Annotated in this window: 53 protein-coding genes, 1 pseudogene and 1 riboswitch (2 of these 55 only partly in view); of the genes and pseudogenes, 31 read left to right on the top strand and 23 right to left on the bottom strand. The window is 40.9% G+C overall.

Annotated features, from left to right (window positions below):
* Positions 1-1851: the 5' portion of a S9 family peptidase gene (locus G3567_RS04590; RefSeq protein ID WP_164004139.1), read on the bottom strand. The gene continues 573 nt to the left of window position 1, outside the view; 1851 of the gene's 2424 nt are visible here — the first part of the coding sequence; it begins with the start codon at positions 1849-1851; the stop codon falls past the left edge of the window.
* A gap of 142 nt (positions 1852-1993) precedes the next feature.
* Here G3567_RS04590 and G3567_RS04585 point away from each other — a divergent pair, with 142 nt between their 5' ends.
* Positions 1994-3616, top strand: coding sequence for a family 16 glycosylhydrolase (locus G3567_RS04585; protein ID WP_164004138.1), 1623 nt, complete (start codon positions 1994-1996; stop codon positions 3614-3616).
* Between the two features lie 29 nt (positions 3617-3645).
* On the opposite strand, the gene G3567_RS04580 is transcribed toward G3567_RS04585, so the two are convergent.
* Positions 3646-4077 (bottom strand): DUF4829 domain-containing protein, encoded by a 432-nt coding sequence (locus G3567_RS04580; protein ID WP_235923469.1) that lies wholly within the window; start codon positions 4075-4077, stop codon positions 3646-3648.
* Between the two features lie 164 nt (positions 4078-4241).
* On the opposite strand from G3567_RS04580, the gene G3567_RS04575 reads away from it, so the two are divergent.
* Positions 4242-4637 carry a DUF2784 domain-containing protein gene (locus G3567_RS04575; protein WP_164004137.1) on the top strand — a complete coding sequence of 132 codons (396 nt, stop codon included), beginning with the start codon at positions 4242-4244 and terminating at the stop codon, positions 4635-4637.
* Between the two features lie 59 nt (positions 4638-4696).
* Here the strand turns inward: G3567_RS04575 and G3567_RS04570 are convergent, their stop codons facing one another.
* From G3567_RS04570 to G3567_RS04560, 3 genes are read right to left on the bottom strand one after another with little or no spacing between them, the layout of a single operon-like run.
* Entirely contained in the window at positions 4697-5485 is a 789-nt protein-coding gene (locus G3567_RS04570; protein WP_164004136.1) for a dienelactone hydrolase family protein, read from the bottom strand.
* 54 nt (positions 5486-5539) lie between these two features.
* Positions 5540-6256, bottom strand: a complete 717-nt coding sequence (locus G3567_RS04565; protein WP_164004135.1) for a DUF3307 domain-containing protein — start codon at positions 6254-6256, stop codon at positions 5540-5542.
* On the bottom strand, positions 6253-6852 hold the full coding sequence (locus G3567_RS04560; protein ID WP_164004134.1) for a SatD family protein: 600 nt from the start codon (positions 6850-6852) through the stop codon (positions 6253-6255). Before G3567_RS04560 ends, G3567_RS04565 begins: the two co-directional genes overlap by 4 nt.
* A gap of 207 nt (positions 6853-7059) precedes the next feature.
* Between G3567_RS04560 and G3567_RS04555 the strand changes: the two genes are divergently transcribed.
* The 6 genes from G3567_RS04555 (at position 7060) to G3567_RS04530 (ending at position 10773) form a co-directional block, all read left to right on the top strand.
* Positions 7060-7947: a phospholipase A gene (locus tag G3567_RS04555; protein ID WP_164004133.1), complete on the top strand. Its 888-nt coding sequence runs from the start codon at positions 7060-7062 to the stop codon at positions 7945-7947.
* Positions 7948-8097: 150 nt separating this feature from the next.
* A complete protein-coding gene (locus G3567_RS04550) occupies positions 8098-9360 on the top strand; it encodes a DEAD/DEAH box helicase (protein WP_164004132.1) in 1263 nt (420 codons plus the stop codon).
* 11 nt (positions 9361-9371) lie between these two features.
* Entirely contained in the window at positions 9372-9599 is a 228-nt protein-coding gene (locus tag G3567_RS04545; RefSeq protein ID WP_164004131.1) for a VF530 family protein, read from the top strand.
* 130 nt (positions 9600-9729) lie between these two features.
* Entirely contained in the window at positions 9730-9852 is a 123-nt protein-coding gene (locus tag G3567_RS13550) for a hypothetical protein (protein ID WP_262887110.1), read from the top strand.
* Between the two features lie 197 nt (positions 9853-10049).
* On the top strand, positions 10050-10247 hold the full coding sequence (locus tag G3567_RS13450; protein WP_317164159.1) for a type II toxin-antitoxin system RelE/ParE family toxin: 198 nt from the start codon (positions 10050-10052) through the stop codon (positions 10245-10247).
* A 19-nt stretch (positions 10248-10266) separates the two neighbouring features.
* Positions 10267-10773, top strand: a complete 507-nt coding sequence (locus G3567_RS04530; RefSeq protein ID WP_164004130.1) for a DinB family protein — start codon at positions 10267-10269, stop codon at positions 10771-10773.
* A 46-nt stretch (positions 10774-10819) separates the two neighbouring features.
* On the opposite strand, the gene G3567_RS04525 is transcribed toward G3567_RS04530, so the two are convergent.
* Positions 10820-11281 carry a YehS family protein gene (locus tag G3567_RS04525; RefSeq protein WP_164004129.1) on the bottom strand — a complete coding sequence of 154 codons (462 nt, stop codon included), beginning with the start codon at positions 11279-11281 and terminating at the stop codon, positions 10820-10822.
* Between the two features lie 180 nt (positions 11282-11461).
* Here G3567_RS04525 and G3567_RS04520 point away from each other — a divergent pair, with 180 nt between their 5' ends.
* Together G3567_RS04520 and G3567_RS04515 are read left to right on the top strand one after the other, a co-directional pair.
* Entirely contained in the window at positions 11462-12145 is a 684-nt protein-coding gene (locus G3567_RS04520) for a type 1 glutamine amidotransferase domain-containing protein (protein WP_164004128.1), read from the top strand.
* Between the two features lie 118 nt (positions 12146-12263).
* Positions 12264-13859 carry an NAD(P)/FAD-dependent oxidoreductase gene (locus G3567_RS04515; RefSeq protein ID WP_164004127.1) on the top strand — a complete coding sequence of 532 codons (1596 nt, stop codon included), beginning with the start codon at positions 12264-12266 and terminating at the stop codon, positions 13857-13859.
* 51 nt (positions 13860-13910) lie between these two features.
* Here G3567_RS04515 and G3567_RS04510 read toward each other — a convergent pair whose 3' ends face one another.
* Positions 13911-15485 (bottom strand): asparagine synthase-related protein, encoded by a 1575-nt coding sequence (locus tag G3567_RS04510; RefSeq protein WP_164004126.1) that lies wholly within the window; start codon positions 15483-15485, stop codon positions 13911-13913.
* A 118-nt stretch (positions 15486-15603) separates the two neighbouring features.
* Between G3567_RS04510 and G3567_RS04505 the strand changes: the two genes are divergently transcribed.
* On the top strand, positions 15604-16050 hold the full coding sequence (locus G3567_RS04505; protein WP_164004125.1) for an Lrp/AsnC family transcriptional regulator: 447 nt from the start codon (positions 15604-15606) through the stop codon (positions 16048-16050).
* A 90-nt stretch (positions 16051-16140) separates the two neighbouring features.
* Here the strand turns inward: G3567_RS04505 and G3567_RS04500 are convergent, their stop codons facing one another.
* The 6 genes from G3567_RS04500 to G3567_RS04475 all read right to left on the bottom strand — a co-directional run bounded on the left by G3567_RS04500 (position 16141) and on the right by G3567_RS04475 (position 19968).
* Positions 16141-16290 (bottom strand): hypothetical protein, encoded by a 150-nt coding sequence (locus G3567_RS04500; protein WP_164004124.1) that lies wholly within the window; start codon positions 16288-16290, stop codon positions 16141-16143.
* Positions 16291-16348: 58 nt separating this feature from the next.
* A complete protein-coding gene (locus G3567_RS04495; RefSeq protein ID WP_164004123.1) occupies positions 16349-17353 on the bottom strand; it encodes an alcohol dehydrogenase in 1005 nt (334 codons plus the stop codon).
* Positions 17354-17437: 84 nt separating this feature from the next.
* Positions 17438-17881, bottom strand: coding sequence for a c-type cytochrome (locus G3567_RS04490; protein WP_164004122.1), 444 nt, complete (start codon positions 17879-17881; stop codon positions 17438-17440).
* 2 nt (positions 17882-17883) lie between these two features.
* The gene (locus G3567_RS04485) at positions 17884-18996 is read right to left on the bottom strand and encodes a PQQ-dependent sugar dehydrogenase (protein ID WP_164004121.1); all 1113 of its coding nucleotides are present in this window, start codon (positions 18994-18996) and stop codon (positions 17884-17886) included.
* A 61-nt stretch (positions 18997-19057) separates the two neighbouring features.
* On the bottom strand, positions 19058-19207 hold the full coding sequence (locus G3567_RS04480) for a hypothetical protein (protein ID WP_164004120.1): 150 nt from the start codon (positions 19205-19207) through the stop codon (positions 19058-19060).
* A complete protein-coding gene (locus G3567_RS04475; RefSeq protein WP_205521173.1) occupies positions 19207-19968 on the bottom strand; it encodes an MBL fold metallo-hydrolase in 762 nt (253 codons plus the stop codon). The genes G3567_RS04480 and G3567_RS04475 overlap by 1 nt, the downstream gene beginning before the upstream one ends.
* A gap of 108 nt (positions 19969-20076) precedes the next feature.
* On the opposite strand from G3567_RS04475, the gene G3567_RS04470 reads away from it, so the two are divergent.
* A complete protein-coding gene (locus G3567_RS04470; RefSeq protein WP_164004119.1) occupies positions 20077-21537 on the top strand; it encodes a TonB-dependent receptor in 1461 nt (486 codons plus the stop codon).
* Between the two features lie 59 nt (positions 21538-21596).
* Here G3567_RS04470 and G3567_RS04465 read toward each other — a convergent pair whose 3' ends face one another.
* Positions 21597-23057, bottom strand: coding sequence for a TrkH family potassium uptake protein (locus G3567_RS04465; RefSeq protein ID WP_164004312.1), 1461 nt, complete (start codon positions 23055-23057; stop codon positions 21597-21599).
* 35 nt (positions 23058-23092) lie between these two features.
* Positions 23093-24445 (bottom strand): annotated as a pseudogene (gene trkA, locus G3567_RS04460) (Trk system potassium transporter TrkA); the annotation flags it as partial.
* 98 nt (positions 24446-24543) lie between these two features.
* On the opposite strand from trkA, the gene ubiE reads away from it, so the two are divergent.
* Both ubiE and porT read left to right on the top strand, forming a co-directional pair.
* Positions 24544-25275: a bifunctional demethylmenaquinone methyltransferase/2-methoxy-6-polyprenyl-1,4-benzoquinol methylase UbiE gene (ubiE, locus tag G3567_RS04455; RefSeq protein ID WP_164004117.1), complete on the top strand. Its 732-nt coding sequence runs from the start codon at positions 24544-24546 to the stop codon at positions 25273-25275.
* 2 nt (positions 25276-25277) lie between these two features.
* Positions 25278-25970: a type IX secretion/gliding motility protein PorT/SprT gene (gene porT / locus G3567_RS04450; RefSeq protein WP_164004116.1), complete on the top strand. Its 693-nt coding sequence runs from the start codon at positions 25278-25280 to the stop codon at positions 25968-25970.
* Between the two features lies 1 nt (position 25971).
* On the opposite strand, the gene G3567_RS04445 is transcribed toward porT, so the two are convergent.
* Positions 25972-26700, bottom strand: coding sequence for a TrmH family RNA methyltransferase (locus G3567_RS04445; RefSeq protein ID WP_164004115.1), 729 nt, complete (start codon positions 26698-26700; stop codon positions 25972-25974).
* Between the two features lie 31 nt (positions 26701-26731).
* Here G3567_RS04445 and tamL point away from each other — a divergent pair, with 31 nt between their 5' ends.
* The 9 genes from tamL (at position 26732) to G3567_RS04400 (ending at position 38031) form a co-directional block, all read left to right on the top strand.
* Positions 26732-29287, top strand: a complete 2556-nt coding sequence (gene tamL, locus G3567_RS04440; protein WP_164004114.1) for a translocation and assembly module lipoprotein TamL — start codon at positions 26732-26734, stop codon at positions 29285-29287.
* A 53-nt stretch (positions 29288-29340) separates the two neighbouring features.
* On the top strand, positions 29341-30408 hold the full coding sequence (gene fbaA, locus G3567_RS04435; RefSeq protein WP_164004113.1) for a class II fructose-bisphosphate aldolase: 1068 nt from the start codon (positions 29341-29343) through the stop codon (positions 30406-30408).
* Between the two features lie 14 nt (positions 30409-30422).
* Positions 30423-31283 (top strand): acetyl-CoA carboxylase, carboxyltransferase subunit beta, encoded by an 861-nt coding sequence (accD, locus tag G3567_RS04430; protein WP_164004112.1) that lies wholly within the window; start codon positions 30423-30425, stop codon positions 31281-31283.
* A gap of 100 nt (positions 31284-31383) precedes the next feature.
* Positions 31384-31653, top strand: coding sequence for a 30S ribosomal protein S15 (rpsO, locus tag G3567_RS04425; protein WP_164004111.1), 270 nt, complete (start codon positions 31384-31386; stop codon positions 31651-31653).
* Positions 31654-31791: 138 nt separating this feature from the next.
* On the top strand, positions 31792-33948 hold the full coding sequence (locus tag G3567_RS04420) for a polyribonucleotide nucleotidyltransferase (RefSeq protein ID WP_164004110.1): 2157 nt from the start codon (positions 31792-31794) through the stop codon (positions 33946-33948).
* Positions 33949-34198: 250 nt separating this feature from the next.
* Positions 34199-35002 carry a pyrroline-5-carboxylate reductase gene (gene proC / locus G3567_RS04415; protein ID WP_164004109.1) on the top strand — a complete coding sequence of 268 codons (804 nt, stop codon included), beginning with the start codon at positions 34199-34201 and terminating at the stop codon, positions 35000-35002.
* A 16-nt stretch (positions 35003-35018) separates the two neighbouring features.
* Complete coding sequence (gene proB / locus G3567_RS04410) at positions 35019-35789, top strand: glutamate 5-kinase (protein ID WP_164004108.1); 771 nt, start codon at positions 35019-35021, stop codon at positions 35787-35789.
* A gap of 12 nt (positions 35790-35801) precedes the next feature.
* Positions 35802-37001 carry a glutamate-5-semialdehyde dehydrogenase gene (locus G3567_RS04405; protein WP_164004107.1) on the top strand — a complete coding sequence of 400 codons (1200 nt, stop codon included), beginning with the start codon at positions 35802-35804 and terminating at the stop codon, positions 36999-37001.
* A gap of 166 nt (positions 37002-37167) precedes the next feature.
* Positions 37168-38031: a sigma-70 family RNA polymerase sigma factor gene (locus G3567_RS04400; protein WP_093366035.1), complete on the top strand. Its 864-nt coding sequence runs from the start codon at positions 37168-37170 to the stop codon at positions 38029-38031.
* Positions 38032-38099: 68 nt separating this feature from the next.
* Here G3567_RS04400 and G3567_RS04395 read toward each other — a convergent pair whose 3' ends face one another.
* A complete protein-coding gene (locus G3567_RS04395) occupies positions 38100-41111 on the bottom strand; it encodes a tetratricopeptide repeat protein (protein WP_164004106.1) in 3012 nt (1003 codons plus the stop codon).
* A gap of 149 nt (positions 41112-41260) precedes the next feature.
* Here G3567_RS04395 and G3567_RS04390 point away from each other — a divergent pair, with 149 nt between their 5' ends.
* Genes G3567_RS04390 through G3567_RS04375 form a run of 4 tightly spaced genes read left to right on the top strand, consistent with a single transcriptional unit; the run spans position 41261 to position 45923 of the window.
* Entirely contained in the window at positions 41261-41956 is a 696-nt protein-coding gene (locus G3567_RS04390) for a cell division ATP-binding protein FtsE (protein WP_164004105.1), read from the top strand.
* A gap of 3 nt (positions 41957-41959) precedes the next feature.
* Positions 41960-44098 carry a M3 family metallopeptidase gene (locus G3567_RS04385; protein WP_164004104.1) on the top strand — a complete coding sequence of 713 codons (2139 nt, stop codon included), beginning with the start codon at positions 41960-41962 and terminating at the stop codon, positions 44096-44098.
* A gap of 2 nt (positions 44099-44100) precedes the next feature.
* Positions 44101-44991, top strand: coding sequence for a glycosyltransferase family 2 protein (locus G3567_RS04380; protein ID WP_164004103.1), 891 nt, complete (start codon positions 44101-44103; stop codon positions 44989-44991).
* Positions 44988-45923, top strand: coding sequence for a glycosyltransferase family 2 protein (locus G3567_RS04375; RefSeq protein WP_164004102.1), 936 nt, complete (start codon positions 44988-44990; stop codon positions 45921-45923). The genes G3567_RS04380 and G3567_RS04375 overlap by 4 nt, the downstream gene beginning before the upstream one ends.
* Before the next feature lie 2 nt (positions 45924-45925).
* Here G3567_RS04375 and G3567_RS04370 read toward each other — a convergent pair whose 3' ends face one another.
* From G3567_RS04370 to G3567_RS04350, 5 genes are all read right to left on the bottom strand, one after another.
* Complete coding sequence (locus tag G3567_RS04370) at positions 45926-47515, bottom strand: sulfatase-like hydrolase/transferase (RefSeq protein WP_164004101.1); 1590 nt, start codon at positions 47513-47515, stop codon at positions 45926-45928.
* Positions 47505-48320: a glycosyltransferase family 2 protein gene (locus G3567_RS04365; RefSeq protein WP_164004100.1), complete on the bottom strand. Its 816-nt coding sequence runs from the start codon at positions 48318-48320 to the stop codon at positions 47505-47507. Before G3567_RS04365 ends, G3567_RS04370 begins: the two co-directional genes overlap by 11 nt.
* Positions 48317-49606: an O-antigen translocase gene (locus G3567_RS04360; protein ID WP_164004099.1), complete on the bottom strand. Its 1290-nt coding sequence runs from the start codon at positions 49604-49606 to the stop codon at positions 48317-48319. The genes G3567_RS04365 and G3567_RS04360 overlap by 4 nt, the downstream gene beginning before the upstream one ends.
* 134 nt (positions 49607-49740) lie before the next feature.
* Positions 49741-50781, bottom strand: coding sequence for a YncE family protein (locus G3567_RS04355; RefSeq protein ID WP_164004098.1), 1041 nt, complete (start codon positions 50779-50781; stop codon positions 49741-49743).
* Positions 50782-50794: 13 nt separating this feature from the next.
* The gene (locus tag G3567_RS04350) at positions 50795-52660 is read right to left on the bottom strand and encodes a TonB-dependent receptor (RefSeq protein ID WP_235923468.1); all 1866 of its coding nucleotides are present in this window, start codon (positions 52658-52660) and stop codon (positions 50795-50797) included.
* A gap of 4 nt (positions 52661-52664) precedes the next feature.
* A riboswitch (cobalamin riboswitch) is annotated at positions 52665-52880 on the bottom strand.
* A gap of 110 nt (positions 52881-52990) precedes the next feature.
* Here G3567_RS04350 and G3567_RS04345 point away from each other — a divergent pair.
* From G3567_RS04345 to G3567_RS04335, 3 genes are read left to right on the top strand one after another with little or no spacing between them, the layout of a single operon-like run.
* Positions 52991-54127, top strand: a complete 1137-nt coding sequence (locus G3567_RS04345) for an ABC transporter substrate-binding protein (protein WP_164004097.1) — start codon at positions 52991-52993, stop codon at positions 54125-54127.
* Positions 54120-55142 carry a FecCD family ABC transporter permease gene (locus tag G3567_RS04340; RefSeq protein WP_164004096.1) on the top strand — a complete coding sequence of 341 codons (1023 nt, stop codon included), beginning with the start codon at positions 54120-54122 and terminating at the stop codon, positions 55140-55142. Before G3567_RS04345 ends, G3567_RS04340 begins: the two co-directional genes overlap by 8 nt.
* 1 nt (position 55143) lies before the next feature.
* Positions 55144-55953: an ABC transporter ATP-binding protein gene (locus G3567_RS04335; protein WP_164004095.1), complete on the top strand. Its 810-nt coding sequence runs from the start codon at positions 55144-55146 to the stop codon at positions 55951-55953.
* Here the strand turns inward: G3567_RS04335 and G3567_RS04330 are convergent.
* A complete protein-coding gene (locus G3567_RS04330) occupies positions 55950-56846 on the bottom strand; it encodes a Brp/Blh family beta-carotene 15,15'-dioxygenase (RefSeq protein ID WP_164004094.1) in 897 nt (298 codons plus the stop codon). The genes G3567_RS04335 and G3567_RS04330 overlap by 4 nt on opposite strands.
* 95 nt (positions 56847-56941) lie before the next feature.
* On the opposite strand from G3567_RS04330, the gene G3567_RS04325 reads away from it, so the two are divergent.
* On the top strand, positions 56942-57671 hold the 5' portion of the coding sequence (locus G3567_RS04325) for a bacteriorhodopsin-like (RefSeq protein WP_205521172.1). The gene runs 2 nt beyond the window's last position; the window shows 730 of its 732 coding nt (coding positions 1-730); its start codon is at positions 56942-56944; only part of the stop codon is in view: it crosses the right edge, with 1 base visible at position 57671.

Genomic DNA, 57671 nt, shown 5'->3' with positions numbered 1-57671 from the left:
CACATAACCTCTGTTCACCCAGTAAATCGGAGATCCATAATAGGGATACGTAAACTCCTTGGAACTGGAAGTGACCTGTGAGGCACTGGCTTTGTCCTTATATTCACGAGGGTAGGCCCACATCAGCATCGGCATTTTTTCCTTTTTATCCATATCGTATCCAACAGGCAGGTACAAGGTAGCAGAAAGTTCCAAACCGTCTTCCCGCTCGTAGGTAATCACTTCTTTATGAACGTTTTGCAGGGCTTTAAACGGATTTTCAAAATCTGTGATTTGCTCCAGGCTTCCAGACTTATAATTTCTGATATAATAGTTTGGATAATCATTACTGCTTTCACGTCTGGTAAGTAGTTCACCTCGCTTCGCATCGATCATATTCACGAAAGATACGAGCATATCGGATTCCTCAACCTGGAATACGCGCTCGGTTTCCTGGGTCTTTAGGTTATAGTGATCTACAAATGGAAATTTTCCTTCGGCAGAATACCCTTCACCGGTTAGCACCAGTTTATGATCTAAAATCTGCAGTACGGAGGCGTTGTATTTATTTTTGGTGGTCACGAAATTTCCCGGGTCGGCATAGGTGTCCTGATAGTTTCTCTCGTTAAAAACGACAGCCTCTTTATAAGGTTCGGAAGGATTGAATATACTGGTCTTGGTGGTTCTTGTATTCCACCAGTATTCATATAAAACAGCGGTGTCTTCATTCCCCCACAATATGCCTGAGAACCTGAGCTGAGTTTTTACTAAGGATGTTGCATCCTCGTCAAACGGAGCTTCCAGCTGAAAGACTTCGTCTCTGAATTCGACTTCCTTATTGGCATCTCCTTCATCCAGGGCTTCTGCCCAGACCAAAGTTGCCGGGTGATCGTCTCTCCAGGATAAATCCCTGGGGCCTGTTCTGGTCGACATAAATCCCTTGGGCATTTCTTCCATCAGCGGGACATCCGCAGCGAGATACGCAAGATCTCCGGCCTGGGTATAAATGCTGTAAGTCGTTGGAAATCTGCCATAGGTAACGATGTAGGAGAATGGTTTATGGATTTCAGATACCATGACATAAGTTCCGTCTGGTGAAATCGACATCCTGCTATACATGGCGGCAGGCTTCCACAGGCTTAAATTCCCATTCAGGTCTACCTTATGGATTTCTGAGGTCGCCAGGACCTCAAAATTGAATTCATCATCATTGTTTTTGAGCAAATCCTGATAGGTTCTGTTCTGAGCTTCAACTCCGGCTTCATTAACGGATACGGTGGGTCCCGAAGGAACTTTATTATCGGTGTTTATAAGCTCCGGTCTGTTTTCCGGTAATGTTTTAACCATCAATCCGGATTCATCCGGAAGCCAGGCTAAGGTTGTGCCTATATTGCCGTTCACAATAGCCGGTGTCAGTCGACTGGCCATTTTTTTGCTGTAGTCGATGACCCACAATTCATTACCTGTCTGTGTCGTATGGGTAAAAGCGATATAATTATACTCCGGAGACCAGCTTATATTTGAAATCTTTGGGTTGCCCGGCAGGTTTTGGATTTCAGACTCCTTCTTCGTTTGGGGATCAAATAATTTTAAGTTTGTATAAAACCGGGTTCGGCTTGAAATATTGGTTTTAGGATTTATGCGTAAGCCGGCCAGTCTGAGTTCATCTTCGGCCAGGTCCTCAATGGTTTTGTATTGATTTCTGTAGATTAACAAAGCCTTGCTGGCATCGGGATTTATACTCATGGAGGGCGGCAGGGGAACATCTGCAAGTTCAAGAATGTCTTCATGTGGCATCTGGTACTTTAAATCCAGCTGTGAGAACCCCAGAAATGGTAAAAAAGTCAGTAATAAGACCAATACATTTTTCATATGCTTTTTTTTAAGTTGTTCCTAAAATTAATCAAATTTGAGGAATAGCCAACATTTAATTTAGCTAACTGACCGTCAAATTTTTAACAATTGACTTGACTTATAACTCTCGAGGTATATTTATCTTGCAAGAAAAAAAATCATGCTAAAATATTTACTTATAGTTTTAGTGGCACTGACGAGCTATAATTCGTTTTCACAACTTCTCAAAGATGATTTCGAAGGAAACACGACCATATCCACCTGGGCTGCCGATGACGTTGAAATGAATACTGGTTTTAGCAACCCGTGGCCCGGGACGCAGAATCCTTCCTCGACAGTTTTGAGATATAAGGATAATGGAGGGCAATATGCCAATATTCGTTTTAACAGTTCTGCTAAGATCATTTTGGAGGAGAATACGCCCTTCCGATTAGACATCTATGTTCCATCCTCGAGTATATCCGGAACTCAGCCCAATCAGATCTCCTTAAAACTTCAAAATAAGGATCAGGCGCAGCCCTGGTCAAATCAGACTGAAATCATAAAACCCATAGTCTTAGACCAGTGGCAAACCGTGACATTCAATTTCGCGACGGACGAGTACATCAATTTGGATGCAAATTCTCCGGATCCCTTAACCAGAACCGACTTTAACCGGGTTTTGCTGCAGGTGAATGGGGAAAATAATACGGATGTTGTAACGGCCTATATCGATAATTTTTATTTTGATGGGGGCGAGGCTCCCTCTGAACCCCAGAATCCAAATGATCCCGTTTATGACAAGCTGGTCTGGTCGGATGAATTTAACACCGACGGGGCCTTAGATTCCAGCAAGTGGTTTCACCAAACCCTCCTTCCCAACGGAAGTTCGTGGTTTAACGGCGAAATTCAGCATTATACAGATCGCCTTGAAAATACCTTCGTGCAGGATGGGATTATGCATCTGGTGGCCAAAAAAGAAACCTACACGAGCCAGGGCACAACTAAAACCCATACCTCGGCACGACTGAATTCAAAATTTGCGTTCACCTATGGTCGTGTGGAAGTGAGGGCCAAATTACCAACCGGCGTTGGCACCTGGCCTGCCATCTGGATGCTGGGACAGAACATCAACGAAAACGGGGCCTACTGGGATAATCAGGGCTATGGAACTACGTCCTGGCCGGAATGCGGTGAAATTGATATCATGGAACACTGGGGAGATAACCAAAACTTTGTTCAAAGTGCCATGCATACACCCTCTAGTTTTGGCGGAACCATAAATCACGGGGGACAATATATCTCCACCGCTTCTTCAGCATTTCACGTTTACACACTGGACTGGTACGAAGATCGTATGGTTTTTGCCGTCGATGGAACTGTACATTATACCTATCAACCCGATTTGAGGAATGCTTCCACCTGGCCCTTTACCAAGAATCAGTATATTTTATTGAATATCGCTATACAACCTACTATCGATCCAAGTTTCACCGAGAGCGCCATGGAAATAGATTACGTTAGAGTCTACCAGGAAAGTTCGCTGGGAAACGAAGAGGTTTTAAGTGAATCCCGGTTAACCATAGCGCCCAACCCCGTTCAAACCTTTACGACGGTCTACAAACCCGCTACAAGTCTTGATCAAAGGCTTGAAGTGTATACCATTCAGGGACGACAGATAAAGGTTTACGATCTAAAACAAAAGGAAACGAAAATCGACATGTCAGACTGGTCACCGGGAGTTTACTTCTTTAAGCAAAGCGGAGCTGAAGGCAGTCGTACCTACAAGGTATTGAAGCAGTAATCTTAAGCTTTGAAGTCAACGGGAAGCGATTATGATTTTTTTCGTGTATCTGCTATATAACTGATCCTCCAGCCCTCCTTTGTTTTCAATAAGGTAATGACATTGGTACCTGTGTGCGAAAGTGTGCCGTTAACATAAAAGGCATAAGGCATAGTGTATTGCGCTAAATACTCCGTAACCAAAGCTTCTTCTGAAATTATTTCTTCAAAGATTTTCGTTTCTCGGGGAATGGACTTTATAGCGTCTATAAAACCCTGCTTGCTTTGCGAGTTCAGTACGATATCTCCCGCCAGGGATAAGGTATGCAGCTGCATGTCGTCCAGGCAAATAGCGTCCAGGCTTTGATGGTTTTTAGCATTTAAAGCTTCAAAAAAGGCATCCACCACTTCACCGGCGGTTTGCGCCTGCATGGGCCAGGCTGAGAAAAATAAAAGAGCGGCTATACTGATCGCTTTTGTCATAAGATTTGTTTTAATTCGTAAATAAATAGGTGGCAGCTAAGATATTATATTGTCAAATTATACTGAAATGATTTTCAATTATTAAACCTTTACCTGAGAAAGCCTAGTTTTATAGTCGTATGACAGAAAAGTCTCATAGGTTATGGCCAAATTCAAAACGACATATGGGTGAAACTGAATTGTTATTGAGGATGGGAGATGCTTTCTTTATGATTTTCCATACCGCCCTGATTGTATTCAATCTGTTTGGCTGGTTGTACAAAGCCTTCCTCAAATGGCATCTTATCGTAATAGCTTTGACCTTTGCATCCTGGGGGATTTTAGGGATATGGTATGGTTTCGGGTATTGTCCCTTTACCGACTGGCATTTTGCTATTTTAAAACGGCTGGGCGAAACCGATCTTCCTTCGTCCTATATCCGTTATCTTCTGCAAAGGCTTTTCAATTTACACATAGCCGGGGACGTAGTCAACAGCCTCACTTTAGGCTGTTCAGTCCTCGCTTTGGGCATATCCCTGTATCTCAACCTGTTCAGAACCAAAAAAAATTCGGAGCACTAATTCAGAAGTGAATACATTTTAAATGCAATTTCTCTGTGACTAGTCCTGGTAAGCGGGACTTAAAATTGAATCCGGCTAAGCAGATCCTCCCAGGCCTTTGCCCTGGCCGTCTTATTTCCCGGAGAAGCATCGGGTTGAGCCCCGCTTCGCATAAAGCCATGCCCTCCATTTTCGTAGATTGAATAGGTATAATTTTTTCCTAAGCTGTTCATGTTCTCTTCGGTTTCTGAAATAGTAGCATTGACTCTGGCATCCTTTCCACCATAAAATCCGTAAACGGGGACTTCTATCTTAACCAGGTCCTCCATGGCTTCAGGGGCTATTCCATAAAACACAAAAGCTGCCTCCAGGTCTTGGTTATGGGTCGCATACCTAAAGCTTTGAGAACCTCCCCAGCAAAATCCGATAACCGATACCTCTCCGGTTCCGGCTGCAATAGACCGTGCATAGTCAAAAACGCTGTCCAAATCTGTCATGACCTGGTCTTGATCCAGGTTATAAATCGCTGTTCTTGCTGCATCAGAATTTTCAAAATCACTGGTTTTTGAAATACCTTCCGAGGCATTCGACAACAGATCCGGAGCAATGGCTATAAATCCTTTTTCGGCCAGTTCGTCTGCAAAACGCCTTGCCCAGTCATTAAGCCCCCGGTTTTCATGTATGACTATAAAAACCTTAGCGTTTTCAGAGACCTCAGGGTAGACTACAAAACTGTGCAAGGCTCGGCCATTACTCTGCAATTCTACCCATTCCTGATGTCTGGGAGACCGTTCCAAAACCTGAAGATCGGTTTGAGAAAAAGCAAGCATCGAAAATACAAGGCCTAGGATAGTGAATAGTGATTTCATGAAAAGTGGATTTGAGTTGTACTAAAGGTATTCTATTTTTTTGAATTGAAAATTTTACTGAACATAATACCACAACTGGAGACAGGCAAATGCAATGAGCATGGCCAGGCCATAACTCAATAGGGTTCCGATAAGAACATATTCGGTAAGTTTCCTGTCTTTTGATTTGGACAGATCATTAAATCGAAAAATGGATTTAGCCGCAATCAAAAAACCAATCCCAGCCCAGTGCCCTGAAAACACAAACCCGAAGATGAATAGGCGCTCTAAAACTCCTTTATACCAGCCGGCCTTCTCCAGGGCTTCCCCTTCAAAATGATTGAGGTCCCATTTCGAGAGCAGGACTTTCATCATCATTCCAGAAACAGAGGTCAGGAGGACGATCGCTAAAATGAGGACCAGCCACTTGTCCTGAAGTTGCAACAGGTTTGACCAGTCCCAGGTGAAGTATAACCCGACAGCCGCTAGTATAGCAAGCAGATGTAAAACCTGATCTCCAAAAAAGAGAGGAATCGCTGAACATCGGTTTTGAAGTTTTATTTTCAGTAAATCAATGACAACATGACTGATTCCAACACCTATAACAATTGGAATTAAACTTCTTTCAAAACCTGTAAATAAAAACATGAGCAAAACATGAACCCCTATGTGAAACCAGAAGTATGTTGATTTCGCGGCTTTTTGTTCTTTACTCTTCACCCACCTGTAGGGTTGAAATACAAAATCACCTAAAAAGTGAGCGAGTAAAAGTTTTAGGAGTAGCGTTGTCATGGGTTCAGGCTTAAGTGTTTATAATACTCCAGCAGTTTTAAAATTTCCTTATACCCTGTCTTTTGAAGCGTGAAACTTATCGTACTTGCCGATTTATTTAACTTCTCTGCGATTTCTTTTTGCGTATACTCCGGATTCTCCAGGCCTATTTTTAGCGTTTCAGCATCTACGCTTGTCCACCTGTCAAAGGTTAGGGCTCCAAGCTCCAACATTAAATTTAAAGTAGCAGTGTCCTGTTTATTCCCGGTTTCTACCGCTAGAAGACTTGATTTTAGAGATTCGAAACATTGCCCTGACCTGTAAAAGGCCTCCCCCTGTTCTTCAGTTATTTTACCTGAAGAACCTTTGGTTTCCCCTATTCCAACAGCCATTCTAACATCAAGAGATTTATAGACTTTGATACAGGCTTTGATGTAAAAACAAGCCTCTAAACTTTTGGCGACTGTCGTTTTAAGCTGAAAGCTGTCTCCTCGGTAAATCTCCCAGTCTTCTGGTTGTTTGCCGTATCGATTTAAAGCAGATTTTAAGGATTCCAGCCAGTCGGAACTCTTATGTTGCTTTGAATTGACAATATCTCCTGTAATAATTGCTATCATGCCCATTTGAGTGAAATGTTCGACTAATATACCAAATTTTTTACAATTCGACTTAAACATCGAATTTTCAAGTATTCGACTTAAGAATCGAATTTTTTGTCCAGGGATTGTAAACCCATTTCAATTTTAAAACATTTAGTAAAGAATTGTAAGTAAATGCGTAAAATTAGTTTTTACAGGTTCTATTTTTGCGGCATATCTGTTTTTATGAAAATTGAATATTTAATTCTGTTCCTGTTTTTTACAATGAATTCCTATTCGCAATCGGTCTTCGGTGATGATCAAATCATCGAAAAAACGATGTCTCAACGCTGGGAACTCGATGAGGAAGACAAAAACGGGACCTTTAAGCTCACATTCTACAAACCCATTTATGTATTACCTGTAAGATGGTCGAATGATCCCAATGTTCTTCCACAGAGTAGTAATCCACAAAACAGTTTTGAAGAGCCTTTAAATTATGATCAGGTGGAAGCCAAGTTTCAATTGAGCCTGAAAACCAAATTGATTCAGTCTTTTCTGTTTGGGTACGGTGATATTTGGCTGGCTTACACTCAGCTTGCCAACTGGCAGGTCTATAATGATCCCATCTCCAGACCATTTCGTGAATTGAATTACGAACCGGAAATCATTGTCAATTTCCCCGTCAATGTCAATGTATTCGGTATAGATTTAAAGATGGCAGGTCTGGCATTTAATCATAAATCTAACGGGAGAGATCTACCCAGGTCCAGGAGCTGGAACCGACTTATTTTTCATGTGGCTTTCGAGAAAGACAACTTTCAACTCTATCTTAAACCCTGGATAAGGTTAGAAAGTTCAGACAAAGACGATAATCCCCTCATTAGTGACTATGTAGGAAGAATGGAGGCTGAAATGCTATACAACCTGGATAGACACAGCATTCATGTAATCGGAAGAAACAGTCTGGATTCTGAACACAACAGAGGAAGTCTGGAAATCAATTATATGTACTCCGTAAAATCCAATCTCAGGCTGCACGTTCAGGCGTTTACCGGTTATGGAGAGACCTTGATCGATTACAACCATAAGCAGACGACCTTAGGCCTGGGCATTTCTTTTATAGACTGGTAAAGCTGTTAAGACCGGCCTTCAGACCAAAAGATTCACTCATAACCCGGCAAATTTGAAATCAAAGTTACCGTGCAGCTTTAAAAGCCTACCTTTGCAAAATAATAAAGAAATGGCCTGAATCTAATTAGTGTCATTTCATAAACACTTTTTATGTCATTTAAGTCATTAGGACTCTCAGAATCCCTTGTCAAAGCGGTAAGCGAACAAGGTTACGATACCCCAACACCCATTCAGTCTAAAGCCATACCTCCCGTTCTCAAAGGAAAGGACGTGCTTGCTTCAGCACAAACTGGAACAGGTAAAACCGCAGGTTTTACCTTACCGCTACTCGATATTTTATCACAAACGCCTCCGTTGCGCAACAGACCTGTACGCGCATTGATTCTAACCCCAACGCGGGAACTGGCTGCTCAGGTTCATCAAAATGTAAAAGACTATAGCAAATACGTCGATTTAAGATCCACCGTCATTTTTGGTGGAGTCAATCAAAAATCACAGGTCTCTACCCTCAGAAACGGGGTGGATATTTTAATTGCCACGCCAGGCCGACTACTCGATTTAAACAATCAGGGCTTATTATCGCTAAGCAAAGTTGAAATCTTAGTCCTCGATGAAGCCGACCGCATGCTGGACATGGGCTTCTTGAGAGATATTAAAAAAATCATGGGGCTTATCCCAAAACAAAGACAAACGCTTTTGTTTTCGGCCACCTTCTCAAGAGAAATCCGAAAACTCGCCAATGAGTTTTTAACCAATCCTGTTTCTGTGGAATCCACTCCTGAAAACACTACTGTAGAAGCTATCGAACAGCAGGTCTACCGTGTGGCTAAGGAGAAAAAAACAGATTTGCTGATCAAACTGATTACGGAAGGCAACTGGGATCAGGTTCTGGTGTTTGCGAGAACAAAACACGGGGCCAATAAACTGGCCAAAAAACTGGAAGCTGCAAAAATTGGCGCAGCCGCCATACACGGAAATAAAAGTCAGGGCGCGAGAACCAAAGCACTCGCAGGATTCAAAAGCGGATCTGTAAAAGTTTTGGTAGCGACAGACATCGCTTCGCGAGGTCTGGACATACCTCTCTTACCTCATGTGGTCAATTTCGAACTGCCAAATATTTCAGAAGATTATGTGCACAGAATTGGACGTACAGGAAGAGCCGGTGCCAGCGGACTTGCGGTTTCTTTGGTTAGTGCGGATGAAACGGTATTTTTGAGAGATATTGAAAAATTGATTGGCTCTAAAATTCCGATGGATATTCTGGAAGGCTTTGAACCAGACCCCAATGCGTCTACCAAACCCTTCAACCCTCAGCAGAGAGGTAAGAAACCTAGAAATACTTCGAATTCGAGACCTTCTTCCGGTAATAAACCCAGAACAACAAGATCGAATTCGAGCAAGTCAAGGCGCTAAACACCAAAGCTGTGGAGACCCAAAAAAACAATCCCTTACACGGCATCACCTTAGAACAGATCCTGGTGGATCTGGAGGCTTTTTATGGATGGAAAAGACTTGGAGAGCAAATCAATATTCGCTGCTTTAAAGACAATCCATCCCTAAAATCAAGCTTAAAATTTTTGCGGAAAACCCCCTGGGCCAGAACTCAGGTGGAACAGCTGTACCTTAAATTTCTGAAAGAAATCAATAAGTGACATTTGGATTAGCTCAAGCGTATAAAATGATCTGAATTTCAATTTGATTATTTTCATAATTAAGCTTAATGCTTAAATTCTGAATTATTAGTGATAATTGTTATAACAGTTTTAGAATTAAACCTTGAGTATGAAAGTTTTATTGGATATAAAAGATAGTAAAGTATTTGTAATGGAGCTGTTGAATAGTTTAAGCTTTGTTACAGCTAAACCACTGACGATTGAAAAAGCCGAGTTAATTAACGCTGTTTAGGAGTCTATTCAAGAGCTTAAACAAATTAAAGAAGGAAAATTAAAAGGTATCCCAGCAAGAGAATTACTGGATGAGTTATAACCTTATAGCTACACCAAAATTCTAAAATCACTAAAAAAGATTGCTAAGAAGCATCCTTCTATCAAAAGTGATTTATCAATTTTATTTGAAAGTTTAGAAATAAATCCTAAACAGGTATTGCACTAGGCAACCTTTGTTTTAAGACAAGACTGGCTATCAAATCCAAAGGTAAAGGCAAATCTGGAGGTGCAAGACTCATAACCTACGTTTTAATTTCTGAATCAAGTGTGTATTTGGTTTCAATTTTCGATAAAACCGATAAGGCAAATTTGACTGATAAAGAACTAAAAGATCTGCTTAAGGGGTCTTACTAAAAATTAGCAGAATAAATAAGTGAGGAATACAACTCCGGACTATTGGTTAAGAGGATCCGTTGAAGAGGTACCGCCTTTACTCCAGCCTGCGGCTCATGCCTTGTTACAATCTCAGCTTGAAGCGCATCGATACACTGAAGGTTTTAAAGAAACCATGCTTTGGGACACTGTCTTTGGCAGAGCCAGCTTAGGTTTTCATCTGCAGCACATCAGTGGCGTGATTGACCGGGTGCTGACTTATGCGCAGCACAAACCACCTTCTAAAAGCCAGTTTATTTATTTAAAAAATGAAGGGAAAGCAAATGATGAAACCACCTTAGCCCTTTTACTGAGCAATCTGGATGCAAAAATCGAAGAAAGCCTGCTTTATTATAAAACACTAAAAGACACAGATTTGACCCAGTACCGTCCGGTTGGAAGAAAGCACCTGCCCTTTACGCTGATAGTCGTCTTATTTCATGCTGCTGAACACAGTCAGCGGCATATAGGTCAGTTACTGGTTACTGTAAGCAGCTTAGAAAACTAGAGGCTTTTTCAACCTTTAATTTCACCTATCCTAAATTCAAAAGCACTTACTTCGACTTCTGTTTCAACTGAAGTCCGTAGAGAAAATTTCTAAGGTACTGATCCATCAGTTCTCTGTACTGCGGCTGAGTTGGTCGACGCATAAAAGAACTCAATTCGTGTTTGCTTACCTTTTTTCCGGCTAAAAGAAATAACTCAATAATGTCTTCGGACTTCAGTTCGTAAGCGATTTTGAGTTTTTTGAGCACATCGTTATTATTCAAAAAAGTTTCATTTTCTGGAGTTTTACCCTCTTTCTTTCCCCGGTGGGCAATGATAAGACCATTGAGGAAAGCTGCCAGTTTGTTATCCTCCAGTTCTGCAAAGGCTTCGTCGTCATCGCTTTTAAGCCAGTCGCTCACCTCTGCTCTGGTCACCTCTACCCCTGCCAGTTTGAAAAAGGACATCATTTTGGAATCGGTATATTCAAAAGTATAGCGCAATCGTCGCAAAACATCATTGTTGGTCATGAGTAGAATTTTAAAATCCAAAAATAATCAAGCCAAACCAAGAATAGACAGCATTTATCAAATAATATAAATTTTCCATTGACGACTGTCCAGAAACCAGATTAACCTATACGTTTAAGCTTTACTTAAAATGGATTCGAGATGCCTCTAAAGCCTTAAATTTGCTTAAAAATAATTACCATGAAAAACGTACTTTTCGTCATTACGAGTAACGATCAACTAGGAGACACTGGAAATAAGACCGGATTTTGGATTGAGGAATTTGCAGCTCCGTATTACAAACTAAAAGATGCAGGTTTTGAACTTACTCTGGCTTCTCCAAAAGGAGGTCAGCCACCCATCGATCCTAATTCAGAAACTGAAGATGCGCAAACCAAAGCCACCGAACGTTTTGATCTGGATAAAGAAGCCCAGACCTTGTTGGCAAATACACATAAGCTAAGCGAAGTTAATGAGTCTGATTTTGATGCTGTTTTTTACCCAGGAGGTCACGGCGTGCTTTGGGATCTTGTAGAAAACAAAGAATCTATAAAACTCATTGAAGAGTTTAATGCCCATAAAAAACCAATAGCATTTGTCTGCCATGCCCCAGCAGTGCTAAAACATCCAAAAAACAAGGATGGCAATCCACTGGTAGAAGGTAAAAAAGTAACAGGATTTACCAATCAGGAGGAAGATGCAGTCCAGTTGACTGATGTGGTTCCGTTTTTACTGGAAGACATGTTGATTAAAAACGGAGGCATTTATACTAAAATCGAGGACTGGCAGCCTTACGCCGTAGAAGATGAAAATTTGATTACTGGTCAGAATCCAGCTTCTTCTGAAAAAGTCGCTGAATTGTTGGAAAAACAACTCAAGCTTTAATCTTGTTTTGAATTCATTTGAAAAAAGCCTTGATCTCTGAGGCTTTTTTTTGTGTCTTATGATTGATAAACATTTTCAAACTTAGTATATTCCTTACCTTTGTGTTTTACTTTGACCTATGCCCGCTCAACCCCATTACATCGATATACGCGTCACTCCTGAAATCGCTCATCAACCGGAAGACTTAGAAAGAGTTCTGGCCAGGCAGATTGGCATTTCAGTAAAAAACCTTGCAGAATTTAAAATTGTAAAGCGTTCAATCGATGCCCGGGCAAGACAGATCAAATACCAACTCAGAATTGCTTATTTTCTCAAGGATGAATCGGTGATCTGGCCTGAATTTAGAGCAAAGGAATACCATCACGTTAGCGAAGACCACCCACGAGTTCTGGTGATTGGCAGTGGTCCGGCCGGTCTTTTTGCAGCGCTTAAGCTTTTGGAACAGGGGCTGAAGCCTGTCGTTATCGAACGCGGCAAAGATGTAAGAGCCAGGCGACGGGATTTGGCAAAAATCAATAAAGAACATCTGGTCAACTCAGAGTCCAACTACTGTTTTGGCGAAGGCGGTGCCGGTACCTACTCTGATGGCAAACTTTACACCCGCTCGGGACACAAAAAAACCATTAAAGACATCCTTTACACCTTTGTGGAACATGGCGCCAGTGAAGATATTCTGGTAGATGCTCATCCGCATATTGGCACCAATAAGCTACCGGATATCATCACCAAAATGAGGAAAACCATCCAGGACCATGGGGGTGAAATTCATTTTGAAACCAAACTTACCGACTTCATCATTAAAGAACATCACCTGGTTGGCATTGAAGTGAACGGGGAAAAAGAAATGTATGCAGAAGCCTGTATTCTGGCTACGGGTCATTCGGCAAGAGATATTTTTTATCTTTTGGATAAGAAAAACATTCGCATCGAGTTCAAAACCTTTGCCATGGGCGTACGGGTAGAACACCCACAATCCCTGATCGATGAGATCCAGTACAAAAGCGCGGAGCGGGGTGAATACTTACCGCCTTCAGCCTATAGCCTGGTAGAACAGGTGGATAACAAAGGCGTGTATTCCTTTTGCATGTGTCCTGGTGGCATCATCGCTCCCTGCGCGACAAGGCCGGGTGAAGTGGTAACCAACGGCTGGTCGCCTTCCAAACGAAACAACCCCTACGCCAATTCAGGCATTGTCGTGACTATCGATGATGAAGAGTTAGCTGATTTTGAAAGTTACGGAGCCTTAAAGGGCTTAAAGTTTCAGGAAGCGATTGAGAAAAAATGCTGGCAGCTGGCTGGTGAAACTCAGCGGGTCCCTGCACAACGGCTTCAGGATTTTATTTCCAAACGGAAATCCGCTTCCATACCCAAAAATTCCTATCAGCCGGGGACCACTTCCGTGGAAATGGACCAGATTTTCCCCAGGGCAATAACTAAGAGGCTTCGTACAGGCTTTAAGAAATTCGCTCAAAAGATGAAAGGCTTTGACCATCCCGATGCCATTATTCTGGCACCAGAGTCCCGAACCTCTTCTCCGGTAAGAATTCCAAGAGATGAGGAAAGTCTGGAACATACCGAGCTTCAGGGCCTCTTCCCCTGCGGTGAAGGCGCTGGTTATGCCGGAGGAATTGTCTCTGCAGCCATCGATGGAGAACGCTGCGCCATAGCGGTTGCCAGGCTTTTATCCAAAACCTCTTCCAAGACAGTATCCTAAAAAAAGCCCGTCTGAAGACAGGCTGATGTTTAAAATTTGATTCCGGGCTAATTAATCGGCCTGATAAATTTCCAGCACTCTGGCAGAAGGATCATTGACGTCCCCACACCATTTTGGGAGCCACTGGTAAGGTGTTAACTGAAAATGAGAGCCATAGGTCTTTTCAAAGGTTTTCAGGTAAAAGAAAGCCTCTTTGGAAGGTGGCTCCGGGGAATAGTTAAACTTTTTAGACTGAAACTCCTCGTCTGTGACCAGAGTTTCAAGGTAATCTTTGATTACCTCGCTCCAGGATTTCTCTCTGCTGCTCACACTGTCCGAAAACCCGTTTTTACGTCTCCATAAGACTTCGGCGGGAATAAGGTTCTCCCCTTCAAAGGCCTTTCGGATAAGGTATTTTTCGATTTTCTGATCGGAAAACATTCTGTGTTCCGGAGGGATGGACATAAAGAATTTCACAAAAGCCTTGTCGGCAAATGGAACCCTGGCTTCCAGACCTGCGTTGGAAATCGATCGGTCCCCCCGTTTCATGTCAAAAAACTGAATATCCTTTAACAACCGAATGGATTCCTGCTGAAAGCTAACCGAGTCCGGGGCGTTCTGGAAATAGAGGTAAGAGCCGAATTCATCGGCCGTTTCTCCAGAAAACAGGACCTTCACCTCGGAGTGATCTCTGACGTATCTGGAGACCAGCTGGTGTCCAACCGAAGCGCGTATGGTGGTGACATCATAGCTTCCAAGCATATACACGGTGTGTTCCAGTTCATCCAAAAAATCCTGCTCGGTACATACAATGCTGTGGTGTTTGCTGCCTATATGGTCGGCAACTTTCTGCGCGGCAGTGATGTCAGGACTTCCTTCCAGACCAATGGAAAAGGTTTCCAGCTGTTTCCCCTTTTCTTTGAGTTTTCTGGCCAGAATTCCGGCGACCAGACTACTATCCAGGCCACCGCTGAGTAAACAGCCTAAAGGCCGTTCGCTCATCATGCGTTTCTCGACAGATTCGGTAAGCAGTGTATTGATCTTCCGGCAGTATTCCTCTTCCGTAAATGCCGTAGGTTCATAATCGTGCGTAAAATAAGGAACAACCTGGTCTGTATACGAGTTCCAGTGATGTCCTGGAGGAAACTGGTTAAGGTGTTTTGTAAAGGCAATGGCCTTGCTTTCTGAAGCAAAATAAACCTCAGCATCTTCATGGCCCATATACATGCCTCTTACGCCAAGATGATCTCTGGCGGCGATATATATATCCTTGGTTTCATCATAAAGCACAAAGGCAAACTCCCCGTCTATTTCCTGAAGCATCTGCTCCTCACCGATTAAGTTATACAAATCAATTAGTATTTCACAGTCAGAACCCGTTTCTAACCTGATCTCGTATTTTGAGGCGAGATCCAGATAGTTGAATATTTCTGCATTAGCCACCAGCCAAATTCCATCTTTATACATCGGCTGATTGCCTTTAGGGGTCAGGCCGTTGATCGCTAACCGATGAAACCCGAAATAGGTATTTTCCTTAATAGTTCTGAAGTCAGAAGCGTCGGGTCCACGATGTTTTATTTTCATGAATTCCTCAATTAAAAACTGACTTGATTTTGGACTTTCGATGGCTACAAATATTCCACACATGATAACAGAATTTAAATTTTATAAAGCAAATAAGGCATATTACTTAATATAAAACAATCAATATGCTTTAATTGTTAAAAATAAATTTTAATTTAGTGTTTTACTAAAATTTATAAAGATGATAGATCAAACTGACAGGAAAATCTTAAATATATTAAGTAAGGACGCTAAAGCCTCCTTAAAAGAGCTTGGAAACGCCTGCAACATGAGTCCTACAGCAGTTCACCTGCGTCTCAAAAAGCTTGAAGAGCAGAACATTATCACAGGATCTAAGAGTCTGATTGATACCTACCAGCTGGGTTATCAGACGCAGAGTTTTATCGGGATTTATTTCAACAAAGCCAATATTTACAGAACAGTGAGCAAAGCGCTTCTTGACATTGATGAAGTTGTGGAATGCAACTATACCACGGGTAATTTTTCCTTACTGATCAAGGTGGTCTGCAGAGACAATAAGCACCTGACGGAAGTTTTGAGTAATAAAATACAAACCATTGACGGTGTCGCCAGAACGGAAACCTTCATTTGCCTGGAACAAACCTTTACCCGTGAAATTGAATTTTAAGCAGCTCTTGCCAGAAACTTATTCCGTATAACCTGGTCTGGAGGGATATTGCTGATTTTGCTTTCCACTCATGAAATTCTGCGACATATTTCAACTGAGACGTATTGGCTTCGGCAGCGCTGAATAACTTCTGAAAGTGGCTTCATCTTCTTTTAGGCTCTCAAAGAAATCATCGACGGTATCGCTTTCCAAATTGGCCTGAGTTAAAAAGGAGTCGTTTTCGATATCTTCCAAATTCATAAAAAAACTCCTCTTTAAGGTTTAAAGAGGAGTCTGAAATTAAAATCGAATTTATCGTTTAAGGTTTTAAAACCACACGAAATCTTGATTTGTTGTTAATCATTCTGTCGTAGGCTTCATTGACCTCGTCCAGGCTATATTCTTCAATCATAGTCTTGGTATCGAATAGGGCACTAAAATTTAAGGTGTCTTCAGAATCTGTTGGGGTTCCGCTTGGCCAGCCTGCGACAGATTTTCTGCCCATCAGCATCTCCATAGGAGACACTTCTACGGGGTCTGGCGTTGCGCCTACCATCAATAATTTACCGTCTATACCAAGTCCACCGATCACCGAAGTCATCGCTTTAGCACTTGGGGCTGTTCCTAAAATCAATTTTGCTCCTCCCAGTTCCTGAAGTTTTTCTGCGGCATCTTCAGACTTGGCATTGATGAAATGATGAGCTCCAAGCTGGGTAGCCAGTTCTTTTTTATCGTCAGATGTGGAAATAGCTACGGTTTTCATACCCATTTTATGAGCATATTGAATGGCTAAATGTCCAAGTCCGCCAATACCCTGGATAGCAACCAAATCTCCCGCGGTAATGCCTGAGTTCCTCAGTGCGTTAAAAACGGTGATACCGGCACATAACAAGGGTGCAGCTTCCTCAGATTTTAAGGCATCGGGGACGGCAACCAAAGCTTCCTGAGGAGCGCACATATACTCGGCATACCCGCCATCGTAAGAAATTCCACTCACTTTGGCATTTTCACAGGAAATGAAATCCCCTCTTCGGCAGGGCTCACATTCAAAACAATGTCCGCCATGCCAGCCAACACCAACGCGCTGATCTTTTCTCCATATGTTCACCTGTTCTCCAACCGCTTCAATAGTCCCTATCACTTCATGACCGGGAACTCTTGGGTATTCCAGACCAGGAAAAGTACCCTCCTTTACAAAGGCGTCTGAATGACAAATACCGCAAGCCTGAACTTTAATTAAAACTTCATTGACTTTTGGAGTAGGTTTGTCTAAATCTACAATATAAAACTCTCCTTCTGCTTCTTTAATTTGTGCTGCTTTCATGTTTGTTCGATTTTATGATTAATAAAATATGCTCTGCTCTGAAGATGAAGTTGCTGTTAACCTTAACGGCTGTTATCAAAAAACTTAGTCTTCAGAAAGACCGGCGACTTCTTTTAAAGTCACCTGTTTGCTGTCTATGTCTTCGTTTCCAAAACTGTTCAGGATATAATTCATAACATCGGCCACTTCTCTGTCGGTTAAGCCCATCGACGTCATGTTGTTGTTGTAGGTTACACCATTCACTTCAATTTCTCCCTTTAAGCCATATTTTACAGACTTTATACTTTTAGTTCTTTTTTCTGAAAGCCAGTTGGATTTTGCCAGTGGCGGATAAATCCCTTCCACTCCTTCACCCTGGGGCAAATGGCAACGCATACAAAATTCAGAATAGACTGCTTTTCCATCCGCTATGCTTTGCTCCAGATTTTTTTCCTGAACAATAGGCTCATAAAGAGAGGAGGAGTCGCTTTGATACTCTCTAACAAAGAGACTCAAAACACATATAACCGGTATTATATAAAATTTCATACTTAAGATTTTGGAAGCATTTTAATAATACCCATACCTTCAACACCGACATAAATAAATCCATCCGGTCCTTGTTTGACACTTCTTACACGCCCGATTTTATCCAGTAGTTTAACTCTTTTCTGAACTGAATTTTCTTCCAGATCCAGATGTTCCAGGTATTGGAATTTGAGCGATCCCACCAAAAGGTCGCCTTTGAGCTCAGGGTATTTATCTGAAGTGACAAAGGCCATTCCACTAGGAGCGATGGAAGGCACCCAGTAATGAAAGGGCTGTTTCAAGCCTGGCATGGAGGTTTCATCTGTAAAATCAGTGCCATCGTAATTGATACCATAACTGACAATAGGCCATCCGTAGTTGGCGGCTTTTTTAATAATATTGATTTCATCTCCACCTCTTGGACCATGCTCGTGTACCCAGATTTCACCGGTTTCGGGATGCATATCCATGCCTTGAGGGTTTCTGTGACCGTAGGAATAAATGGCTTTTTTGGAATTTTCTAAAATGTAAAACGGATTGTCTTTTGGAATGGACCCGTCATCATGGAATCTGTAGATCTTTCCTCCATCTCGGGTGATGTCCTGGGGATTCACCTCTCTGGCACCGCGTTCACCAATCGACATATAGAGATAACCTTCCCGGTCGAACTGCAATCGGCTGCCAAAATGAACACTTTTGGTGGTATTGGGAGAGGCTTTGTAAAGCAACTCGATTTCACCCATTTTCCCATCTATAAACGGGACTCTAACCAAAGCGGTATGTCCGCCTTCTTCTTCACCAAGAGTTGAGGCATGCGACATATACACCCAGGGCTTTTCAGGATATTCGGGATGTATCTCTAAATCGAGCAAACCTCCCTGTCCCCTGTTGTATATATTGGGAATTTCTGCCACCATGGTGGTCTCTCCATTTTTGTGGTAATATACCTGACCTTCCTTGGAGGTTGCTAAAAAACTTCCATCCTTGAAAAAATCCAGACCCCAAGCTATATCGATAGCATCGATAATGACTTCATATTCATAATCGTTTTCTAGGGTTTGAATACCTGTATCTTCCTGTGCACAAGCAAGAAAGCCTACACAATATACAAAAAGGGTAAATGCTTTAATTTTCATCGTTATAATTTTGCACTAATTTCTAAAAATGCTTTATAACGCGGCCTTAATTATGAAAAATTTATTTTTTTGATTCTAATACTTCAATTTCATTCTGAAGTTCCCTGATGGTTTGTTCCTGATCATCAATTATTTTTTTACTGTTGTAATAAAGAAATACCGCCAGTAAGGCACTTAATACAAAAAGGTAGAGGTAAATCGTTTTGGCCATTAGACTTCAATTTGGAGATTATCATAAGCCAGATAAATGCCTTCAGGGAGTTCTTTCTGAACTTCTTCATGAAAACCCATGTGGTGACTTATGTGGGTAAAATACGCTTGTTCAGGTTTTAAAATATCAACCACATCTATGGCCTGTTCAAGGCTGAAATGCGATCTGTGTTCTTCTTTTCTCAAGGCATTCAGCACTAAAGTTTTCACCCCTTTAAGTTTATCGAGTTCCTGATCGGGAATCACTTTGGCATCTGTAATGTACGCAAAATCACCAAACCTAAAGCCGTATACCTGGAGCTCGGGATGGTACACATTCACAGGGACAACTTCTTTATTTCCCAGCATAAAAGGGGAATCGTCAATGATATTGGTATCTAAAGTCGGTGCGCCCGGATATTTGTTTTCGGTTTCAAACACATATTCAAACCTGTGTTTTAAACTTTCCAAAACGCGTTTATGACTATAGGTTGAGATATTTCCCTGTCTAAAGTAAAAAGGACGCACATCATCCAGACCCACCACGTGGTCGTTGTGCTCGTGGGTATACAGAATACCATCAATTTTTTTAACATTATTGGCCAGCATTTGCTGTCTGAAGTCCGGGCCACAATCGATGACATAAGCATAATCCTCCCATTCCAGCAAAACAGATACGCGCAGTCTCTTGTCTTTGGGGTCTTTACTCAAACATACAGGATGTTCGCTTCCTATAATAGGCACTCCCTGAGATGTTCCTGTTCCTAAAAATGTTACCTTCAAAACGTTATTTTTGATACAAAACTATTGTTTTTTTTCCTTAAGCTAGGAGTATTAGTTACATTTGTTTAGAGTTTAATCACTGTTTAAGATTTTACAAAAACATAGCTTATGTCTATAACAATTATGGGTGACAAAGATTTTGAAAGCGCACCTTCCATCAAAGACAAATCCCTTAGAATAAACCTTAATGAAAACATTTACGGCACCTTTGCAGAAATAGGAGCTGGTCAGGAAACAGTTAGAAATTTCTTCAGAGCTGGCGGTTCTTCCGGAACCATAGCCAAAACCATGAGTGCCTACGATAAGGATTTTAGCGATGCCATTTACGGAATTGAAGAAGACAGGCGTTATGTGACCGAAAGCAGACTTCAAAAAATGCTGGACTACGAGACGAAACTCATAGAAGAGCGGATTTCAAGGAATAAACACCCCAATAAATTATTCTTCACCTATGCCAATACAGTGGCAACCATCGACTTTGCAAAACGTTACAAAGGTCATGGCTGGGTAGGTATCAAATACCAGTTAAAACCAAAATCAGAGTATAATAAAATTGTTTTGCACATTCGTTTCAAAGAAAACGACGCCAGATTACAGCAAAACACCTTGGGAATCTTAGGTACAAACTTGATTTATGCGGCATATTACGCCCACAACAATCCTAAACAAATTCTCAACGAACTCTATGATCATCTCTATAAAGATCAAATTGAAATTGACACCATCAATTTTTCAGGTCCTGTGTTTGAAGATGTGGATAACCGACTCATGAGCTTACAGCTCGTCAAAAACGGCATGACAGAAGCAGTTATGTTTGCTCCTGACGGAAATAACATTCTTCCTGCCAAAGCCCTCTACAAGAAAAACATTCTTGCGCTGAGAGGAAGTTTTAGACCGGTAACCAAAGTAAATATGGATATTTACGATACCGCTTTGGAATTATTTGAAAAGGAAAAGAAAGTAAAAAAAGACAATATCCAGGCTGTTTTTGAAATTACATTATCCAATTTGAGATCTGAAGGAGAAATCAATGAGGAAGATTTTATGGACAGAGCCAAACTGCTGTGTGCTTTAGGACATACGGTAATGATCTCCAATTTTCAGGAATACTATAAGCTTGTTGAATATTTTTCAAATTATACCAAGGAAAGAATGGGACTGGCCATGGGGGTCAACAACCTTATTGATGTCTTCGACGAAAAATACTACAGACACCTTAGCGGTGGAATTCTAGAAGCCTTCGGTAAGTTATTCTTTAAGGATTTGAGAGTGTATCTGTATCCTTATAAGGATCCTAAGACAGGAAAAATAACCACCAGCGATAACTTAAAGGTTCACCCAAGGATGAAGGAACTTTATAAATTCTTCAAATACAACGGCCGAGTGGTTGACATTAAAGACTATGATGAAGACATCTTGGGTTATTTTTCAAGAGAACTCTTGCAAAAAATATCCAGCGGAGAAGATGGATGGCAAAAAGCTGTACCTGAAAAAACAGCCAAAATGATTGAGGAGCAGGAACTTTTCCAAAGAGATTACAAGAAAATAACTGAAAAAGTAGGGTATTAAATTCTGACCGAATTTTAAATGAACTTAAAAAGCTGCCTCAGTAAAGAGACAGCTTTTTTTTAGGTACTCTTCCAGAAATAAGGGGTGAATAGTATAAGCACTGTAAACAATTCTAGCCGGCCGATAAGCATAAGAAACGAACTCCAGTACTTTCCAAACACCGTCAGCGAAGCATAGTTATCTACAGGGCTCAGATTTCCAAATGCAGGACCAACATTGCCCAGGGAAGATGCTGAAGCTCCTAATGCAGATTCAAAGTCTAAACCTGTTCCAGCAAAAACAACTGCACCTAGGATAAAAGACAGGGCATACAGGATAAAAAAGCCAAGGATGTTATAAACAATTTTTTGATCTACGGAAGAGCCTTTATACCGAACCGGCAATACCGCATTGGGATGCAGTATTCTTCTAAATTCCTGAAACCCGTTTTTGATCATAATCAAATGCCGGACCACCTTGACGCCACCAGAAGTAGAACCGGCTGAGCCACCCAGAAAAAAAAGTCCAAAAAACAAAAGGGTAACCAATGGCGTCCATAAGGTGTAATCTGCTGTGACAAATCCCGTCGTGGTTATCACCGCCAAAACCTGAAACAATCCATGTCTCACTGCACTTTCTGCTTCACCCAGCACCATGGGATAATCGATACTCGCTATACCCGGATCTGACAAAAAGTAGATAGAAAGCGAAGTGATTGCAGTAAATCCTGCGATAAAGAAGAAATACCACTTGAACTCTTCGTTATGCAGTACTTTATTAAACTTTCCTTTGAAAGCATAGTAACTCACTACAAAATTGGTTCCTGCCAGAAACATGAACAATATGATTATATACTGAATGACCGGGGAATCATTCCAATAGGCCAGACTTGCATTTTTAGTTGAAAAACCTCCGGTGGAAAGGGTGCTCAAGGCATGGTTTGTCGCATCAAACCAATTCATACCGGCCACTTTTAACAGAATGGTTTCAGAAAGGGTATAGCCAAAATAAATAAACCACAGACGCTTTGCTGTATCTGCTATTTTAGGCTTGACTTTATCTGCACTGGGTCCCGGAGATTCTGCAGAGAATAACTGCATCCCCCCTATGCCCAAGAAAGGCAGAATAGCCACGGCTAAAACGATAATACCCATACCACCAATCCAGTGGGTCAGGCTTCTCCAAAGCAGAATCCCCTGAGATAAGGCTTCAATATCATTCACTACCGAAGCCCCGGTGGTGGTGTAACCGGACATGGTTTCAAAAAAACTGTTTTCCACACCGCTGATTTCACCGGAAATCAGATAAGGTAGCATGCCGCTAAGCACCATGAACAACCACCCCAGACTGACAATAAGGTAACCTTCTTTAGGAGAAATATCTTTGTTGTGATTTCTTGTAAAGAACATGGCAAAAAGGCCTACTGCAATGGATATTAGGGCAGAAACACCGATGTCCAAGGCGACGGATTCACCGATAATCCAGCTGTAAATTGAAGGAATGAGCATAAAGCCTCCATTGAACAGAAGGAGAATACCCATGACGTGAGCAACAATTTTTGAATTTAAATTTGACACTAGCAAAATAAATTTTCTACACTCTTTATTGATTTAGGGAGCGTACAGACCACTATCCTATCCCCTTCCCGAATCTTGAAATCTCCAAGAGCGATAATTCCTTTCCCGTCTCTTATAACTCCTCCAACTACGGCTGTTCTGGGAAAATCTATATCTACAATTCTACTATTCGTAGCTTTAGAACCGGCCTTCACGACAAACTCTAAGAGTTCGGCGTTCATATTGTTAAGCTTGGTCATGGCAACGACTTCCCCTTTTCGTAAATAACGGAAAATACTGTTGGCCGCAAGTAATTTCTTGTTGACCAGAGAATGAATTCCTATGGTATGGCTCAGGTGAAAATAATCCATGTTTTCAACCAGGGCTATGGTTTTACGCACCCCTTTTGAATTGGCTACCAGACAACTGATGATGTTGGTTTCAGAGTCTTCGGTGACAGAAACAAATGCATCCATCTTACCGATGTTTTCCTCTTTCAAAATTTCAACATTTCTCCCGTCAGCATTAATCACAAGCGTATTGGGGAGAATATTAGCCAGATGAAGGGCTTTATCATGGTTTTTTTCGATCAGCTTTACAGAGAAATTATCATTGGAAAGGTCTTTCGCCAGGGTTCTTCCAATATTACTTCCGCCAAGAATCATCACTTTTTTGATGGAGCGCTTCACGGCTCCTGTCAGTTTATACAACTCCTCAACACCTTCAGCATCGGTAATAAAGTAGACTCTGTCGCCTCTCTTGAATTCTGTATCTCCTCTGGGAATGATGGTTAACTGAGTTCCATAGCGTTGTAAAGCTATAGGAACAAAATGCAGTCCGGGGAATATATCGGCGGCTTCCTGTACCGTATTTCCTACAAATGGTGCTTTGGATCTTAGGGTAAGCCCCATCATGGTAAGGGCACCGTCATCAAACTTGAATGTATCGGTAAATGCAGACTGGTTCAGAAGCATTTTTACTTCATTGGCAGCCAGGGCTTCCGGAGAAATCATTTCATCGATGCCCAGAGCTTTCATGTCGATGACATCTTCTGCCTCCAGCAATTCCTGGTTAGACACCCGGGCAACAGTCCTGCCGGCTCCCATTTGTTTTGCAAATACGCATACCGATATATTGATGGACTGGTTGGAAGTGACGGCAATAAGCATATCGGTATGAGCAATGTCCGCTTCTTTCAAGACACTGGGTAAGGTAGCGTCACCAACTGATATCTTGATATCCAGGTGTTTATTGGCATATTCTAATCGTTCCTCGTCGATATCGATCAAAGTGATTTCATGGGACTCGTAAGAAAAAAGTTGTGCGAGATGAAAACCAACTTCACCTGCACCTGCAATGATTATTTTCATATAGGCAAAACTAAGGTAAAATTTTAAAAAAGTAGTCTTAAGTCATTTCTTATTAAGTAAGTGTATTCTTCAGAAGATGTATCTTCGCAAAAAAAACTTTCATGAGCAAGAATGTCAAGCCATATAAAGATTCTGAACTAGAAAAGAAAAAGCAGGTTGAGCAGATGTTCGATAACATTTCAGGAAATTATGATGGGCTGAACCGGGTTATTTCTTTTGGTATTGACCAGAAATGGAGAAGGAAACTCATCCGTATGGTCCAGAAAACCGACCCTAAGTACATTCTGGATGTAGCCACGGGAACAGGAGACCTGGCAATCGCCTTGGCAGATTCTGATGCTGAAAAAATTATAGGTCTCGACATTTCTGCAGGAATGCTTCAGGTGGGAAAACATAAAATCAACGCCAAGAATTTGGATCATCGCATAGAAATGGTCCAGGCAGATTCCGAAAACTTGCCTTACCCCGATCATACCTTCGATGCAATTACGGTAGCTTTTGGCGTTAGAAATTTCGAAGATTTAGAACAAGGCCTTTCAGAAATTTACCGGGTACTCTCTCCGGGAGGCATTTTCGTTGTTCTGGAAACTTCTGTTCCTACCAGGTTCCCTTTCAAGCAGGGCTATAAGCTTTACTCCAATTACATATTACCAGGCATAGGAAGGCTTTTTTCAAAAGATAAAAGCGCCTATCAGTATCTAAGTGAAAGCGCTTCAGTTTTTCCTTATGGGGAAGAGTTCAACAATATTTTAAGGAAAATCGGGTTTACAGATGTAGAAAATCACCCACAAACATTTGGGGTTTCTACCATATATTCTGCATCTAAAACATAATTATGAGGTTTCTTATTGTTTTGATTTTTCTTTTGGGATACAACAGCTCAAGCGCTCAGCTTTTCAGTAAGGAGAAAGTCTTAAACAAAGAAAATTTTGACAAACCCCGCTGGTCCTGGGGATATTTTCTCGGGAGTAATGTTTATGATTTCCAGATCAACTATAAGGACCAAACGCAGGGCATCGACGTCCAAAAAAGTCCGAGTTTTAATGTGGGCTTAATCGGTAATTTGAGAATCAATGACTATATCGACCTGAGGCTGGAACCCGGTGTCGTCTTTTCAAACAGAACTCTTACGTTTCAGAATTTCGAAAATGATAACGATCGCATCCGGGCGTTAAATTCGACCTATATCCACATTCCCTTATTGCTTAAGTTTTCTTCGAAACGCATCAATAACTTCAAGCCTTTTGTGGTTGGCGGTATGTCGGTATCCCATAATTTATCCAGTAATGAAGACAATCCTCAGGACAATTCTGCAGGGCAGTTCCGGTTAAAAACACAAAATTACTATTACGAAGTCGGCTTCGGAATTGATTTTTATTTCGATTATTTCAAATTCACACCCTCTATACGAGGCGTTTTTGGTATGGGAGACGAATTGGTAAGAGATGATGACCCTGCTAGTCCCTGGACATCCAATATAGAATCCTTAAAAACCAGAGGGATTTTTATCAATCTTACTTTTCAGTAGCCTATCGGCGTTTAAACTCACTCAGGAGAATTGCGCCGGCCATGGCCACATTGAGACTTTCGGCCCCCTGAGATTTTCCGTAACTCGGAATAGAAATCCGTTCATCTATATGAGGCTGAACAGCTGTACTAATGCCATTGGCTTCATTGCCTAAAACAATAATTGCGTTTTCGGTTTCCAAATCAGTGGTATAGACATTGGTCCCTGTCATATAAGCACCATAGGTGTATGCCGAAGACGTGGATAAAAAAGAATTTAAATCGGTGTAAGTAATTTTCACTCTGACAAGAGATCCCATCGTGGCCTGTACGACTTTGGGATTATAGCAATCTACCGTATCCTGAGAGCAGATAAGCTGCTCGATGCCAAACCAGTCGCACATGCGAATGATAGTCCCCAGATTTCCGGGATCTCTAATCCCATCCAGTGCCAGGCTCAGTGGAGAAGTCGCTTGAAGCGGCAGGGATTTTGGAATTTCAAATACAGCCAGTGCGGTTTGCGGGGTTTTCAAATTTGAAATCTTACCCAGCTCTTTTTCTGAAACAATATGGCTTTCGCCTTCTTCAATATGAAAAATATCCGCTACAGAATACAAAGCTCTTAGGGTGAAGGAACTTTTTAAAAATTCTTTGATTACTTTTACACCTTCAGTGACGAAGAGACCGTGTTCTAAACGGTGCTTTTTTTTGTTTAAACTATTGATAAGTTTAATTTGATTTTTACTGAGCATTGAAAATTATATTTTTGAAAACATCACACACTTGAACTACGGACTCACAAAACTACCATTAATTCTTTTAATTGCTTTCCTGTTTTTCTCCTGTGATGTCACAAGAAAATTAAGTGAAAACGACTATTTAATTACAGAGCAAAGCATTACGAGTAACGACACTTTGGTAACAAAGACCGAAATCTACAATCAGCTTTCTCAACAAACCAACACCAAACTGCTAGGCTTCCCCCTAAAACTACAGATTTATAATTTAGCGCAAACCAAGCCTGAAGAGCGTTTTATCAGCTGGGTTGGAAAACGAAAACAACGCGCTGACAGGCTGACTTCATTACTCTCTAAGAGGCAGGTCATCCAACTGAAGAAATTCTGGATTAATGTCAATACCTCAATCAAAAAAACCGGTGAACCCCCCACCCTCTTTGATCGCGAAAAGACGGAAAGCTCTTTAGGTAAACTGGAATCCTGGTACTGGAATCATGGATGGTTTAATGCCGATGCGGATTTTAGCATTCAGAAAGACTCTGTAAATCAGACGGTGAAGATCGACTACAAGGTCAATCCCGGCGTTTTATATGTCATTGATAGCATTTCAGAAAACATTGAGTCTGCAGCAGTGGACTCTCTGTACCAGCGCATTAAAAAAGATAACCGCGTAAAGGTTGGTAAACCATACAATACCGATGCTTTCAATAGCGACAGAGACTTCATGAGCGGTTATTTCAGAAACCATGGACTTTATCATTTTGAAAAGGAATACATTTCGTTTTATGCCGATACTCTGGGTAACGACCAAAAGATCAATCTTGAGCTTAACATCTCTAACCGCAGGGTAGATCTTCAGGATACCCTCGCTTCCATTCCCTTTAAGATTCATAGAATAAGCCAGGTCAATGTTTTTCCAGACTACGACGGCACTACCAGAAAAGTGGAAGATTCTGCCAGATATAACAGCACCAATATCTACTCCTTTGGAGATTTAAAGCTGAATCCAAAGGTTCTGTCCAATTTTATTTTTATCAAAAAAGACAGTCTTTACCGAGATATTGACCGGGCAAGAACGAACAACAGGATTTCAGAAACCCGAATTTTCAAATACCCCAACATACTTTATCAGGAAGATCCCAGAGACAGTACCGGCAATGGGTTAATCGCCAATATTTTTCTCACGCCCAAAGAAAGATTTTCCACCAACTTTAGTGTGGATGTAAGCCAGAGCAATATTCAGCAGTTCGGTATCGGATTCAATACCTCTGTTTTAGCCAGAAATATTTTCAGAGGTGCAGAAACCCTGGAACTTTCCGGCAGGGGTAACTTTGGATCCTCCAGAGATCTCTCAACTTCTAATGACCAGTTCCTGGATATTCTTGAATATGGCGCAGATTTAAGGTTGAATTTCCCTCGAATTATCTTTCCGTTTTCCGTTCAAAGCATCATCAAAAACACCATGTCCCCCTTCACCTCTGCCAGCGTTGGTTTCAGCACTCAGCAAAATATCGGTTTAGACCGGCGAAACCTCAATGCTGTTTTTGGTTACCGCTGGAAACCAAAAGACAGAACTTCCTATCAACTGGACCTCATGAATATTCAGTTTGTGAACAATCTGAATGCAGCAAATTTCTTCAACGTCTTCAGAAATTCGTATTCAGAACTGAATCAGATTTCAAGAAACAATATCGATCAGGTGAATCCTGAATTTCTTTTTGAAAATAATGAAGGTGAACTCGATTTAATCATACCTACGGGTACGGCTGGATTTATCAGGGACATCAATACTCAGACTATAAATCTAAGCGGTGAAGAACAACAAACCGCCAGTTCACTTATCGAACGCCGGGAGCGGTTGACAGAAAATAACCTTATCGTCGCCTCCAACTTTAGTTATGATTTTAGTACGAGACGGGATATTTACGATCAAAATTTTTCTCAATTCCGGGGAAAAATAGAACTGGCAGGAAATATACTCTCTCTTCTCGCGGGTCCTTTAAATCTGGAACAAACTCCGGAAGGCAATTACAGGCTATTCGATGTTCAGTTTTCCCAATACGTCAAAACGGAACTTAATTATATAAAATACTGGGATCTTGGGGGGCAGCAAGTCGTGGCTGCTCGCGCTTACGGCGGCATAGCTATTCCTTATGGAAATGCAAACTCCATTCCTTTCCCACGAAGTTTTTTTGGCGGTGGTCCTAATGATAACAGAGGCTGGAGGCCATATGATCTTGGACCCGGAAGCACCAATGCTGTCAATGATTTTAATGAAGCCAACTTCAAGCTCAGCTTCAATGCAGAATATAGATTCAATTTATTTGGAAGCTTAAATTCTGCCTTATTTATTGATGCAGGAAACATTTGGAATGTATTTGATAACATCGACAATCCTGCAGCAACTTTTGATGGCTTGCAGGATCTCAGCGAACTCTCCATCGCTTCGGGCTTTGGTTTACGCTATGATATCGATTTTTTCGTCATCCGAATGGACCTGGGTTTTAAAACCTACAATCCGGGAAATGAGGGAACAAAATGGTTTAAAAACTATAATTTTAGCAATGCGGTTTTCAACTTCGGAATCAATTACCCGTTCTAGTAGATATATATTTATTAATTTTACATTTAGAAATTTTAATTAAAAAACACATTATGAGTCATCATATTAAACCTGGAGTCGCCACCGGAAAAGAAGTACAGGCTATTTTTCAACATGCGAAAGACAACAGTTATGCACTTCCTGCTGTAAACGTTGTAGGATCCAATACCATAAATGCGGTTCTTGAAACTGCTGCCAAATTAAATTCTCCGGTCATTCTTCAATTTTCAAATGGAGGTGCTCAGTTTAATGCCGGTAAGGGCTTGTCTAACGACAATGAAGTTGCTGCCATCAAAGGCGCTGCTTCAGGAGCAAAACACGTTCATGAGTTAGCAGAAGCTTACGGCGCAACTGTGATATTACATACAGACCATTGTTCAAAAAAATTATTACCCTGGATTGACGGATTGCTGGATGAAGGTGAGAAATTTTACAAAATTCACGGCAAGCCGCTCTTCAGTTCCCACATGATCGATCTTTCTGAAGAACCCTTGGAAGAAAACATTGAGATTTGCAAAACCTATCTGGAAAGAATGAAAAAGATGGGAATGACTTTAGAAATTGAACTTGGCGTAACAGGCGGAGAAGAAGATGGTGTTGATAATACAGACATTGATTCCTCTAAATTATATACACAACCTGAAGAGGTTGCCTACGCTTACGAAGAGTTGAGCAAAGTTTCAGACCAGTTTACCATTGCAGCAGCTTTTGGAAATGTACATGGTGTTTATAAACCAGGAAACGTAAAACTCACTCCCGAAATTCTCAAAAATTCTCAGGGATACGTTTCAAACAAATACAAGGTAGAAGAAAATCATATCGATTTTGTATTTCACGGTGGAAGTGGATCAACTGTAGAAGAAATAAAAGAATCTATTGGGTATGGCGTCATCAAAATGAACATCGATACCGATTTGCAATATGCCTTTACGGAGGGCATTAGAGATTATATGACTTCTAAAATAGAGTATATCTCTGCCCAAATAGGAAATCCTGAAGGGGATGACGTTCCTAATAAAAAACACTACGATCCTCGAAAATGGCTCAGGGAAGGTGAAAAAACATTCATCACCAGATTAGAAAAAGCATTTGAAGATTTAAACAATATCAACACCTTATAATATAGCCCCTACATATGGCAGCTTGGTTTAAGAGAAAGAAAAAAGGGATTCAAACAGCCACTGAGGACAAGAAAGATGTCCCGAAAGGCTTGTGGTATAAATCCCCTACGGGTAAAATTATCGACGCCGAACAACTTGCAAAAAACTTTTTTGTAAGTCCGGAAGATGATTACCATGTAAGGATAGGGAGTACAGAATATTTTGATATTCTGTTTGACAGCGGAAAATTTGAAGAATTAGACGCATCGTTAAAATCCAAAGACCCTTTAAAGTTTGAAGACACCAAAAAATACAAAGATCGCCTAAAAGAGGTCGAAAATGCGACTGGACTTAATGACGCCATCAGAACTGCCATTGGTAAATCCAAAGGCAAAGAAGTTGTGATTGCTGCCATGGATTTCAAATTTATTGGCGGGTCCATGGGTTCTGTTGTTGGCGAGAAAATAGCCAGAGCGGTAGATCACGCTATCGCCAATCACTGTCCTTTAATTATCATTTCGAAATCCGGAGGAGCTAGAATGATGGAAGCAGCCTTATCACTAATGCAGCTGGCAAAAACATCGGTTAAGCTTACACAGCTGGCAAAAGCTAAACTTCCGTACATTTCACTTTGTACCGACCCGACAACGGGCGGAACCACGGCTTCATTTGCCATGCTGGGCGATATCAATATCGCTGAACCTGGCGCATTAATCGGTTTTGCAGGTCCCAGAGTTGTAAAAGACACTACGGGTAAAGATTTGCCAAAAGGATTTCAATCCTCTGAATTTTTGAAGGAACATGGCTTCTTGGATTTTATTTCTCACAGAAAGGAACTCAAGAACAAGATCAATTTATACATAGATCTTGTTATGAATCAATCGGTAAGAGCATAATTTTTAAAAAATTGATATTCGTTTTCAATTTAAAAGTTTACTTTTGCACGATTGAATAGAAAATCTATTCTAGCATAAAAATTATTGAAATAATATTGGCATGTACCTAACATTAGAAGAAAAAGGCAAATTATTTGCTAAACACGGTAAGGACGAGAAGGACACTGGTTCCGCAGAAGGACAAATCGCATTGATGACTCAGAGAATCGAGCACATTTCTCAGCACCTTAAAACAAACAGAAAAGACTATAATTCTGAAAGATCTTTGGTCAAATTGGTTGGTAAAAGAAGAAATCTTCTTGACTATCTCATGAAAAAAGACATTATGAGATACAGAGCAATTGTAAAAGAATTAGGATTAAGAAAATAAGAGTACATCAAGGGGCAATTTGCCCCTTTTTTAGTTTAAAAGCGTTCCTTGGGACGACTTCCATTGGTTTTATTTTTTTTCTAAACCACAACACAACAACACGTATTAAGAAAAAAATATAACCTTAAAATCATTATTATGATTCCAAAAACATTTAATGAAGTTATCGATCTCGGTGATGGTAGAGAAATCAAACTTGAGACCGGTAAATTAGCAAAACAAGCACACGGCTCTGTCGTTGTCCAGATGGGTAACGCCATGTTATTGTGTACTGTAGTCTCTTCTTACAAAGAAAGCACCTTAGATTTCTTTCCGTTAACAGTAGACTATAGAGAAAAATTCGCAGCCGCTGGCCGTTATCCCGGAGGTTTCTTCAAAAGAGAAGCCAGACCAAGTGATGGTGAAGTGCTCACGATGAGAATCGTAGACCGTGTCTTGCGTCCGCTTTTTCCATCCGATTACAGAACCGAAACTCAAGTTATGATCCAGCTGATGTCTCATGACGAAGATGTCATGCCGGATGCTCTGGCCGGACTTGCCGCTTCTGCAGCCATTCAATTATCTGACATCCCTTTTGAAACTGCTATTTCTGAAGCCAGAGTTGGTAGAGTCAATGGAGAATTTGTCATTAACCCAAGCCGCAGTCAGCTTCTGGAATCAGACATCGATATGATTATCGGTGCTTCTGCAGATTCTGTGATGATGGTAGAAGGTGAAATGGATGAAATTTCAGAAGAGGAAATGGCTGAAGCGATTCAGTTTGCTCACGAGCATATCAAAAAACAGGTTGAAGCTCAATTGAGATTGGCCGAGGCTTTTGGTAAAAAACCTACACGAGAGTACAATCCCGGAAAAGAGGATGAAGCTATCGAGAAAAAAGTTCACGAAGCTGCTTACCAAAAAATATATGATATCGCTAAAGGCGGTCATAGCAAAAGAGAGCGCGGAGAAGCCTTTTCTGCTGTAAAAGAAGAGGTTTTAGCTTTATTTTCTGAAGAAGAACTGGAAGAAAACGAAAAGTTGATCAAAACCTATTTCAATAAGGTGGAAAAAGAAGCCGTAAGAGAACTAACACTTGCTGAAGGTATACGTTTAGACGGTAGAAAAACAGATGAGATCAGACCTATCTGGTGTGAAACCGATTATCTGCCATCTGTTCATGGTTCTGCCATTTTTACCAGAGGTGAAACTCAGGCCCTGGCCACGGTAACGCTGGGTACCTCGAGAGAAGCCAACACCATTGATATGCCAACGCATCAGGGTGAAGAAACCTTTTATCTGCATTACAACTTCCCTCCTTTTTGTACCGGAGAAGCTTACCCTATACGAGGAACTTCCCGAAGAGAAATAGGTCATGGAAACCTGGCTCAGCGCGCGCTTAAAGGAATGATTCCTGAAAATAATCCGTATACGGTCAGAATCGTTTCTGAAGTCCTGGAATCCAACGGTTCTTCTTCTATGGCAACGGTTTGTGCCGGAACAATGGCCATGATGGACGCAGGTATCAAAATGAAAAAACCAGTATCGGGTATTGCCATGGGATTGATTTCTGATGGGGATCGTCATGCTGTATTGTCTGATATCCTTGGAGATGAAGATCACCTTGGCGATATGGACTTTAAAGTGACCGGAACTGCAGATGGAATTACAGCCTGCCAAATGGACATCAAGGTGAAAGGTTTGCCTTACGAGATTTTGGTGAAAGCATTGAAACAAGCCAGAGCTGGAAGACTTCACATTTTAGAAAAACTGACTGAAACGATTTCAGAACCAAACGAATCTGTTAAAGCTCATGCTCCAAAAATCATCACCAGACGAATTCCAAATGAATTCATTGGTGCCTTGATTGGACCTGGAGGAAAAGTTATTCAGGAATTACAAAAGTCGACGGGTACAGAAATCGTTATCAACGAGGACCCTGTTACAGAAGAGGGCATCGTAGAAATTCTTGGAACCAAACAAGAAGGAATCGATAAAGTACTCGCCAAAATAGACTCAGTTACCTTCAAGCCCGAAAAAGGCAGTGTTTATGAAGTGACTGTTGTAAAAGTCCTTGACTTTGGCGTAGTGGTTGAATATAACGAGGCCCCTGGAAATGAAGTTCTGCTTCACATTTCTGAACTTGCCTGGGAACGCACAGAAAATGTTTCCGATGTTTTAAAACTCGGAGACGTGCTTGACGTAAAATACTTCGGTGTTGATCCTAGAACCAAGAAACCTAAAGTTTCCAGAAAGGCGCTTATGGAAAAACCAGAAAGAAGTCCAAGAAAAGAAGACGAAGACCAAAAGTCTTAAATCTGATTTAATCTACTAAAAACGGTTTAGAACATTCTAAGCCGTTTTTTTTACTGACAAACTAGCGCAACTGACATAATTGCATAAGTAAATCCTCAGTAAAATGAAGTCTTATTGGCAATAACTGCCGTTTTTTCTTAAAACATGTTTAATAACATAATAAGCCGAAAAAATATAGGTATTTTAGTATTTGTGCATCATGCTTGCACGGTAGTAAACAATCATTTTTATTAATCATTAAAAAAATAAAATGAAAGTATTAGTAATAGGAGCAGGTAATATGGGATTAACCTACTCTGAAGGAATGGCAAAATCCCCTTTACTGAATAGAAAAAACCTGATGATCTATGATGTATCAAAAGTCTTATTAGAAAAACTAAGTGAAATTTCTTACTATGACACTTACGATAAATTAGAGAACTGCTTACCCGAGGCAGATGTCGTTTTTGTAGCTGTCAAACCCTACCACAGCGAAGAATTATTCGCAAAAATGAAACCCATGCTAAACGATCAGCAAATCATAGTTTCATTGATGGCTGGCGTCACCATAGAAAATATTCAGAATAACCTGGGCATTAAGAAAGTCGTAAGAACAATGCCTAATCTTCCTGCCAAAGTAGGAAAAGGGGTGACTTCATATACAGAGTCTAAAGAAGTCTCAAGAGTTGAGCTGCTTATGATTAGAAATCTTTTGGATACGACAGGTGAATCCATTCGTGTAAAAAATGAAGATTTCATCAATAAATCCACAGGGATTTCCGGTAGTGGACCGGCCTACATCTTTTATTTTATGGCTTCCATGCTGGATGCAGCGAAGAAAATGGGATTCTCTGATCATGATTCTAAAATCCTTGTCAGCAATACATTTGAAGGTGCTGTACAATTGTTTAATGAATCCGACTTAACTCCAGAAAAATGGATGGACAGAGTAGCTTCCAAAGGAGGTACAACGCGAGCCGCTTTAGATTCTATGGACGACAACAATGTAAAACAGCTTATTCAGGATGCCGCTTATGCCGCATTTGACCGAGCAGTAGAATTAGGGGATGAATAACTTAAACTCAGATAGAATGCACAAAAAACGTATAGTAGTTAAAGTTGGTACCAATGTAATGACCAACAGAAACAATAGAATCGTTGGACCAATTCTGAAAAATTTAGTCAGACAGATAGCCTATCTCTATGAACGCGATATCATAACCATCTTGGTTTCATCAGGTTCGGCTATCGCGGGTAAAGAAGTTCTGGGGTCCTGTACTTCAGAAGATAAATCGACCCGACGTCAGGTATATTCATCGGTTGGACAGCCACGAATGATGAGACATTATTATACCATGTTTCATGATTTCGGAATGCGTTGTGGACAGGTTCTCGCAACGAAAAGAGATTTTGCTCCGGGAAAATACCGCGAAAACATGATCAATTGCTATGAAGGCTTACTGAAAGAAGGTATTATTCCTATTGCAAATGAAGATGATGCGGTATCCCTCTCGATGTCGATGTTTTCTGATAACGACGAACTGGCAAGTCTGGTTTCTGAATTGGTTGGAGCCGACATGCTGATCATGCTAACCGACATTGAAGGCCTGTATACAGGTCATCCGGAACATGAAGATTCGGAATTATTAAAACATGTTCGTGTACATGATAATGTTGAAAAATATGTTCAAGAAAATGAAAAAGGAGAAGGCGAAGGTCGTGGTGGAATGGAATCCAAGTTGAAAATTGCTAAAATGACAGCAAGTAAAAACATTCCCACTTACATCGCGAATGGAAAGGATGAGAATATCATTATAGATATTCTTGAAGGAAAAGAAGTAGGAACAAAATTTACTGTTTAAAAAACATTTAGAATGAAATTATTAAATACAAACAAAAAAAATGATGTGCTTCAGTCTATGATGACCATCATTGATAAAAGAAGAAACGAAATTGTTGAGGCCAATAAAAAAGACCTTGAATCCTTCAACAGGAATGACCAGGCTTTATACGATCGGCTTGTCGTGGATCAAAACAAAGTCGATGGGATGATTCAAGCCATCAAAGAAGTAAAAGAACAGGAAGATCCCGTTGGAAATACAATTTCTGAAAGAACACTGGATTCAGGCTTAAAAATTGTGAATAAAACCGATCCGTTCGGGACCATCATGATTATCTATGAATCCAGACCCGATGTGACTATTGAAGCGGCGGTACTTGCGTTTAAAGCGAATAATAAAATATTCCTAAAGGGGGGTAAAGAAGCGAATCACAGCAATATGATTCTTGAAGAATGCTGGCATCAGGCCCTGGAGGAAAACGGTTTATCCAAAGAGTGGATTACCCTGCTTCACCTCAACCGGGAAGAAACCAGAGAATTCTTAAGCAATCCACCGGAAAAAATGGACTTAATCGTACCTAGAGGTGGTGAAAAATTAATCGATTTTGTCAAGAAAACAGCAAGCTGTGCGGTTTTGGTTAGTGGTCGAGGGAATAATTTCCTCTATGTTGCACCAGATGCTGACTGGGATACTGCCAAAAAAGTGATTATCAACGCCAAAACCGATAAAATTTCCGGTTGTAATGCCTTAGATAAAGTTTTATTTGATTCCCATCTTCCGGACTTGGATTCTAAAGTAAAAGAATTGGCTGATATTTTAGAAAGAGAACATAATGTTGTCATCCTTGTTGATGGAAAGCCAGCCGAAATTACCAATTACCCGACGCTTCCAACCGAAGACACCTGGAAGGAAGAGTTTCTTGCACTCAAAATTGTTTTGGGCTCGGTAGATTCTTTCGATGAAGCCGTTGAAAAAATCAATGAACATTCCGGAGGCCATTCTTCTGTAATTATTACTAAAGACAATGAAAAAGCGCTTGAATTCATGCAGGAAATCGATTGTGCTGCCGTTTATCAAAATGCATCCACACGATTCACTGATGGAGGACAAATGGGCGTAGGAGCCGAATTAGCGATTTCTACAGACAAGTTGCACCACAGAGGTCCGCTTGGACTCAAGCAACTGGTCACCAACAAATATTATGTTTGGGGTGATGGGCATATAAGAACATAATTTATAATTTATTTTCAAGCCTTAACAGCCTGCTTCTCACCATGAAGCGGGCTTTTTTTGGCTTCATTTTGAAAATTTAAAAATTATTTGATTTGATGCTGTAACATTTCATCGCCTTCATTCGTAAAATAGAATGTAGATAAACGATAATTGAGCCCATATCTAAATGAGACAACTTAAAATTACCAAGCAGGTTACCAACAGAGAAACTGCATCCCTAGACAAGTACCTTCAAGAAATTGGAAAAGTGGATTTGATTACAGCCGAAGAAGAGGTTGAATTAGCTCAGCGTATCAAAGCTGGTGACGATCTTGCTCTAGAAAAATTAACCAAGGCGAACTTAAGATTCGTGGTTTCTGTATCTAAACAATACCAGAACCAAGGGCTTACCCTACCCGATTTGATCAATGAAGGAAACTTAGGTTTGATTAAAGCTGCGAAACGCTTTGATGAAACCCGAGGTTTCAAATTTATTTCCTACGCGGTTTGGTGGATTAGACAATCCATCCTTTCGGCTTTGGCAGAACAATCCCGAGTGGTGAGATTACCGCTAAACAAGATTGGATCTATCAACAAAATCAACAAGACGTTTGCCATTCTTGAGCAGCGCCATCAAAGACCACCAAGTCCAGATGAGATTGCCAAGGAATTGGAAATGACTATCAATGACGTCAAGGAATCTTTGAAAAACTCAGGTCGCCACTTATCTATGGATGCGCCACTTATTGAAGGTGAAGATTCCAACTTGTATGATGTTTTAAAATTTGGGGAGTCACCAAGCCCTGAAAACGATTTGTTACACGAATCTCTTCAAACTGAAATCGAGAGAGCCCTAGAAACGCTAACCACGCGTGAAGCAGATGTGATCAGACTTTATTTCGGCCTGGGCAATCAACAGCCCATGACCCTTGAAGAAATTGGTGAAACCTTTGGCTTAACCAGAGAACGCGTTCGCCAGATCAAGGAAAAAGGGGTGAGACGTTTAAAGCACACCTCCAGAAGTACCATCCTCAAAACTTACTTGGGATAATTTCAGAAGACATATAAACACAGAAAAGCCCTCGCATGAGGGCTTTTTTTATGGTGTGAATTTCAAGGTTAATTCTGATTTACTTCTACTGAAGAATTGGTTTCTGCAGCATCGGTTTTGATGGATTGCAGCAATTCTTCTGCTTCGGAAATAACTTCAGGATAAGACTGAAAATTCTTGATGATGTTTTCAAGAATATAAGTCGCCTGGTAGTTGTCTCCCAGCGCATTGAAGTTTTTGGCCATCAGCAACAGACCTTTCACCCCGAATTCTCTGTAACGCGAGTAATTTTTGGTCAGGTCCTGGACTACTGCCGTAGAGGCTTCATAAGCTTCTGCTTTATTTTTGAAATACGCATCGTAGTACAAGGCTTCTGCTTTCAGTTTTCCGGTAGCCATTTCCAACACCTCCTGATATGCTGATTCTGCTCGTGCCTCGTCACCGGTTTTGAGCGACGAACGGGCTATAAATACCAAGGCATCACTCATCACTTCCTCATCGCTTATATCTTTAGATAAAATCAATTCAGCATAGGCCAACGCCTGGTCATAATTTTTAATTTCATAATAGGCTTTCATCAAATTGGATTGTGCAAAGAGTACATTTTGAGAAAAACTGGCCTCTTTTTCCAGTCGGCTTAAGGTAGTGATGGCCTTTTCATAATTCTCATTCGACAGATAAATCTGTGACAGGCGTCTTAAAGATTCTTCTGTAAACTCGCTCGAACTCCTGTTGATGACTTCGACATAATACGGAAGAGCCTCCTGAGCATTGCCTTCATTATAGAGCAGCTGCGCCAAATAGAAATTTGATTTTAAACTGTTTCTGCCCTTGGGAAATTCTTCCAGATAAGTTTTAAATAACGAAATCGCCTTCTTGGTATCGTTGTCTAAAAACTTGTTTTCTGCTGCCAGGTAAGTCGCCTCCTCTATATCCGAATCTGCCACTTCCACAAAGTCTAAGGTATTGACCCAGCTTGCATACTGGTCAATTTCTCCCATGTCAATATAAATCAAGCGAACGGTCTGCACAGCCTGCAAGGCTTCCTGTGAATTTGGGAATTCACTCACCAATTGCTTAAAATTGGCTAAGGCGTCGCTGTAGTTTTCATTGTTGAAATAAATCAAAGCCTGCTTGGAAAGCGCTTTGGGGTAATACAAGCTCTGCTTGTAATTGGTTATGATATTTTGATAGGCTTCAATAGCCTTCTGGTCGTTATTCTCCGCCACATAGGTGTTTCCAAGTTCAAACAAAGCATCGTCTTTGTAAATCGAATTTGGGTAGGTGTCAACGAATTCGGTTAAACTTTCAAGCTTCTGCGCATTCCTGTCTACAAATCCGTAGCTGTAAGCCTTTTGGAAAAACGCATAATCGCTTTTATAATTTTTCATAGCAATGGCCGAGTTATAAGCTTCCATGGCCGGCCAGTACTGTCCTAAGGCAAACCTGGCATCCCCCAATCTCACATAGGCATCATGAAGTTGCTGTGAAGGCCTTTCCACCTTAATGAAATCTTCAAAAAACGAAGCAGCCAGTCTGTAATTCTTGGTCTTGAAATAGGAATAGGCTATATTATAGTCAATGGAATAATATTCCGGCAATTTCTGTGCAGAAGTCATCCCTTTGAATTCTTTATAACCGATCAAAGCCATACCGAAGTTCCCCAGCGCATAATCGGCCTCTGCCTTCCAAAACGTGGCTTTTGCGGTATATTCTGAATCCAGACGCTGGGCTAAGGATGTATTGAAATAGGCTTTGGCTTCCTGAAACTGGTTGTCTTTAAACAATTCGATTCCATAATAATAGGCTACTTTTTGCAGCGCCAATTTGTTGTCATAATCCCGGCTCCCCTCAAGCATTGAAATGGCTTTCAGATAATTTTTGGAGGTCAGGTAAGAGTCGATTAGCAGTTTTTCAACAACCTCTGCTTCTTCAGAATCTGGATAGGTTTCGAGATAGGTTTGAAGGATTTCAGGAACGGGCTGATAGCTGTTTCCTATCTCATAACTCAATTTGGCATAATTCAAAAAAGCATTTGTTTTCAATTCTTCATCATAATTCATCTCACTGACGTTCTTAAACGCATTGAGAGCCTGCGTTTTTCTGTCGGTTTTCAAATAGGCTTTAGCCAGATGGTAGTACGCATTTTGAGCAACAACGTCTTGCCCATCAATGATTTTGGAAAACTCTTCCACGGCAGACTCGAAATCCCCGGTTTGGTAGTAGGCGTAACCGAGCTGATAATAATCTGTATTATTCCATTTTCCACGGTCTCCCCTGTATTCTTTTAAATACGCAATGGCCTTGTCATAGTCTTTCAGATTGAAATAACTTTCGCCTATGATTTTATTGAGCTGGGAGCGCTCCCGGGCATTGGACTTAGGAAGCTGTTCTAAGCCCAGTTCTATGGCTTTCTCGAAATTACCAAGCTTGAAGTTCATATCGCTTTGGAAATAAGAAATATTATTCCCATTCAGGCCCTCCCTCTTGGCTTCCTCAAACAAATCTGAAGCCGATTGAAACTGATTTTCTTCATAGGCTATAAAACCGATGTAATATTTAGCCTGAGCACCATATTCTTTGTCGTTTCTTACATGTTCAAACAGCTGCTGCGCTTTTTGATAATTTTTTAATCTGAAATTGATATAGGCATAATTGAACTGATAGGTTTTCAACTCGGATCTGGACAGGGAACCGGTGTTGACTTTACTCAGCCAGGTGTTGGCTTTATGAAAGTCTTTATTTTGAAAATAATAGTTCCCAACTTCAAGATAGGCTTTGTTCGTTTTCAGGCTGGTAGGATGATTTTCAATAAAGCCTTCCATCATTTCGTCTGCCCCAGATTTCCCGAGTTCGATGGCGCATTTTGCCAGATAGTACTCTGTATCGGACTTCAGTTTATCGCTGTTTAAATCCGAATACAGTTCTCGAAACGCCTGGCTTGCCGCCTCAAACTGATTTTGCTCGTATAAATGAATTGCCTCCTGGTATTCGCCCAAAACATCGACAAATTGCTGTGACTGCTGCGCTTGAGCTGAGGTGAAAGCCAACAAGATGAGTGAAAAGAGAATTTTTGGCATAGAAGTACGTTTTTAAGTAACACTCAAAGATAAAATTATATACACATATAACGCGGAAGCTTTTTTTAAATTATGACTTATCGCAAAATGATTTTTCATGCGCAGCTAAATAATCTTATCTTTATAACTTGTAATTTTTTCATTTATATATGCCAGAAACCATTCTAGAACTAAGAGATGCCAGCATTTTCCAAAGAGAAACTCTTATTTTATCCAATGTTAATATCGAAATTCAAAAGGGTGAATTCGTCTACCTTATAGGGAAAACAGGGACGGGTAAAAGTAGCTTTATGAAAACGCTTTACGGAGATTTACCCTTACAAAGCGGTTTTGGTCAAATTGTAGGCATAGAACTGCAAAATCTGAAAGAAAAACAGATTCCGTTTTTGAGGCGAAAACTCGGTGTCGTATTCCAGGACTTCAAACTTCTGAACGACAGGAATGTGAAAGAAAACCTGATTTTTGTGTTGAAAGCCACCGGCTGGAAAGACAAGTCCAAAATGGAACAAAAAATAGACGAAGTGCTTGATAAAGTAGGCATGAAAACCAAAAATTTCAAATTCCCTTACCAGCTTTCCGGCGGTGAACAGCAGCGTGTGGCCATTGCCCGGGCTCTGCTCAATGATCCGGAACTTATCCTGGCAGATGAGCCCACAGGTAACCTGGATCCTCAGACTTCTGTAGAGGTCATGCAGGTGTTACAGGATATAAATGCCAATGGAAACACCATCCTGATGGCAACTCATGACTACGCTCTACTATTAAAATACCCCTCCAAAACCTTAAAATGTGACGGTCAACGTCTTTTTGAAGTGGTTCAAAAACAACAACAAGCTAAATTATAACCCATGAAACTATACTATAAACTCATCATTTTAAGCTTTATAGCTTTAAATATCGCCTGTACACAAGAAGAATCTAAAGATAAAATAATGACTGAAAATACGCTTCTGAAAGCATGGGATGGTCCTTTTGAAGGTGTTCCCAACTTCGAATCCATGACACTTGAAGATCTGGAGCCGGCCGTGGATTATGCGATAGAAAAACACCTTCAGGAAATTGAAGACATCGCGAATTCCAGTGAACCCGCTACGTTTGAAAATACCATTGAAGCCATGGAAAGAGCCGGTAAGTTAATGGACAGAGTCTACACTTATTACGGTATATGGAGCAGTAACCTCTCTTCTGAAGAATTCAGAGAAATTCAACAAAAATTATCTCCAAAACTATCCGATTATCAGTCTAAAATTCGTCAAAACGAAAAATTATTCAATAGAATAAAAGCAGTTTACGACAGTACTTTGGTAGAAAACCTTGAGCCACAGGAACAACGCGTGGTCAATCTGGTCTATAAGTCCTTTGAAATGAATGGCGCCAACTTAAACCAGAACGGCAAAGAACGTTATGCCGCAATCAATAAGGAATTATCCAAGCTCTATACAGATTTCTCCAACAACATTCTTCATGATGAAGAGAACTATGTCACTTTCCTAAACGAAGATCAGCTGGACGGATTATCGGATTCTTTTATCAAATCGGCCAAAAAAGAAGCGGAACAACAAGGCAAGCCGGATCAGTATGCCATCGTGAATACCAGGTCGTCTATGGATCCTTTTCTAACCTATTCTGAAGAAAGAGAGTTAAGAGAACGGGTTTGGAAAAATTACTACTCCCGAGGCGATAATGCCGACGAGTACGATAACAATCAACTCATAAAGGAGATTTTGACCCTAAGAGATGAGCGGGTTGAACTTCTGGGGTATGAAAACTTTGCCCAATGGAGGCTTCAGGACAGGATGGCAAAAAATCCTGAAAATGCTATGGATTTATTGATGGCTGTATGGCCTTCGGCCATAGCGAGAGTTGAAGAAGAAGTTCAGGATATGCAGAAAATCGCCGATGAAGAAAAGGCAGATATTAAAATAAAACCCTGGGACTACCGATTTTATGCTGAAAAAGTAAGACAAAAAAAATATGACCTGGATTCTGAAGAGGTTAAACAGTACCTGGTCCTGGAGAATCTCACCGATGCCATTTTTTATGTGGCGGGCAGATTATTTGATTTTGAATTTTCAGAAATCACCGATGGCAGTGTTCCTGTATTTCATGAAGACGTAAAAGTATATGAAGTCACCCAAAAATCGGATGGCAGTCATGTGGGCGTGTTCTATTTAGATCCGTATGCTCGAAAAGGCAAGCGTTCCGGAGCCTGGGCCACCACGTACCGCTCTTACACAACTTTTGATGGGGAAACCAATGTGCTGGCGTCCAACAATTCAAATTTTGTAAAAGGGGCCAAAGACGAACCCATTCTGGTCTCCTGGGATGATGCTGAAACCTTTTTCCATGAATTTGGACATGCGCTGCATTTCCTGAGTGCAGATGTAAAATATCCAACGCTAAACGGCGGAGTTCGGGATTATACCGAATTTCAGTCTCAGCTTTTGGAACGCTGGATTTATACGGACGAAGTCATCAACAATTACCTGAAACATTACAAAACGGGTGAGCCAATGCCTGAGGAGCTGGTCGCAAAAATTAAAAATGCATCCAAATTCAACCAAGGCTTTGCCACAACCGAATTTTTGGCCTCTGCCATCATGGATATGAAATACCATACCACAGATCCAGGTGAAATCGATCCAAAGACCTTTGAAAAGGAAACCCTGGACGAACTGGGCATGCCGGAAGAGCTGGTTATGCGTCATCGCAGTCCGCATTTTGGTCATGTGTTTTCCGGTGAAGGCTATGCCACCGGCTATTATGGGTATTTATGGGCCGATGTCCTAACTTCCGATGCCGCTGAAGCTTTTGATGAAGCCGACGGCGGATTCTATGATAAAACCCTGTCTGAAAGACTGGTCAAGTTCTTATTTGCGCCCAGAAACGCAGTAGATCCGGCTGAAGCCTACAGACAATTTAGAGGACGAGATGCGGAAATCAATGCTTTAATGCGCGACAGAGGCTTCCCCGTTCCAAAAGGATAGTGATGCTATCCATTCTTATAAGAACATACAGGGATCCGGTTTTCGATATTGTTTATGAGATTCATGAACAGTGTCAAAAACTGGATCTTAGGTATGAAATCCTCATTTCAGACGATTACCCTCACGGAGAAAAGGTAGAGGAAGAAAAGCTCTCCAAATTTCCGAATTTGACGTATTGGAAAAATCAATCCAATCTGGGCCGATCCAATAATTTGAATACCCTCATCAATACCGCAAGATTTGACTATGTCCTGCTTCTGGACAATGATGTGCTCCCGTTGAGGAAAAACTTTATGAGTTCCTACCTCAAAGCGATAGAACACAAGTGTAAAGTGGCTTTTGGAGGACTCACCTACGCCCACGAATCCCCACAGGATTCTCAGGTACTGAGGTGGCTTTACGGACATAAACGCGAAGCTAAACCGGTTGAAGTCAGAAAAGAAGATTATAAATATGAGGTGTTAGTTTCCAATTTACTCATCGACAAATCCGCTTTTCAACAACCCATTTTTGATACCGAATTGACCACCTACGGCTATGAGGATCTTGTTTTTTCTGAAGAACTTAAAGCCAAAAACATAGAGGTTTGTCATTTGGATAATCCTGTGGTTCACACAGGTCTTGAAACCTCTTCAGAATTCCTGACAAAGACTGAAACAGCACTGCTTACGCTCAAAGCTTTAATCGACAGAAAGAAGATTTCTGAAAACGCCACACCCCTGTCCCGACTGTATTTCAAAATGAAATCGACTCGAACCCTGCGCCTATTCTTAATTGCCTTAAATCCCTTTCAAAATAAAATCAGAAGGCATTTGATTTCAAAACAGCCCAGCCTGTTCTGGTTTAATGTGTATAAGCTCTATTATTTTTCTAAGCAATTTCAGAACAAATGAATTCATTCTCTATCGTCATACCGCTTTATAACAAAGTGAATTATTTTCAGCAGTGTCTTGAAAGTGTTCTGTGCCAGACCCATCAGGACTTTGAAATTATTGTCATCAATGACGGAAGTACAGACGGAAGTGAAAACATCTTAGAAAAATTTGAAGATTCCCGGATAAAGTTAATCTCTCAGGATAACCAAGGCGCTTCATCGGCCAGGAATGCTGGAATTGCAATTGCTAAATACGAATGGATCGCCCTGCTAGATGCAGATGACTACTGGTATCCAAACCATCTGGAAGAATTACAGAACACTAAGGTTAAATGCCCTAAAGCCAGTGTGATTTGTACCAATTATGAGATTGTACTGGAAAAAACCTATTTAAAGCAAGCCTCGTTTGCTGTTGACATACAATCAAAGCCAGACTATGTAGAAGATTATTTCGAAGCGAGTTTAATCGATCCTTTGGCCTGGACTTCGGCCCTGGCTTTCACAACCCCCATTTTTAAAGAGGTCGGGGGCTTCGATACGCAAATAAAATCCGGACAGGATATAGACCTGATTGTGAGATTTGGTCTGCAGGCTAAGATGGCTTTCAATCCCAAAGTCACGATGAGGTATCATAGAATCACAGAGAATAACCTTTCGGACAGGACCGGATTGAGAGATAAACTCGCTTATATCAACAAGCATACAGCTGAAGAAAAAAGAAATGCCTCCTTGAAAAAATATATGGATATCAACAGGTTTTCCCTGGGTATTCAGGCCAAAATGAAGGGAGATAAGGCGCTTTTTCAGCAACTTCGACAGGATATTGATGTATCCAGTCTCAATTTTAAGCAAAGAATGCTCTTCAGTGCTTCAGGATTTATGCTGAGAAAACTCAAATCAATTCAGCGAAAATTGGTTCAGAAAAACATCTATAAAAGTCCTTTCAAGTAGTTTTAGTCTTCAAAATAAACATCGAAGTCGAGTTTACCGCTTATGATCCGCTTTGTTGCTTTGTATTCTTCAGAAAAAATACTCTTTTGCCTGTCCAGTTTAGAAAAGCTTATCTGGGATAAATCGCTTAAGGAATGGATAAAATCATTTAAAACATAGGGCCTCTCGGGCTTAAAATCCAGGGTGTAGGAGGAATCAAATTCAGAAGAAGTCCAAACGAAGAATGGAATCTCAAACATAGAGCGGGTAGGAATATCGGAAGCATTATGACCTACGAAATCTCTGTCAAAAAACACTTCCTCACCATGGTCTGAAAAGTATAACACATAGCTTTTATCTTGCCTGGCCTTGACCCTATCGATGATTGTACTCACCATATAATCGACGTAGCTGATAGAATTATGATACTGGTTGATGATTCTGAAATTTTCTTCAGAAGGAAACGGCGTTGCAGGTTCAGAATTAAACCGATCAAAAGCCTGAGGATACCTCAGTTCATAATTGGCATGCGTGGCCAACAGGTTTAAAACGATGAATTTTTTTGGGGCCTCATCGGCCAGAGCTTTATCCAGATGAGGGAGCAGAACCTCATCAAAAGGGGTGACAGAACCCCAGCGCGTCGTATTGGTATAGACATACTCATCGGAAGCTTTGGAAAGCTTTGTTAGAAGGGTTTCATAAATACCGATCGGCCTTTGATTGGACAGCCAGAAGGTCTTAAAACCTGCCTGATTCATGAGCTGGATGAGAGAAGATTCCGTTCTTGATTCAAGGTCTTCAAAAATCAGGGCCTCCTGTAAAGAAGGAATGGTATGCGATTCGGAACTGATCACATCTTGATAAATCATCAGTTCATCTTTTCTCTGCGAAAGCCCTGGTGTGGTTTCTCTTTCATATCCATAGAGTCCCAGTTGTCGCCTGGCGTTGGACTCCCCTATAACCAATACAAAAGTATGCGAAGTAGGGTCTCCTTTAAACTCGACGTTCTCAAAATGACCAGTAGCCTGATCCAGCTTAAGATCAGAAAACTTATAGGTCTCATAGATATAACTCACACTGCCTTTCAGGAGCTGAAAGGGAAAACTGGCGATCATAAAACCACTGATTTTCAGTCCTGCAACAAGCAGGATTATGAGCGCTACCCTGTTGACAGGTTTTAAGTTGAGCTTTGCATTTAAGACTCTCTGCTCGGGTTTAATTATAAATAAACTGATGACGGATAACATGGAGAGAAGGTATAGGACCAGCCTTTGGTCCACGTACAGGTTTAAAAACTCACTGGTTTCTGCTGCGTTGGTTTCGAAAAGAATGAACAGGGATGACGCAGAAAAAAAGGTGTTGAACATGTAGAAAAACGACGTTTCAAAAGCCAAAAAGAAAACAAAGACTGTATAGAGGCTTTTGGTGAAAACCCGTTTTAATCTCGGGTACTGTGCCAGGCTTAGCAGGATCCAGATCAGAAAAAGAAGAATCAGATTTTCAACCAGGTTCTGGATATTAAATATCCTGAAATCAGTGAAGAAAAATTCGAATCCGAAGCTGATGAACACGGGCAATATCCAGAACAAGAGAGATTTCAGATCAATTTTCATCACGCAGTGCTTTGAGTTTAGAGATAGCCTTCATACCGCTGTTATAAGCGTATACCTGATCGTAAAACGAAATATACCCCTGCCTGAAGAGAAAAAACACATACTTTACTAACCACAAATAGGTCAAGTTATTGTAAAGCATATATTTTTGCGCCGCAGTAGCTTCAATGGACTTCGCCTTATCGAGACTGGAGGCTGAAGTTTTTCCAGGATGAATCAATAGGGGTTCAGCGACATAGGCGGTCTTCAGCTTATTTTTCAGAAAGGCATTTTTAAAAAGCTGTTCCTCCCCTGAAGCAAATATAGAACCTAGACCAAAACGCTCATCCATTCTCAGATTGAGAGATACTGCAGACTCTCTTTTAAAAGTCAGTTCCACTGAAGACAGCGGGCGTTTGGAAGATGTCAGGTAGCCCTCTCGTTTTGGATATAGCTTGGCTAAATCGCCTTGTTCATTCAAAAACTGAAAGGAGATCAAAGCGGCTTCCGGATAAGTGGCGTAGGCTTTTAAAATGGTGTTTTCAAAGTCTGGCAGATACTGTACATCATCGTCTGAGAAAAGTAAGATATCCCCCACAGCGTTATCGATAGCCAGATTTCGGCTTTTGCTTAAACCAAAGGTTTTGGAATTAATCACCCGAATTTTCGGATGGGAAGACAGCAGGTCTTCTTCAAACTGAGTCTGATTGATAATCAAAATCGAATACATCGAGGTATTTACATCCGGAAACATATGGTCCAGAAAAGATAAATCTTTTCTGTTCATGGTTGAAATCAATACTTCTAAAGTCAAATTTGATGTCATGCTCTGCTGAAAAATAAAGTCCTGCTAAACAGGGATAAAATGATCAGGAAATAAACCACATAGGTTAAAGCGTGTCCTATCACTACGCCTTCCAAACCGACTCTGGGTATAAAGTATAAGGCCGAAACATACAATCCTAAAGCTAAGGATAAATCGGTTAAAATATAATGCCACATCATTTTTTTGGCATGAAACTGATACACCATAACCAGAGCCATAACTCTAAAAAAATCTCCCAGCATCTGCCATAAAAACAAATCGGCTGCCGGCAGGAACTCTTTCGAGAAAATAAGAAGAACAATCCAGTCTCTCAGGAGATAAACCACGGCCAGTCCCAGAATGAATATCGGCAGAATCTGTTTATAAAATGAAAAAATGATGTCTCTAAACTCAGATTTTGTCTGTGCTTCAGCCAGTTTTGGCAGGATGTATAAATTGAGCAGGGACAGCACGAAGAGCAGGTAATAATTGGATATCCTCAAGATGGCTTCCCAGTACCCGGCCTCTGCTACTCCCAGCGTATTGATCAGGAAATTTCTGATCCCCAAAAACACCAGAGGAAAACTTGCTCCTGAAATGAGGGTCATAAGAGCAAACTGACCTAAATTCCGTAGCATGGGCGAAGAAAAATTACCAAAAGAAAAGGAGTTGAGTCTGCCAAAATAAACCCGCACATGGTATAGGGTAAAAGCCAGCATGGCTGAAGGCACCAAAACCACAGACAGGAGTGCTCCTTTCAAATCCGCAGCAAAAACCAAAACAGCAAACAACAGAAGATTGAGGATGTGCGAGGCTATATTGATTTTAATAACTTTACTGAATTCACTAAAGCCTTTTAGAATAGAAATCAGATAGATATTCAACACATGAAGCGGCAACACTAAAGCCATAACACGGATGATGGATACAAAATCTCTGGAGCCAAATATGAACGTATTGATAACTTCAGAAAACAGGAAGATCATGGCCATGATCAAGCCACAGGCTATAATACCCGACCAGACCAGGGTGGATAAAAAGGTAGAAAAGGCTTTGGGATTTGATTTATGTTCAGCTGAATATTTCACGACCGCATTGGCTAAGCCACCGCTGGAAAATTTATGAAAAAGCTCGAGCGCATCTCTCATATTTCCTATGAGAGCCAGGCCCTGAGGTCCCAGTAAAACTGCCGTAAGCTTGGAAACACCAAGTCCGGTTATCATTTTGATGACCACAGAGAAACTATTGAAGGAAGTCACCTTCAATAAAGTGGATTGCTGTATGGCAGTTTTGAAAGCTTTTAGCACGCTGTGGATTGATAATTCAGAATCGAAATTACAATTTTTAAATAGAGTTCGTTTAAAAAAACTGAGTCCTCATAACAAAAACAGCTTTATACATTTCTGCATAAAGCTGTTTTTTTTAAACCCGGATGAAGGTATTATTGAAAATAAAAGCTATTGGGGGCGATTCCTGCTGTTTTTTCAGTGAGAAGTTCACCAGAAGTAGAATAGACTAACACGGTCCCGTTGGAAGCAAAATCACCGGCATCGCCAACGTAAATCCGGTCCTGATTCACATCAAATCCATAGAATGAACCGAATGTTGAAGTGCTTCCGTAATCGAAAATGAATTCTGAAGAAAGTTCAGTAGCTGAAACCGGTGAAGCATAGGCTGCTGTTCCTGAAGTGTAATAAAACTGATCGTTTTCAACTCTTAAGTTATTTAAAGACTCCAAGCTTTCAGGTTTCGCAATCTGATTTACAAGCGTAAACGCGGAAGGATTAATTTCCTTAAGGCCTTCAGAATCTAAAGCATACAGGCTTTGGTTGTAAAGTTGCATAGAGTTAAGACCAGCCGCCAGCGTCAGGGTTTCTATTATTGAATTTGAAGCCGTACTGAATCTGGAGATTTGATTTCCAAAGCCAAATGCAGCATTTTGAATAAATAAGTCATCGTTATAACTGACGATATGTTCTGCAACAGCGCCTACGAGAACCGTTTCCTCGACTTCCAAAGTTTCGATATCGATTATAGCGACATAATCGTCCTGATCTGAATCGAAAGCAGCCTGATTAGTGACATAAGCCTTACCATCCAAAACGGTCCCATATCTGGGAACACTAAGCCCTGTGTCTACAGTTCCAAGCAGTTCAAAAGTATATCTGTTTACAACGGTGATTAAATTGGACCCGTTGGCAATGATAAAAGCTCTGTCATCCGCAAAGAACATGGATTGGAGATATAATCCCAGTCCGGCATTGGGATTAACCTCTTCATATATTGAGTTTGAAAGCTCCTGCAAATCTGAGTCTAAAAAAGAAACCGATCCTCCTGCGCTTCCCCCTTCATTTAAAATAAGCGTTCCGTCAAAATAATCTCCGTCCGGAATTATGGGTCCTGTTTGGTCGTCATCATTACTACAGGAGAACATACCTAAGGCGAAAAAAGCGATCATGATAAATTTAAAATACGTGTTCATTTAATTTTTGGTTTTAAAAATTGATTAAGGTTTGAATAAAAAAATGCCTTCCTGGCATAGGTCTGTTTTCAATGGTTTGATAGGCAACATCTCCTATATTTCTGACTTGAACTGAGAGTTTTAAATTTTGGAACTTTGGAATTACATAGGACAATCCGGCATTCCAAAGCAGGTAGTCTTCAAGTATATCATCCGGAGAGTTATTGGTCCTTGTAAACACTTCGCCGTTGTATAGATTTTGAAGATCTACCGAAAATCGATTGATTTTATAAGTCAGGTTGTTTGTAAACTTATGCCTGGGGACATAGGTAAGTTGATAACCCGTTTGTGTGTTTTCAGAAACCGTGTAAGCGTAAAGGGAACTGAAATTAAATTCATGCATCCCCCATACAAATTCAGAGGTGAGATGGGCCTCCAGGCCATAGGTTTCAACTTCGTCTACATTTTCGGGTTGCCAGATGTTAGTTGAATTGGGGACCCAGCGAATAAGATTGGTGATGTCGTTATAATAGCCTGTAAAGGTCAACTGATGTTTGTTTTCTTTCGCTGAAAAAACAACTGAAGTTTCCAGCTGACCCGAAGTTTCAGGTCGTAAATCAGTCCTTCCGCTTCCCTCCCAGTACAAATCATTAAAGGTGGGGATTCTGAAATTCCTGGAGACTTTAGCCTTGGCAGCAATCCTTTCGGAAAATTCATAATCAAAACCGGAGCTGAACAAAAAAGGACTATCATATACATCAGAATATTCCTGACGAAAACTGACTTCTGAAGTTAATTTTTTCCAATGATGCTTGGTCAGAACTGCAAAACTGGCAATAGTCCTGCTTTCAGACAAGACGTTATCACCGCTTGCGCTAGTGTAATTGTATTCGCTTAAGACATTAAAGTCGAAAGCTTTATAAGAATAAAAAAGGCTATAACGTGCTAAAGCAGTTTGTGCCGTGGCTCCCGTAGGCCTGGGTGTTCTTGAGTCCGGAGTATATTGAAAATACTCCTCAAAAAAAGCCAGCTTCAAGACCGAGGTCACTTCAGAGAGTTCACTTTCCCATTCCAGGAGGTGTCTGTGGTCTTCATTAGAATAACTGGATGGCGGGTCGGACGGAAACAAAAGAGAGAAATTTCTATCCCCATTGAAATACATGCCGTGGTAAGTGATTCTATTGTTCCGATTCAGTTTCCTGGCCAGACTCAAATTGGCATTGTAATGCTCAAACTCACCATTCAGGTTTTGCCGAGAGGTCCCGGGCCAATCGTAATCATTTTCAGAAGAAAATCGAGATAAGGCAAAGGATAAACTCCACTGGTCGGAGGAGGTTGACGCTTTTAGCAAATTTTGATAGGTTGAAAAACTGCCAAGTCTTGCATTTAAAACCACATGGGTTTCTCCATCAAACCTAAGTCTGTTGGTAAGATGAATGCTCCCTCCTATCGCTCCGGTTCCGTAAACCACGCTTCCTCCGCCGGGTCTCACTGAAATTTCATCGAAGCCATCTACGAGTAAAGTGTTGAAATCGGTTTGGCCGTTAAACTGGGAATTGATGTTGAATCCATTCCAAACCACAGCCGTTTGTTGAGCAGTGGTGCCTCTGAATGCTGGTGAGGAGACCATACCGTAACCGTTTTGCTTAAAGAAAATAGGTGTGTTTTGCTGAAGAACATCTGTGAGGGTCCCGGGAGAATCCTGTAAGGTCGAGCCGGACAAGGTATAGACGAGTTGCCCAGTAGAAAACCTGTTGATTTGGCGATCTACTACAAACACTTCATCCAGTTTCTGGATGGAATCTAACTGTGCGTAACCTAATCCCGTGAAAAAACACGCGAAGACGCAAAAACTTATCGAATACTTCATACACCAGTAGACCCTTTTCCCGAAAGTCATTGTTTAAAATTTACACATTGAGGCAGGTCTCCTGGCTTGCGTCTTTGTTCAACCTTCCCATTCGCCAAAGCAAACAGTGGTTATGAAGTTGAGGAACAAAGCATACGCACATGGCGTACTTAGCTTACAGTTGCGGGAACAGCTTTCGATTTTAACGAAATTCCCTTTTAATCTTCAAAAGTTGAAATAACCTTTGAGAACCAAAATGCAGTGCAAAAATAAACTTTTCTTAAAGAAAGCATACTTTTTCCCCCCTAAGTTTTGTAAAATTGATTTTTGAGCCGGATATGGTCAAAATAATTAATCATACTTTTGCTTAAAATGTATTGAATGAAACCCCTACTCTATTTCGTTATCCTCCTGAGCTTCTTCGCCTGTAAAAAAGCAGACCATTCGGCTAATACAGACAGGGGTTATGAAAAGGTAGAAATCAAATACGCCACCGGATTTTCTATCAATAAGTATGCGAATTTCACGCAGGTGATTGTTCACTCTCCCTGGCCCGAAGCTGAAAACGATTTAGTGTATTTAGTTGTGGATAGGTCTGAACACGTTCCGGAACAGATATCTTATGAGGCACTCATTCAATTGCCTGTTGAAAAGTTGGTAACCACTTCTACTACGCATATTCCGTCGCTTATCACTTTGAACAAAATCGATAAGCTCGTCGGTTTTCCCAATCTTGATTTTATCTCTTCTGAAAAAGCCAGAGCTTTAATCGATGCCGGAAAAGTGAAGGAATTAGGGAAAAATGAAGCCCTCAATACTGAGATTTTGCTTTCCGTAAATCCGGATGTGGTCTTTAGTTTTGGGGTAGAAGGACAGAATAAAACCTTAACTCAGATTCAGAAGTCCGGAATACCTGTGGTCTATAACGGGGACTGGCTGGAAAAGGACGTGCTGGGCAAAGCCGAATGGATCAAGTTTTTTGGTGTCTTTCTGGGTGAATTAGACCTTTCCATAGAAGCATTTAATCAGGTGGAAGCCGATTACCTGGCTTTGAAAGAAAAAGCAGAAGGAGCTACAGGGGAACCCAGTGTTATTTCCGGAGCTATGCACCAGGATCGCTGGTATTTGCCTTATGGAACAAGCTGGCAGGCGCAGTTGTTTGAAGATGCCAATGCTGAGTATGTCTATAAAGATACACAAGGCAAAGGCAGCGCGGCCTTTTCTTTTGAAAGGGTTCTGGAAGATGCCAAAGCGGCAGAATTTTGGATTTCGCCGGCTCAGTTCACATCCTACGCTCAACTTTTAGAAAGCAATATGCATTACCAGGAATTTGAAGCCTTTCAGGAAAGAAATATTTATACCATGGCATCGACCACTGGTGAAACCGGCGGTGTACTTTTTTATGAAATAGGTCCCAACCGACCCGATTTAGTACTGAAGGACCTGGTGAAGATATTTCATCCTGAACTTTTGGAAAACGAGGCGTTTACCTTTTTTAAACCTTTGAAAATTGAGTAAATCCCTTATAAATCATATCCTGCTCCTCGCGCTCTTGCTCCTAGGCATCATACTGAGTTTGTCCTTAGGCTCTGTGTCTATCCCTTTTTCGGATATTCTGAAAAGTCTTCTGGGGTCAAGTCTGGACAATTCCACCTGGGACTATATCATTCTCCAGTACAGATTGCCCAAAACCATAACGGCTATCCTCATTGGTTCCGGACTTGCGGTCAGTGGTTTATTGATGCAAACCCTATTTAGAAATCCTTTGGCCGGGCCTTATGTACTGGGTTTGAGCAGCGGTGCAAGTCTGGGCGTTGCCTTTTTAATCATGGGCGCAGGTTTGTTTTCTGGAATTTTAGGGGAGTTTATCTTTTCCAAATGGGCCATTATCTTGGCGGCGAGCGGAGGGAGTCTCCTGGTCATGCTGGCGGTTTTATCCACTGCTCAAAGAGTAAAAGACACCATGACTTTACTGATTATTGGATTGATGGTAGCCAGTCTCACCTCTGCCGTCGTAAGTATTTTGGCTTATTTTAGTAATTCAAATAATCTTCAGCTCTATATCTTCTGGTCCTTTGGCAGCTTAGGAAATTTATCCTGGCAGGAAGTTGGAATTTTGGCAGCCTGCTGGTTTACAGGACTTGGCTTCGCTGTTTTCTGCCTTAAAAATTTGAACGCTTTACTCCTGGGAGAAAATTACGCTAAGAGCATGGGGGTTCAGCTGAAAAGCAATCGGGTTTTGATTATTATTTCTACTTCCATTCTGGCGGGGAGCGCTACTGCTTTTGCAGGGCCAATAGCTTTTGTAGGACTTGCGGTCCCGCATCTGGTGAGGCAACTTATCCCAACCAGCGATCACCGGGTTTTATTACCCAGCATTATCGTGGGAGGAGCGATATTAATGCTGGTTTGTGATGTCATCGCTCAGCTTCCGGGAAATGAAAACACCCTGCCCATAAATGCAGTAACTTCCTTATTTGGTGCACCGGTAGTTATCTGGCTGCTTTTAAGAAAACGCAAACTCAACTTTTAAAATGTCTTCAGAACTTAATCGCGATAACATCTTACTTTCCACGTCCTCGTTAAGCATTGGCTACAGGCAAAAAAAAGAAGTGGTTTCTGTTGCGGAAGCAATTGATTTTGAAATCAAAGCCGGTGAGCTGGTGGCTTTAATAGGCATCAACGGTTCAGGAAAATCTACATTGTTGAAAACTTTGTCAGGTCAAATTCCTGCTTTGGCCGGGCAGGTGAAGATTGACAACCACTTGTTGTCTGAGTTGGCTTTAAAAGATTTAGGTTCATTTTTGAGTCTGGTTTTAACCCATGAGCATGTTTCAAAGCAATTAACGGTCATGGAACTGGTTGCTTTAGGCAGACATCCGTATACCAACTGGCTGGGACACTTAAGTCAGAAGGATGTGGATAAGGTCCTGCAGGCTCTGAGCCAGGTGGATTTACTTCCGAAGAAGGATAATTTATGCGCCTCCTTAAGCGATGGTCAATTTCAGAAAGTACTTATCGCAAGAGCTTTGGCACAGGATACAGCACTCATCTTGATGGACGAACCCACCACCCACCTGGACATGTTCCACAAAGCCTATGTACTGAAGCTTTTAAAATCCATTGTAAAAAACTCACATAAAAGCGTTTTATTTGCTTCGCACGAAATCAACCTGGCACTTCAGCTGTGTGACAGGATTATTCTCATCGACAAACAGCAGGTGAGCTGCGGCTCTCCTTCAGAACTAATTCAAAACGGAGCATTCAACTCCTTGTTTCCTAAAGATTTTATTGTTTTTGATGAACAGTCCCGCACGTTTAAAATGAAAATCTCTGAAGATTAATCACGACCAAAAAGCTTTCGCATAACAAATACATGAGGAAATGTGATGGCTGCGATAAAAGCGAAGACCAGGGATATAAAGTTTTTAAAGTCTTTGAATAGCCAGACCACCACACACAAGCCTATGATGGAGGCCAGCCAATACGGAAAGGCTTTTTTAAAGTATTTGCTGAAGTTTTCGAGGTCAAACTTACCATAGAGCGAGTTGACCTGGTCTTTTAAAGATGGTAAACTGTGCCAAAGCACAAAATAAACAGCAAAACCCCACACGACTCCGCTCACGTAAAATAAGCCTGAAAACAAAACAAGGTAAAAAACATTGCGAAGGGCTGAAGCTTTAAGTGCTGTATTTTTCTTTGAAAGCATGACGAAAAAAATGAAACTCAAAACCAATGAACCCAGAAGCACATAAAGAAGGAGACTTTCAGTGACGAGATAACCTGTCATGTCCTGGATAATCAGAATGACTTCTTTACTATTCAAATACAGGAGGAGAAATAAGACCAGCAATCCGTAAGTCTGATAGAACAGGGATGCTAAAACCGATGACGGGTTGGAGATCTTATGATGAAAATGCTGTTCTCCAAAGTGATATCCACTTATCAGAACAAACGCAAGCAGAGCTATAAGGGGAATAAAATAAAATATGACCACAAAGGCTAAAACCACTCCCAAATAGGTGATTAAAGATCTTGTGAATCGATTTTGTTTAGGTTTATTCTTTAAGGTTTCTATCACAAATAAGTCGTTAGATCCATGTAAAATTCCAAAACTAAAAATCCCTGTAAAGGCTATAACATACTGAATTTCTTGAGAAAAGAGTATGGGAACAGCCAAAGCCAAAAAGGTTAATGCCGTTATCGTATTGAAAAGAATATTCCTATTAAATTTCATATAATACAAAAATAAATCAAAAAATTTCTTAAAAGCAAAAAATGATGTTTAATTTATTACTACATTTGATTAAACAAACTTAAATATTTTAATCTATGAGAACTTTTATGTATTTAATGGCCGACGTCTCAAAAATCGCAAATGACGATTATGTCGGTTTTACTTTTTTCGTAGGTAGTATGGCCATGATGGCTGCATCTGCCTTTTTCTTTTTATCATTAAGCCAATTTGATAAAAAGTGGAGAACATCAGTTTTAGTATCTGGTTTAATTACTTTCATTGCTGCAGTGCATTACTTCTACATGAGAGATTATTGGGATACTTTTCAAGAGTCACCTACATTCTTCAGATATGTAGACTGGGTATTAACCGTTCCATTAATGTGTGTTGAGTTTTTCTTAATCTTAAGAGTTGCCGGCGCTAAAAAATCATTGATGTGGAAACTGATTTTCTGGTCAGTAGTGATGCTTGTTACAGGTTACTTCGGTGAGGCTGTATCTCCAGATTATTCGTGGCAGTGGGGTCTTGCTTCAGGTATTGCTTACTTTATCATTGTTTACATTATCTGGTTTGGAGAAGCTAAGCAATTGGCAACTTCTGCAGGTGGTGAAGTATTGAAAGCTCACAACATCCTTTGCTGGTTCGTTCTTGTAGGATGGGCTATCTACCCTATAGGTTACATATTAGGTACTCCAGGAGGATTATTTGGATTCGACTTTGGAGTAGATGCTTCTTTCATGGATGTAGTCTACAACATTGGAGATGCTGTGAATAAAATAGGTTTTGGACTTGTTATTTATTCATTAGCTATCAAATCTTCTAAAT

It is taken from the genome of Psychroflexus aurantiacus (assembly GCF_010820555.1).
Classification (GTDB): domain Bacteria; phylum Bacteroidota; class Bacteroidia; order Flavobacteriales; family Flavobacteriaceae; genus Psychroflexus; species Psychroflexus aurantiacus.
The sequence above is the reverse complement of the archived record's forward strand: the minus strand, read 5'-3'. Positions and strand labels throughout refer to the sequence as shown.

Coding starts and splice junctions, on each gene's coding strand:
- G3567_RS04465 (WP_164004312.1), bottom strand. CDS start 23,057: ATGGGTATTCTCCTTCTGTTCAATGGAGGCTTTATGCTCATTCCTTCA.
- G3567_RS04580 (WP_235923469.1), bottom strand. CDS start 4,077: ATGACAAAAGCGATCAGTATAGCCGCTCTTTTATTTTTCTCAGCCTGG.
- G3567_RS04585 (WP_164004138.1), top strand. CDS start 1,994: ATGCTAAAATATTTACTTATAGTTTTAGTGGCACTGACGAGCTATAAT.
- proB (WP_164004108.1), top strand. CDS start 35,019: ATGCACAAAAAACGTATAGTAGTTAAAGTTGGTACCAATGTAATGACC.
- G3567_RS04355 (WP_164004098.1), bottom strand. CDS start 50,781: ATGAACACGTATTTTAAATTTATCATGATCGCTTTTTTCGCCTTAGGT.
- porT (WP_164004116.1), top strand. CDS start 25,278: ATGAGGTTTCTTATTGTTTTGATTTTTCTTTTGGGATACAACAGCTCA.
- G3567_RS04495 (WP_164004123.1), bottom strand. CDS start 17,353: ATGAAAGCAGCACAAATTAAAGAAGCAGAAGGAGAGTTTTATATTGTA.
- G3567_RS04550 (WP_164004132.1), top strand. CDS start 8,098: ATGTCATTTAAGTCATTAGGACTCTCAGAATCCCTTGTCAAAGCGGTA.
- G3567_RS04470 (WP_164004119.1), top strand. CDS start 20,077: ATGTCTATAACAATTATGGGTGACAAAGATTTTGAAAGCGCACCTTCC.
- G3567_RS04385 (WP_164004104.1), top strand. CDS start 41,960: ATGAAACTATACTATAAACTCATCATTTTAAGCTTTATAGCTTTAAAT.
- ubiE (WP_164004117.1), top strand. CDS start 24,544: ATGAGCAAGAATGTCAAGCCATATAAAGATTCTGAACTAGAAAAGAAA.
- G3567_RS13550 (WP_262887110.1), top strand. CDS start 9,730: ATGAAAGTTTTATTGGATATAAAAGATAGTAAAGTATTTGTAATGGAG.
- G3567_RS04350 (WP_235923468.1), bottom strand. CDS start 52,660: ATGACTTTCGGGAAAAGGGTCTACTGGTGTATGAAGTATTCGATAAGT.
- G3567_RS04405 (WP_164004107.1), top strand. CDS start 35,802: ATGAAATTATTAAATACAAACAAAAAAAATGATGTGCTTCAGTCTATG.
- accD (WP_164004112.1), top strand. CDS start 30,423: ATGGCAGCTTGGTTTAAGAGAAAGAAAAAAGGGATTCAAACAGCCACT.
- G3567_RS04400 (WP_093366035.1), top strand. CDS start 37,168: ATGAGACAACTTAAAATTACCAAGCAGGTTACCAACAGAGAAACTGCA.
- G3567_RS04375 (WP_164004102.1), top strand. CDS start 44,988: ATGAATTCATTCTCTATCGTCATACCGCTTTATAACAAAGTGAATTAT.
- G3567_RS04515 (WP_164004127.1), top strand. CDS start 12,264: ATGCCCGCTCAACCCCATTACATCGATATACGCGTCACTCCTGAAATC.
- G3567_RS04395 (WP_164004106.1), bottom strand. CDS start 41,111: ATGCCAAAAATTCTCTTTTCACTCATCTTGTTGGCTTTCACCTCAGCT.
- G3567_RS04575 (WP_164004137.1), top strand. CDS start 4,242: ATGGGTGAAACTGAATTGTTATTGAGGATGGGAGATGCTTTCTTTATG.
- G3567_RS04380 (WP_164004103.1), top strand. CDS start 44,101: ATGCTATCCATTCTTATAAGAACATACAGGGATCCGGTTTTCGATATT.
- rpsO (WP_164004111.1), top strand. CDS start 31,384: ATGTACCTAACATTAGAAGAAAAAGGCAAATTATTTGCTAAACACGGT.
- G3567_RS04500 (WP_164004124.1), bottom strand. CDS start 16,290: ATGAATTTGGAAGATATCGAAAACGACTCCTTTTTAACTCAGGCCAAT.
- G3567_RS04565 (WP_164004135.1), bottom strand. CDS start 6,256: ATGACAACGCTACTCCTAAAACTTTTACTCGCTCACTTTTTAGGTGAT.
- G3567_RS04480 (WP_164004120.1), bottom strand. CDS start 19,207: ATGGCCAAAACGATTTACCTCTACCTTTTTGTATTAAGTGCCTTACTG.
- G3567_RS04390 (WP_164004105.1), top strand. CDS start 41,261: ATGCCAGAAACCATTCTAGAACTAAGAGATGCCAGCATTTTCCAAAGA.
- G3567_RS04525 (WP_164004129.1), bottom strand. CDS start 11,281: ATGACCAACAATGATGTTTTGCGACGATTGCGCTATACTTTTGAATAT.
- G3567_RS04345 (WP_164004097.1), top strand. CDS start 52,991: ATGAAACCCCTACTCTATTTCGTTATCCTCCTGAGCTTCTTCGCCTGT.
- fbaA (WP_164004113.1), top strand. CDS start 29,341: ATGAGTCATCATATTAAACCTGGAGTCGCCACCGGAAAAGAAGTACAG.
- G3567_RS04330 (WP_164004094.1), bottom strand. CDS start 56,846: ATGAAATTTAATAGGAATATTCTTTTCAATACGATAACGGCATTAACC.
- G3567_RS04510 (WP_164004126.1), bottom strand. CDS start 15,485: ATGTGTGGAATATTTGTAGCCATCGAAAGTCCAAAATCAAGTCAGTTT.
- G3567_RS04420 (WP_164004110.1), top strand. CDS start 31,792: ATGATTCCAAAAACATTTAATGAAGTTATCGATCTCGGTGATGGTAGA.
- proC (WP_164004109.1), top strand. CDS start 34,199: ATGAAAGTATTAGTAATAGGAGCAGGTAATATGGGATTAACCTACTCT.
- G3567_RS04555 (WP_164004133.1), top strand. CDS start 7,060: ATGAAAATTGAATATTTAATTCTGTTCCTGTTTTTTACAATGAATTCC.
- G3567_RS04485 (WP_164004121.1), bottom strand. CDS start 18,996: ATGAAAATTAAAGCATTTACCCTTTTTGTATATTGTGTAGGCTTTCTT.
- G3567_RS04490 (WP_164004122.1), bottom strand. CDS start 17,881: ATGAAATTTTATATAATACCGGTTATATGTGTTTTGAGTCTCTTTGTT.
- G3567_RS04370 (WP_164004101.1), bottom strand. CDS start 47,515: ATGAAAATTGATCTGAAATCTCTCTTGTTCTGGATATTGCCCGTGTTC.
- G3567_RS04365 (WP_164004100.1), bottom strand. CDS start 48,320: ATGACATCAAATTTGACTTTAGAAGTATTGATTTCAACCATGAACAGA.
- G3567_RS04560 (WP_164004134.1), bottom strand. CDS start 6,852: ATGATAGCAATTATTACAGGAGATATTGTCAATTCAAAGCAACATAAG.
- G3567_RS04505 (WP_164004125.1), top strand. CDS start 15,604: ATGATAGATCAAACTGACAGGAAAATCTTAAATATATTAAGTAAGGAC.
- G3567_RS04570 (WP_164004136.1), bottom strand. CDS start 5,485: ATGAAATCACTATTCACTATCCTAGGCCTTGTATTTTCGATGCTTGCT.
- G3567_RS04335 (WP_164004095.1), top strand. CDS start 55,144: ATGTCTTCAGAACTTAATCGCGATAACATCTTACTTTCCACGTCCTCG.
- G3567_RS04445 (WP_164004115.1), bottom strand. CDS start 26,700: ATGCTCAGTAAAAATCAAATTAAACTTATCAATAGTTTAAACAAAAAA.
- G3567_RS04520 (WP_164004128.1), top strand. CDS start 11,462: ATGAAAAACGTACTTTTCGTCATTACGAGTAACGATCAACTAGGAGAC.